The sequence below is a fragment of the Sessilibacter sp. MAH1 genome, assembly GCF_054658315.1.
The window spans coordinates 1-57,671 of record NZ_BAAGIC010000002.1 but is presented as its reverse complement, the minus strand read 5'-3'; the positions used below and the strand labels follow the sequence as shown (position 1 = coordinate 57,671).

Genomic DNA, 57,671 nt, shown 5'->3' with positions numbered 1-57,671 from the left:
TCGAAGTTGTCAAAGGAGTGTGAAGAGAGCCCTGCTTTTGTTTATAGCTCAGCAGATGGGCCCAAGCCGACTATCGTCACCTTAAACTGCACTATCCCCGTTAATAAGTTGGAAGAACAAATGCTCTCTGCTGGCTTCAGTTATGTGAACGGGTTTTATCAGAAAGAAGATGTACAGATACAGGTCACAAACGATGCAAAAGATAATGCCGTGATTTCAGTGGCATATCTCGGAAAGAATTAGCCTGACCTCAAGTTTAAACACTAGCTTCAAGTTTGTACTAAATCACACGACAAGTTGCTTGAATGTACTTTGAGGCGTCACCAGAGTTGGCCGAGGGATAGAAATCAAAGGCCAGAAAAAGATATTAAAAATGCCCTCAATTTAACATTTTGGACATTACTCCTATTGTACTTAACAGAACAGAAGCCTCTATTCTAAAAATAAAAATTACAACAGCTTTAATCCAAAGAGCATCGCATATGAATATAAAAATATTAGATAAAAGTGACCAAAAATCAGTGCATGAAATCATAGAAATTGGTTACCCGAAAAACATTGAATATATTGATGAGCTACTGTCTTGGACGTGTGATCCCAATTGGCCTATCGCAGGCTCCATTTACAGGTATTTTAGAAAACTCGGAAAAAGAGAGGTCCATAGCGTTCTTAAAGTGGCTGAAGCGGCCGATTTTGACTGGAGGTATAGCCTTATAACTCAAGTCATTTCTTCGTATGATAATGAAACACTGAATGAGTGTGTGAGTAGTTTGAAAAAATGGGCAACCCAAACAGGGTCGGAAGAATGCGACTTTGAGTCAATTCGAATTTTAACCGATAATGAGTTAATACCCGCTTCCGAGATATCTACGATCGCTAAAAGGAATTTATTTATCTATAACGTATGGATCAAAGAGACATTAGAGGCTTCCGGTAAAGCCATTTACTCATTTCCATTGGGTGAACATAAATTATAAAAACACCCAGTCTTGAAGACCGGGCCATTACAGGTATTTTATCTATTCTGCTTTTTTATTACTGCTTTCCGCGCATTTGATTTATCGCGTAATCCAACGAAAATTTATCGCTTCCTACTGGGGCCAGTAAAACAATAAAAATTAAAATTAAGCGCGTAAATGTGTGGCCGTCGATATCAAATAAGGGTTGTTGCAATGCGTGACCGTAGGTTGTAATAACTAATAATAATCCTGCGGCGATTAATGCGTATCTTGCCTGCAACCCAACTACAATCAAGGCACCTACTATTAACTCAAAATAAGGGATGCTGTAGCCTAGAAGATTGAGTAGCCATGTCGGTATCCAATGATCGGTAAAACCTTGCACAAAAAACTGCTCGGCGTGTTTTGCGGCGGTTAACGTAAAGACTTTCCAAATCCCTGCCATTAAAAATAATAAACCAACAACAGTTCTGGCAATAAAATTAACGTAAGGCCAATTGGGGTGCACGCTCATAGAATATCTACCGAATGAATTAGTATTTCCTTGAGAAACGAATCAACGTGTATTAAACACAAGATTAAACGCTCAAATCTGAAGAATTTTAGTGAGCAATGCTCAACTATAAACAAAAACTATTAAACCTTTTAATATAGCCAATTAAAATAGTGCTATATAATCTTTAAATTCACGCCAAAAAGCTTTAGTTTGAATAAACATTGCCGAAGTTATTAAAACGAGTTTGCATTAATAGTTTGTGCTCACGAATAACCCAAATCCATCCAAAGAATGAATAAACAGATGGTGTTGCGTAACACGCTAATGACAATTCATGCAGGGCTGAGGATAGAATATGCGACTGAATTTTTCAGACATCAACGTCAACGAATCCCACACATTGGCAACTACGGCACTGTCTTCAAACCATTTACAACGCGTAGAAATTCATATTAAAGATAATCTCGATAAAACATTCACGTTGATTGCGTTATCAGGCCCTAACAACCAGCTTCCTACAAAAACCTTGCGGCAAGGGCCTTTTTACGCAATTAGTCACGCTCGATCGGCACGAACGGCAATCAATAACGAGCTACTCAGATCAGGTTTTAAATTAACGGATGACGCCTCTATTTGGGAAATAAAAGCGCAAAGCGAAGTGAACAGAATTCGAGAAATTAAAGAAAAAAATAAAATGAATTATAAATTTGATCCCAAAGATGTGTACTTTGATTATTAAACCAGTACACATCTTTGGTTTGGTTCAATTATTTAATATTTTCTAAAAATTGGGAACGATTCTTTTCAAGTGTCATTAATCGAGATTTAAATTCTGCGATACGTTTTTTATTCTCGCCTAAATCGCTATAACCCACCCGCGATGCTGAACGAACATGCAACACTTTATTCTGTTCGTCCCAACGTAGTTCGAAATCATCGACAAATTTAAAAAACTTAGTCGAGAATTGAGCGGCACAATAGTAATCACGAATCTCCGTAACTTCTCCGCCCATGATCTCAATAACATCTCTAACCAAAGGCCACGGATTTTCAGCGAGCGATCCTGTCAGTGCTATCGCACGCACAGAATGTTTGTTATCTTCATGAAGTTCGCTAGAAATACAATTAGGCGCATTAGGACACGGCGTTAAAACGTCGTTTAAAAGACCTGGAGCACTATTTTTTTTAGAATCGTTCGCCAAATGTGCCAGCTTCAGCACAAAGAAGATAAATAGAACCGTTGCGACTAAAAATAGTGCGGTAGAAAGCTTGTGTGTCATTTATTATTTTCCTTTTACGAGCACAGCTTATTTGCACGTTTAACATCTATACAAGTTGTCATTCTATCAAGATGTATAAAATTCGTTAAGTCTTAAATAGAAAACGAACACTCGTTCCAATTAAATTATCACCTCTGTCAACCAAATAAGCCATCAAGCGTTACAGACAATACAGCCAAGTGGCTGCGGATTTCTTATGCGCTATTTAAACATAGCGTTGTAAACCTGTATTTACCAAGCACAAGTTTATTAAACACAGGTTTACAACGTTAATCACAGGCCTACAGCAGAGATGCTACCGTTAATTTTTCTTGCGATTCAATTACTTATCGTTTTTGAATTAAGGCGTAGGCTCAATTTTATTCGAAATTGACGTTTATTTAGTGTCATAAAACACATTAACGAACACTGATACTTAAGTGAGCACACAGGAGAGTTTGATAAATGCCATCAATTAAGACAAGTTTAACGGTTTTCTTAATTTTATACGCTACTGCGTTTAATTCTGCCCACGCATTTGGCGATGGTTCTAGAATCTTTCGCAGTTTTGATGAAAACAGCAACGGCTACATCGAGGCAGAAGAAATAGCCAACTTTAGGCTTCAACAGTTCACGAAAGCAGATAAAAACCAAGACGGTGTATTAACAGAAGACGAATTTGAAAAATTGGGTTCTCGATTCAAAAATCGATCACCCGATTCTCTTATCTTCTCAACCGTAGACACCAATCAAGACTTGGCGGTAAGTGAAAACGAATTATTAGAAGCCAAATCAATGATTGACTTAGGTGACACCGACTCAGATAACGCTTTAAGTCTTGAAGAGTTTCAAGCCGTTATCAAAAATCTGAAAGAAAAGCGTAAAGCGAAATAATGGCGAGTTAACGATTAACTGTTTACTGGTTTTACCAGAATTAACAATAAGAACGGATACCTTGGCATTGCTAGGAACTATAGGAACCACTGATTAACTCATCCATGATTTAATCAGTGGACAGAAATTGAAAATGTCATTTCCAATTTCTTCACAATTTCAATCACTTACCGTTCTTGAAATTGGCGGCACATCCTTGTGTCGCTGGAAACTCTAGGTTAATCAGAGTTTCCTATAAATAATCAGAGCTCCTAGTCATTCTTAATTCACTACTATTCGTAAGGTATTAAGTACATAACATTATGATCAAGATCGTAAATATTTCGGGAGCGAGCCAAAAATTCCGCGCCTAAAATACCGTAATTACGAATTGATGAAGTGGTTTGCAGAGAATCATCGTTAAACGAGAGATAAAGGGCGTTTATATCTTTAAAATCATAAGCATTTGTCGATATTTGGGTAATTTTTCGAAGAACTATTCCTTCAACTTTATCTGTCGGATATTTAGCATCAAAAATCTCATACTGGCTGCCCTTTATAATTTTTTTATCAAAAGAATTTGGAAAAAGTATTCCCGTAGGAATTGCAGATTCAATTGAAAGCAACATAGGCACAGGCGCATCGTTTTCATTAATTTGCACCGGTAATTTTGTAAAAATTTTGCCATTGTTACGTCGAACTGGAAGAGTTACGACGTTTTCATACTGGCTAAGCTCTGCTTTAAGATCGGTATCTTTGGGCCGCAATCTGAATTTATCATTTTTTCTATCGACATCTACAATATAGCTCGACAATAACAGCCCGCCAATATAGCCATCCACAGAAAAGTTGGGTGCTAATTTCTTTGTTAAAAACTCGTCCTCATTTACTCTAAATAAATTAACATTATCAAAAGTAGCGTCACCAATGTTGAGCGTTTTTCCTTTGGTAGCTATAAATCTGTCGTACTGTTCAAACCCAGGAATTAATTCGGGAGAGAAACCACCGCCTATGGATTGCCAACTAGCACCGCGAGTTCTTTTATTGCCAAGCAATACAGTGTCGTGAGAAGAAGTAGAGAATAAAAAATTTATCACCTGCCCCTTGTCGATTTGAACGGGTATAAATACCGAATCATCGGAGGGCCTCGATAACAAGAAATTGCGTTTGCTTAGCTCCCCTATTTGAAATGGAACAAACATCACATTTGGCTCTACCGAATTTATCGGGACTTCTGTTTCGATACCATTATTAACTTCAACCTTCCAATGTTCTGTTTTTTGGGCAGCACAACCAGAAAATATTAAACAAACAACGAATAAAAAGCCTTTTCTTGACATTAAAACTCCACAACCCTGTAAAAAATTAATATTAAAAAATTCAGTTATAATTTGACTAGAAAATATTTGAGCACAACTCTCATGATCAAAATTCTCAAATCAAATCGCTTAAATCAACGTTCTTAAATCAACGTTCTTAAATCAACACGGATCGATAAATTAAAAAGACGGCTAGAGTAAAGCAACAGCAAGGATAGTTAAAAGTTAATTTTTTAATATTTACGCACAGGCCTCCCATCTAACACTTTAGTTCAGCTAATTCGTAATAAAAATTTAAATCTTATCATTATTAAATATTTTAGATTTTGAGGGGAAATGGCAGATGAAGAGATTCAAAGAAATGCAGTATTTTGACGCGCATAAAATACTGCATCTAGAGGATGCTTTGAGTTACCTATCACTTAACCCAAAGCTTTTATAAACAGAACGTAAATAAAAGGTGAAGAGATGAGAGCTAAAACACTCAGACTTTTCTGAGTGTTTATGACCGTTAAAAATTAATCTCGGTTTGAAACCAATTCAGTTGCTAAATAAAACAAATTACCCAACTCTGGTTTAGACGGTAACTCTTCGGCAATTTGCGACATTACACTGCCAATAAAATGGATATTTTTAGGAAATATCAGTGCTGCCTGCGCTCTAAAAAACACGGTACCGATTAATTTATTGTCATCGGTTAGCGCAAAATGCAGTTCACGCATACATTTGGCTTGATCATCACTTTCGTGGTTATGATCGGGATAGTTGCTGATGGTAATCACGGCTCTTTTGGATTTTGGAAAACGCGTAAGACAATCCACCACATTTGCGATTTTCTTTTGCATTCCATCGCGATAATCACCCTGACCACCACCGCGTAGATTACTAAAATATTGTTTTTGGTCTTCGGTAATTTCTTTTTCTAGGTTCCAAGCGCTGTAAGCTTCTAAAACCGGTTTAGAAAATAATTCTGTCTCGACCAAATAATCAGACATGTCGAGCAATTGGGTGTAATTGCGCACCGAGTTCTCTTCGGTTGCTAACGTCATGTTTTGCCAAGCTTGTTGGCAGCTAATTGCGTTCATTATTATTCCAATAAAAAATTTGGCGAGTTGATTTAAAGGCTGTTGATTTAAAGACCGTTAATTTAAAGACCTAGGCAAATGGCTTTGGTATCGGTGAATTCTTCCAAACTGTGAATTCCCTGCTCTTTGCCAATACCAGACTGCTTAATGCCGCCGAAGGGAATATCTTGAGAGAACAATGCAGTAGAATTAGCGCCAATAGCGCCGGCGTCTATGGATTCTGAAAGTCGCGTTAAGCGACCATAATCTTGGCTAAATACGTAAGCTGCTAATCCAGCTTGAGTATCGTTTGCCAATTGAATCACTTCATCTTCGCTATCAAAAGCATACACACAAACAACGGGGCCGAATATTTCTTGCTGGTAGGCATTCATATCGGCCGTCATGTCCACCAAAAGTGCTGGATTGATAAATTTATTATCAATGATGTCGCCGCCGGTTATTACTCGGGCGCCCTTTTGGGTGGCATCCGTTATTAAATGATTGATACGTGTTACAGACACTTCATTAATTAACGGCCCAAGTTGGGTTGATTCATCAAAAGGATCGCCAACGGTTAGCTGGGTAATTTTAGCGTGCAGTTTTTCGATAAACGCCGCGTAAACATTTTTCTGTACAAAAAAGCGATTGGCGCCCACACAAATCTGGCCACCATTATAGAAGCGAGCGTTCATGGCCGCATTCGCAGCACGTTCTAAATCGGCATCGTCAAAAACAATAAAAGGCGCGTTACCGCCAAGCTCGAATGCAACGCGCTTGAGGGTAGAAGCACATTGTTCATACAAACGTTTACCGGTGGCGATAGATCCGGTGAAAGAAATCATGCGCACCGCATCTCTTTTACACAACACCTCGCCCACAGCTTGCGGCGACTTACACGGTAAAACATTGAGTACATTTGCCGGTAATCCGGCCACGGTTGCTAAACGAGCTAAAGCAAGAGCAATTAAAGGCGTCTCGTCGGAAGGCTTAACCACACAGGTGTTACCGGCAGCTATGGCAGCACCGGCTTTTACAATCATGGCGGCGGCAGGAAAATTCCAAGGCGTAATGCAAGCGACCACCCCCAAAGGTTGCTTAATGGTGTGAGCACGCAGGTTGTTGCTGTGACTGGGCAAAATTTCGCCCGTCATTCTTAAAGCACTTTCTGCATACCAATTGAGCATTGAAGCGCTGTGCTGAATTTCGCCCAGCGCTTCGGTAACAACCTTTCCAGACTCTAGCGTAAGTATTTTGGCAAGATCATATTGATGCTCCAGTATCACGCTGGCCCAACGACGCAAAATCTCGGCTCGTTCACGAACAAAGTAGGTTTTCCAACTCGCGAAGGCTTGGCTCGATAACTCCACGGCACGAACTGCGTCATCACCGCTGGCATCGGCCACGTGCTGCACAATTGATTTTGCGTATGGATCAAGCACAGCGAAAACGTCACTGCGATTTTCGGCTTGGTTATTAATCCATAACCCTGTGACTAAAACATCTGAGTTGTCTAACTCAATTCTCATCCAAATAACTTCTTATTAGGTAATTTGTTAAGGAAACTCTGATTAACCTAGAGTTTCCCGCGACACAAGGATGTGTCGCCAATTTCAAGAACGGTAAGTGATTGAAATTGTGAAGAAATTGGAAATCACATTTTCAATTTCTGTCCTCTGATTAAATCATGGATGAGTTAATCAGAGGTTCCTTAACTAAGTTGTTCGCTAAGGTTTACGCAGAAAATAGCAATTAACCACAATTAAAAATAATGGCCGTATTCGTCTTTTAGCGCTGGCCATTCGGTTTTCATAAACTGCATCATGCGTTCATGACAATCTACATTAGGACTTACCCAACCTTCAGCAATGGAGGTATAACCTTCACCCAAATAGTAGCTTTCGTCGGCTGCGAAATGCATAGGCAGGTGATCGAAGCTGCGAATGCCGATGGTAGTACGAGGATTTTCTAAACGTGGCACCCGGTGGCGCAGATTAACGTTATCAAAAATAACAATGTCGCCCGCATTCAAAGAAGGTTTGTGTACCACACCTGTCGCGTTATCAACGATCTCAATGCCCTTGCCGTCGTTTTCGTTGGCAATAACCAACACGGCAACGTAACGCGGCAGAATGCCTTCTAGTAAACGGAACTCAATACCGTCGCCCGCGCGTTGGGTTTTCAGGTATTCGCCATCAAAGTGCTCACCAACCGGCTTGCTGCCACTGAAATAATTTTGATAGTTGAGCATACAACGAGCCGCCGGAGAGACTTTTGATCCGGTGATCTCGGCCAACAGGCGATTGTGATCTTTTAAGAATTTATCAATTGCGTTGAAACCTGTGTGGTCCACGCGAGGTAAATCACTTTCACCTTCGGACAACATCAATGCGTGAGAAACGCGAGTCTCGGTAGAGTCAGACGGATATACACTGTGAAGCGCTAGATTTTCAGGGGTATAGGCTGCTTTGATCAGTTGTTCTGAATCATTTTTTAACGCTTCTAGTTCTTCTGCGTTGTAAAAAGCTTCCAATCGCACGAAACCCTGCTCTTTCATACTCTGGAATAGTTGTGAAACCTGCATAAACACTCACCTTTGAATTAGGAATCGGCAATCAAATCGGCTATTGTTAACCGGTTAACAGGCTAAGTTTAGAGAAAGACAGTGCCGCAATAAAGCGCTTCCTGTGCAATCTGCCGACAAAATTACTACTTTCATGATTCGCCTCAACCGGAATCGCCCTATTGTCGAATCTTAAAGACGATCGAAAGAGCGTTCTTTATCCAAATTCATGCTCAACGCAATCGATTTTGAATGTATTTAAATGGCTCGACGGGTTCAGTGATTGAAAAAGAATATCAAGATATTAGGTAAATCGTTGAAGAAAGCGTAAAAATGTTCGTTAAAACTTACGCTGAGATAGCGTTATTTGAGCTCAATTTGAGTGATTATCCAACATATTGCGAGACGTTAGGGAGTTGTAATTCACTGTACGTTGAAAATATCGGTTAAAAAGCATCTTCTAAAGTTGCATTTACTGATGATTATGTTGAAATCTAATCCACTTAGTCAGTCAGGTTTTATATTCTGTACTGATCGCGTGAATCATCCAATCCGTTGAACTCACTTAAGCAGACAAACTCGGAAACATCGACTCATGTTTATTCAGTCTTAACAAGCAGCCTGCTCTGTTAAGACCGGCCATAAACCGAGTGTTAAGACGTTTCTAACACAGTGTTGATTATGTCTTTCCCAGATAATCAAAGAGCAATAAGCAGGTGCGGCATTTTTTTGATCGCACAAGAAATAGAAACACACAACGAGATTTGATTTTGACAACCCTTACCAGCCTCCTCGGAATTGCCCTACTCCTCATTTTTGGATTTCTAATTTCAAAAACAAAATCGGCCATCAATTGGCGTACCGTTGGAATTGCCTTCGCGTTGCAGTTCAGCATTGGCGCATTCGCTTTGTATTTACCCATTGGCCAAACCGTACTCAATGCGATTTCTTCCGGTATTTCCCAGGTACTCAGCTACGGCACCGACGGTATTCAATTCTTGTTTGGTGACCTTGGCAAAATGAAGCTCGGCTTTATTTTTGCGTTTAACGTGTTACCCGTGATTATCTTTTTCTCCGCATTAATCTCGCTGCTGTATTACATTGGCATCATGGGTTGGGTTGTAAAAATATTGGGTGGCGGCCTGCAAAAACTGTTGGGCACCAGTAAAGCCGAATCCATGTCGGCGACGGCCAATATCTTTGTCAGCCAAACCGAAGCCCCGGTGGTTATTCGCCCTTATATTCCAAGCATGACTCAATCAGAAATATTCGCCGTTATGGTTGGCGGTATGGCAACGGTTGCAGGTTCGGTATTAGCCGGTTATGTGGGTCTTGGCGTGGAATTAAAATATCTGCTGGCGGCGAGCTTTATGGCGGCGCCGGGTGGATTTTTGATGGCCAAACTGTTGGTGCCAGAGACTGAAAAAGTCACCGAGCACGAAAAAATCATCGCCAATAACCGCCACGAATATGTGAACGTTTTTGACGCCGCCGCCGGTGGTGCCAGTAATGGTTTAATGCTCGCCGTAAATATTGGCGCGATGTTGCTGGCGTTTATTGCTTTGATTGCATTATTAAACGGAATGCTGGGTGGAATTGGCGGCTGGTTTGGTGTTGAAGATTTAACCTTGCAAAGAATTTTAGGTTATCTGTTCCAACCTGTTGCATTTGTGCTGGGCATTCCTTGGTCAGAAACACATTTAGCTGGCGCGCTTATTGGTCAAAAGCTTGTGCTTAATGAGTTTGTTGCCTACGTTGAGTTCTCTGAAATCAAAGATCAGATGAGCCCTTACACTCAAGCTATTGTGACTTTTGCATTGTGTGGATTTGCCAACTTCTCATCCATTGCCATTCAGTTGGGTGGCTTAGGTGTTATGGCGCCAAACAGACGTGGTGATATCGCAAAGCTTGGCTTACGTGCGGTGCTTGCGGCGTTTATGGCAAATCTTATGAACGCCGCAATCGCAGGCTTCTTTATTTCCCTTAGCTAGATTTTATTTGACTCTTAATTTTACCAATAATGAATCTTACCGGTTGCACTTTCAGCCACTGATTAATTTAGTTGCTGTCTGTGGATCTGAATAACAGCCTCTGGAACACAAATAATGGAAGCTCTGATTAACTTGGAGTTTCCAACAACACGAACAAGCATCTCAGACTTCAAAGATGATCAGTGATTGTTGTTATGGCGAAAGTTGTTATGGCGAAAATTGTCATGACGAAAAAAGTTATCATAGCGACATTAGACATCGCGTTTTTTGAGTTCTGATTTCGGTCATCAGATAAAATCACAGAGGCGTTAATCTGACGCTTCAGTTTTCCCCAACATGCTTCGATTTTTTTCCCCAACATAGAGATATCGCCATACAGATATCGTCGATCTTACCAACTCAACTTCGCTAAGGCCTATTTAAAGAAGCGTAACATGTGCGCTAGAAAACCACGGGCTCACGTGTGGGCTTATACAACAACCACGCATTTCTCCATTTAATAATTTTACCCGAAGGCATGGTTACGTCTTCAACAACATTGTCCCAAGGCGCCTGACAGGGAACTACATTATCGTTTCGATTAGTTCGCCAAAATTGAACGCGATTTTGGACTTGTGGATTGCCGCGATTTCGGTAAATCCAGCGCAACTCCGAATGCGTAATCGTTCGTTCCTTGTCGACACCTCGACGCGCTTTGCCCCGAGGTAAATCTTGGGCCAAGATATTTTGCTGATCATCTTGGTAACAATGTGTTTTCGTGACCACAGCACCCATGTCGATTCCATCGAGAATGAAATGAATGTGACCGCGTCCGTTACGGATCGTCCACTCCATTCCAAATTTGGATTTAGCACGCCAAGCGTCATTTGCCTTAACAGAGCTGGCGATCTGCGCAAAGGCTTCTTCATCGTTATCAAAGCTGCGAATGTGGTTCATGTAACGTGCGTACCGAGGGTGCCGCTCGTTCTCCCGCAAAAAATTCTTCCAATCTTTGCGCACGGTCTTACTTTGCTGCCCCATCATACCTTTACGATACTGATCAACCGTAGCAGGTGCCTGCGCCTCAGCGATCTGTACACCAAGGCGAATAACCAATCGATTACGCATAGGCGACAAACCATACAATAAATCGCCGGCGGTAAAATCAAAATTAAACGGAGCTTGTAATGGCATAGTTTAAAACCCCTGATCACGATGTGTGAAATGCCGTTTACAAAAATAGGTTTCAGCAAACTCTGTAAGCCAAACACTATAAAAACGGCGTTATTAATGGTTTGCAAAAATCTTGATGTTCAGATGCGTTTATTCGCGACACAACTTTCAGAAATTCGGCGTTGATATTCTTAAAATCCAATATAAACGAAAAACCTCTGCACTTTGATTTGTGCGACGCTCATACATGTTCTGCCCACTGATTACATCAAAGATGAGTAAATCAGTGGTTCCCATGGTTTTCTTAATTTTTCTAAAGTAGATAAATCAAAAATAAAGCTCGTCTTCCTACGCTTACCAATATGAAATTTAAAACCCATAAGCTTCTATTAACGAAAACTCTAGATTAATCAGAGGTCTCCTACTCTTAATTGATAGAGAATAGACAAACGAAAGCTCACGTCTATTACAACGAATTACAGCGAGAGTAAGCGCGCCTTAAAAGCTCTTAAATAGAAAATTGATCTGAAAATCGGAAGTGAAAACCTAAAGGCAACGCCTTTTGAGAAAATAAACGACACACTAAAACGAACGGTCAAACAATAACAAAGGTGAGCCAACAAAAATCTATTCACCAAAGACTGCTCTTTGTTAAAAAAAGAATCCCACACAAAAGACAGTCGTACCAACGCGACTGAGACCATCCTAAATACAACATAAGGGTTTTAATCTGTTAGACACCCCAAATGTGTAGAGCTTAGCGGAGCTATTACTCTTTAAAGGAAACACCGATTAAATCAGCTGTACGTATATATGGAGGATTTTATCGAAAGACACGAATCAGATTTGAGATTACAGAAAATAGTTTTCGGAAAGCCTACTATTCCACTGCTGCCATAAAAATCCACTACTCTCATATAAATCAGCGCCCATAAAAATCTGCAACGCTAATCGAATCAGAGTCTACTCTTATTATAAAAACTAGATTCTCTTATTACTTTTTTTCAATAAATACGCCGTTAACGTCGTTGGTTACCAATGTAAGGAATATTAAAAGAGTTATAGGAAACTCTGATTAACCTAGAGTTTCTCGCGACACAAGGATGTGTCGCCAATTTCAAGAACGGTAAGTGATTGAAATTGTGAAGAAATTGGAAATCACACTTTCAATTTCTGTCCTCTGATTAAATCATGGATGAGTTAATCAGAGGTTCCTATAGGTATTAAAAATACCGCAACTCAAAACTCCAGATAATTACTTTGTTTTTTTACAATTCAATAATTCTAACTGTTATTTTTTATTTGTGAGATAAAAACACTATCACACTGATAGCTTTTTAAAAGAAATAGCAAAAAAAAATGTCCGCCGCATTTTATTTTTTATTGGCGCATGAACTTTTTTTGCCATTCAAATCTCGAAAAAGAGCATGTGCTATTGTTTTTTTGCTCATCAAAACAAAAAATGTTAATCAGTTCTGATTTCCTAAATGTAAAGTTTTATTGATTATAATTTACTAAAGACGAACAAAGTCGAATCGTTCAAAATGTAAAATAATTAATAAACCTCGTGTTTTCCGGCAAAAACTCTATAAAAATATGATCGGACGCGGCCGAATTAAATTCACATTTATTTGCATTCGTAATTTATTTTTAACCTTCTCAAAATAAATTCCATACATATTTTTTATCTATTAAAAAAATAAATATTTTTGAAATTTTAATCAGTCTAGTTTTATTTATTTCCCATGGTAGGATTCTCCCCGTTGCGTTAACCGACTTAAACACGCAACACTATTTTATTAATTGCCTTTAATTATTTTTAATTAATTAACGATTTTTAAAATAAGCTACTGATTTAGCATTTCTGACTAGGCTAATAAAACCTCACCAAGTTACGCGAGATTTAAAGTAACGGTGTTGTAAATCTACTTAATCATCTATCTAAATAAGGGAAGAATTATGATGAAGATGAAAAAACTATCAGCGATTTTAATCGCATCGTCTTTGGGTATGGCCGCTAGCTCTGTATTCGCAGAAGAGTCTGCTACCGGCAGTCAATCAAAATCTCAATCTGTTGGTTACATCGGTAAACTAAGTAAGTCTACCATCCAAGCTGGTAACCTATGGCGCTTGCAAGCAGTTGGTTATGACGATTTTTACTCTTCTGTTGATAACCTATCAGAGCGCGTTAAATTCTGGCACAACGTTGCACTAGACACCGTAGCTCTTGACCACACTCCGCCTTCTCAAGACGAACCAGCTCCTGCTAACCAAGGTGGCCCAACTCGCACCAGCCGCGCATTAGCCATGGTACAAGTTGCTGTTTTTGATGCATTAAACGCAATTGAAGACGAATACAACCCATACGCTGCAACTGATCTAGTTGCTCCTGCAAACGCATCTCCTCATGCAGCAGTTGCTTTCGCAGCATTCCGTACTCTTAAGCGTTTGTACCCAGCTCAAGAAGTGCGTTTAAAAGAAATTCGCGACGAAGAAATTACTCGTATTAAATCATTCACCGACCAAGCTAGCTATAAAGCAGGTAAAGACGTAGGTATTGCTGCATTTAAAGCAATGCGCGACCTTCGTGCTGGTGACCGTTCTGGCCGTGCAGAGGCAGACTTCGGTGAAGGCGGACGTGTAGCCGGTGGCGCAAACGTTACTTATTTCGGTACTAAAGTAAACGGCGGCACTCGTAACATCGGTGAATGGCAACCAGATCCAAACACTCCTCCAACTGCGGGTGAATTTAACCTTGCTCTAGGTGCTTACTGGGGTAACGTTAAGCCATTCTTCATGGCAGCTGGCGATCAATTCCGTATTGCTCCACCTCCAGCACTAGACGGTGAAGAATACGCAGAAGCTTATGCAGGCGTTGCAGCTATTGGTGGTGCTCCTACCAATACTAATACCGTTAGCACTGGTACCGACGAAACTCGTTTCATTGGTAACTACTGGGGTTACGATGGCGTACCTTTAATCGGTGTACCACCACGTATTTACAACCAAATCGCAATCCAAATCGCTAAAGCAGAAGGTCTTACTGATCCTCTAGAACTTGCACGTACTCTTGCAATGGTTAACATCGGTATGGCTGATGTTGGTATTGCTGCATGGGATAGTAAATTCTTCTACAACTTGTGGCGTCCAGTTACTGGTATTCGCAGCGAAGACTTGAACCCAGGCACAGTTAAAGACATTACTTGGGACCCAGTTGGCGTTTCTGTAATTAACACTGAAGAGCCTGTTCGTCCTACTCCTCCATTCCCAGCTTACCCAAGTGGTCACGCTGCATTCGGTGGTGTAACCTTCGAAATTCTTCGTGATTTGTTAGGCGATGACACTCCATTTACTTTCGTTTCTGACGAATACAATGGTTTAGGTTTCGACCCATTCCACCCAGACGTTCCACGTCCATTCGTACCAGTTCGTTTTGAGCGTCTAACCGATGCCCAAGAACAAAATGGTATTAGCCGTGTATACAACGGTGTTCACTGGAGCTTTGACGATATCGCTGGTCAAGGTCAAGGTACCGCTATTGGTCGTTACTTGTTGAACGATATCGATGCATTTAAACCAAAATGGTAATTTCGGTTTAATAGCGTTAAAAACTTAAGTTTAGTTAGCATCCCTTACAACACAGGATGTGTTGCTAACATAAACTCCTAAAAGTTGTTGAATGTGTATTGAGCTGGCAAAGATGCACGTTCAACAGCTGGCGCTCTGATTAATTAAAGGAATAATTTTTTAGAACGCCTTTTTACATTTAGTGATTCCTCTTAATTTTGCATCAAGTTGCAAAGACATTGCTCTACAGAAATATCAGAGTTATTTATAAACGAGTTATTTATAAACGAGCTATTTATAAACTCGTTATTCATACACATAGGTACACAGGGAATACCAGAACACAAAGGTTTTGAACTATGAAATATTTACGACTCTTTATTTTAGCCTTAGTAGCATCTACCTTTATCGGCAATACAGTTTCTGCCGAAGAACTGCAAAGCACAGTCGCTAAAAAAGAAATTGTTGAACTATTACCAGAAGATTTTAAACCCGCGTTTACCCGCGAAACGGTTATTAAATTAAACGCTATCGTAAAACGCTCTTTTGATGCTATTAACGATTACGACGACAGTATTCGAGAAGTACGAGCAGTTGTTGCAGACGCCATGAAGCCGGATGCAACCGACGATGCCAAACAAATTGCGATGAAAAAGATTTCTCACATTAACGATCTAATGCAAGCGTCTAAGTCAGCATTAATGGATATGAAAGCTGCTGAAGTGGAATTGCGAAACAGCGGTGAAGAATACAATAGCGCCATTTTGGCCGGTATGATTGATTTCGTAGAAGACGTCGCCAGAGAAATTTCTGCTCAAGAGAAAAATTTACCGTCTTTTTCAGAACAAGCAAATAGCTAAGACATTGCCTATCACGTGCACCACTACCCAAATTACGATGTAAAAAAGTAGTATCGTAGCTTATAAAAAAGCCCTTAAGGAAATAACTTAAGGGCTTTTTAGTATTCAAGAATCATTAAATCTCAAAGGGTTTAATGACAAACTCTAAGAGCCTCTGATTAACTCATCCATGATTTAATCAGAGGACAGAAATTGACAATGCGATTTCCAATTTCTTCACAATTTCAATCACTTACCGTTCTTGACATTGGCGACACCTCCTTGTGTCGCGAGAAACTCTAGGTTAATCAGAGTTTCTTATGTTCACTAGAAACCATTTTCACGCAAGCGCTGCTGCAAAAAATCACCCGCAGAAATAGGCGCAAACTGCTTACCTTCGCCTTGGAATTGATCCAAGCATTCCAACATTACGCTGTTTCTTGGATGAACAAAAAACGGTATGGAATAACGCGGCTTACTCATATCACTTGGGTTAACTACGCGGTGGATCGTTGCCGGTAATTGATTATTGGTGAGGCGAGCCATCATATCGCCGGTATCGATAACCAAGTCACCTTCTTGATTTTCTACTGCCAGCCATTCGCCATTGCGATCCAATAATTCTAAACCGGAATCGGTAGCGCCAATCAGCAAGGTCATTAAATTAATATCGCCATGGGCCGCCGCACGAATACTGCTGCCAACGTTTAAGCCATCGAGCGCGGGATAATGAATCAAACGCTGAATGGAATTGCCATCGGTAATCATGTCTACAAAGAAATTGTCGTCCAAGTTCATGGCTTGCGCCAAGGCAACAAACAAGGTTTTTGCCACATCTTCTAACGAATGATATAACTCCGAGAAGAACGGCTTAAATTCGGGAATCTCCTCTGGCCAAACATTTTTTGGATATTCATTAATATACGGGCTTGTGTTATCAAGCTCAGGGCCAACATGCCAGTATTCTTTTAAATCGGGGAAATCGTTACCGGCCGCTTTTTCTTTTCCGAAACTGATATAACCACGCTGGCCAGAACCGGTCTCGTAATTCGATTTGCTCTGCAACGGTAAATTAAATAACGACTGCGTAAGAGAGTACGCTTTATTAAAGGTATCTTGCGAAATACCGTGATCGCTGATAACCACAAATCCATACTCAGAAAGCGCCTGATACAAAGCCGTGGCGAACGCGGTTTTCTCAGCGGGGCCGGTTGCTTGACTGTATTGCGCAAGGCTGAGTTTTGGGACCTGACGAAGTTCTGACATACTAAAAACCTTACTGTAAATGTAAAAATACACCGGAAAAGTTAACTCACTCGGTACATCGACCAGTATCGAGCTACTGCGGTAAAACCCCTGTTTAAATCAGAGGTTTTAAACGCTTAGAGCGTGAATGAACCCGGCAATAATTTATCGATTGTTGTGTCAGTCACTTGATCAGAATCACAAATTGAAATGATTCGCGCATTTTCAGAGAATTCTTTTATAAACTGACGGCAAGCGCCACAGGGCGGCGTTGGTGTTGGTGTTGGCGTGTAAATAACCAAAGTATGGATCGTACGCGAACCTTTGGTTACCGCCGAGCAAATAGCGTTACGCTCTGCGCAAATGGTTAATCCGTAAGAAACGTTTTCGACGTTTACACCAGTAAACAGATCGCCATTTTCATCGTAATACGCGGCCGCTACTGGAAAGTTACTGTAGGGCGAATAGGTTTTAGCAGCAACATCTTTGGCTGCTTGTTTTAATTGTTCTATATCCATTGTTAACCTTAATTTAAATCGCCAAATTTATTGAGGCGTGAGTCGTGGGCTTTATCTAGCCATTCATACTTTATTGAATAGCCGTAAGCACCAAATCATTACCTTGAGAATATTACACCGAGCCTACGGCGATACGAAAGCTCTAAGACATCACCACCTGTTCTCAAAACGGCACCCTGAAAACCACACACATCAAACGGTAAAATTCTTCTACCACGGCACTAAATGTGAGGTGTGTATCGGATAATTCGTTGTCTGGTTGAGCATAATACATCCATTCAAGATCAACCTTTACTCTTAATCAAGCAAATACAATTGTTAAGTGAACGTGATGATCTGAGCGCTCGAACTCGCTCTACGAACCGAACACATAAGACGTTAAAGCGAGCCGAGTTATTCAAAACTATTTTGGGAAGCTCTGACTAACTCATTCACATATTCATTAACAGTTTCTTTTCACCATTATCCAACTTTAAAAGCTGACCAAACACCCGGGAAACGAGCAGTTTTTTGAGTGATATACGAACTTTAAACAGACTCTACTGCTGATTTAAACAGCTGAGGTTTAACGAATTTATTCGTCGTCTAGACACCATTGAACCACTTTGATGACTGTGCGCGAGCTGATACTCACAGGCGACAAAAAACCACATAAGCAGTTTTGATTTTTAATAATTTTAGGGGGTTTAAATGCGCAAAAAATTATGCGTAATGATAGGAATAATTACCACGGCGCTGGCGAGCAACACCGCTTTCGCACAATCTAACGAAAAAGTACTCGAAGAAATTACCGTTACCGCCACCAAGCGTGAGCAAAGTATTTACGAAGTGCCTATCGCGATCTCTGCTTTTGATGGCGATAAGCTCGCCGAGCAAGGTATTTTAGATATCGTCGATATTGGTAAATTTGTTCCCAACCTCAACATCACTCAGTTCTCCGCCGGTCACAACTCCTCTTCCAACCCATTCATTCGCGGTATCGGCTTACAAGATCACTTAATCACCACCGATCCCGGTGTAAGCGTTTATGTCGATGGTGTTTATCTGGGTCGCCAGGTAGGACAAAACTGGAACCTTACCAACATCGAACGCATTGAAGTGTTGCGCGGCCCGCAGGGCACACTGTACGGACGTAACTCCATTGGTGGCGCCATTAACATCATCACTAAAGATCCAGGTTCCGATCCCGGCGCGACGGCCTCGGTTGAAGCAGGTACTCGCGACCGTTTAAACGGTGATTTTTACGCAGATTTAAATTTATCAGACACGGTGGCCTTCAGTATTACCGGCGGATTTAAACGTCGCGGTGGTATTGGTGAGTTCACCAACCTGCCCAACGCTCGCTACGATGTCGGTGAAAACGAAGAAACCTTCTCACGAGTTGCGCTTAAATACGAACCCTCCGATTCGTTTCGCTTAGTGATTGCCGCAGACGCCAACGACGGTGAAGGCGGCTTGCGCCCTTACGACACGCTCATCGATGAAATTCCTACGGGCGCGCTTTACCAAGCCGGTTTCAGAAACTCAGACCAAGCGCCTGATCCTTTCGACAATGCCACAACCCAAGCCGATCAAACCGTGGTAACCAACGAAGCCAGCGGCATTTCGTTAACGGTTGATTGGGACTGGAGCGAGACCTTATCTTCGCGCGTTATTGCCAGCCAGCGTGAGTCTGAATATTCCGCGGGTTTAGACGACGACAGTCTTGCCGAAAACTTTTTGGCTTTCCCTGAGCGCGGCGATGCCGATCAAATCTCTATCGAGTTCCAATTAAACGGTGATTTTGGGAATTGGGATTTTGTCTCTGGTCTTTATTACTTCGAAGAAGAAGGATCTAACACCCAAACCAACACCTTCTTTAACGGCTCTGGCCCAGGATTTTTCTTTATCGGCCAAGAAGTGGAAAGTACCGCCATATTCGCCAACGTAGGCTTTGATATTACCGAACAATTCCGCGTTGCCGTAGGCTTGCGCTACACCGAAGACGACAAAGAAGCCGAAACCGATGTTGGCATTGGTTTATTTACCGGTGACGCTGACTTTGACGAAGTTAGCTGGGATATCTCTGCAACCTACACCTTCGAAAACGGCAACAGCATTTACGGCGCCATTCAAAACGGTTATCAATCAGGTCAGTTCCCCGCCCGCCCATTCTGTTTATTCGGCGACGCTAACTGTTTCTTCGCCAGTGACAACATTACCGCAATCAACTACGAAATCGGCATCAAAGGTCAGCTTCTTCCCGGTGTGCTAATGAGCGCTGCGGTGTTTTACACCGAATACGAAGACTTGCCTTATCAGGTAAGCACTACCACCGGCCAAGGTTTTGCAACAACTAATTTAATTGTTGAACAAACCTCGGTAGGTTTTGAGTGGGAAACCACAATTAGCCTAACCGACGCGTTTTCAATTCAGGCAAGTCTCGGTTTAATTGACGTAGACGTAGATGAGCAAAACGGTGTTAAACCCGAAGCACCATTAACACCCGATGTCACCTTCTCCATTGGGCCTGAATACAACTGGACTCTTGGCAATGGCGGCTTAATTTCCGCACGTGTTGACTACTCTTACCGCGATGAAATGTTTGGTGAACCTACCGACGACCCAGGTCGATTTACCAGAATTGATAGCCGCGAATTGATCAACGCCAATATTGCGTATCATTCGCCCGATGATAATTGGAGCTTATCGCTGTACGGACGCAACATTACCGACGAACGCTACGACAACGCTCGCTTAAATACCGGTGATTATGTATTGCGAATTTTAAGTAACGACCCTAGCGAATTTGGTTTGCGCTTTGCGACTCGTTTTCAATAATTCGAAATCTAAATCTAGAAAAGCCTTAAAAACCACCCTCAACTGGGTGGTTTTTTATTTCATTGAAAATACGACTTACAATTTCTTCACAATTTTAATCACTTACAGTTCTTGAAATTGGCGACACATCCCTGCATCGCTGGAAACTCAAGATTAAGCAAACAAACTCAAAATTTTGATTGCAAGATACGCAATAAACGCTATCATTTTGCCATGAATGAAAAACACATTATAAAAATATCCAAATTTTTAAGCTTAATCCTCAGACACAATCCCCAAAAAATAAACCTCACGCTCGATGCCAACGGCTGGGCGAACATCGACGATATTATTGCCAATTCCAAACATCTTACTCTCACAAAAGAGCTAATTTTATTGGTTGTCGAACGTAACGATAAAAAACGCTTTGCATTAAATGATGACCATACCAAAATTCGCGCGAGCCAAGGCCATTCAATTGCCATTGAATTAGGTTTGGCCGCCAAAGAGCCGCCTGAAATTCTCTACCACGGCACTGCCGAACGATTTGTCGATAGCATTAAACAACAAGGACTTATCAAGAAAAATCGACAACATGTACACCTATCCAGTAATAAAAATACGGCAGTTAATGTCGGCCAAAGATACGGAAAACCACAGGTTTTAGTCATTAATACTAAAGCAATGAGACAAGATGGAATTGAATTTTATTTATCTGAAAACAATGTTTGGTTGGTAGATTCTGTGGCAGTCAAATACATTTCTTTTTAATTACAAACTTTTCAATCACAGGCATTTAACTCTTTGCGGTTTTTATAGCCTGAGAAATTTCTTCTCACCTAAACTTCTAACCGAATATAGGTTCTGAAAAATCATACACATAAAAAAGCACCTTCAAAAGGTGCTTTTTAGAAACAGAACAATCAAGATTTTATTCGCCAGCCATCATCTTCATAAATTCTTCGCCGGTGAACTTAGGAGTATCTTCGGCAAAGCAGTAATAATTTGGCTTTTCATCAATAAAAATTTGCGCTGCCATGACTGCATCATCCGATAAATTTAAAAAGCCGGCGGTCATCATATACTGATCTTTTGGTTTCAAGTAGTAATACAGATGCGTTCCGCATTTTGAACAAAATGCGCGATCAGCCCACTGCGAAGAGTTATAGGCAGTAATGTTTTCTTTACCGTCAATAACCACATCACTTTGGCAATCTACCGCAAGATAAGGACCACCACCCCAGGTTCTGCACATGCTGCAATGACAAACACCGACTACCTTAGCCGCAGAAGGCGCTTCAATAGACACTGCACCACACAAACAACTGCCAGATACCTTCTCTGTATCAGCCATTGAAATCTCCTTACTTTGTAATGAAAATAGTTCAACAATAGGCACCTCCGATTAATTCATGAAGGAGTTAGTCAGAGGTTACTAAAAAGTTTGTATTCTTTCTTCAAGCTTACAATAATAGAATTTGAAAATCCGTGCTATTACCCTATTTTCAACCAATAAAACAAATTATTTGAGCAGATCTTAGTTTAACTACAAGAAACTGCAATTAAACCAGAGCTCTCTGTAATTATTGATTTAATGCGTTAAATATAAAACCCAAAACTAAATTACCGTTATGCAGTTAAATCTGACTCAATGAGCTAATGACTTTTTACGGTTGATCATATTAACAACCAACAAAATAACTGCACCAGCAACAATTCCGGTAACTGCATTAATGAGTACGTGTGCTAAACCACTCCAAAAACTCGCCGCGTAAACGCCATGAAACATTTCATCAATCCAATGAATTAATTCATGAGAAATGGGTAATCCGTGCAACAAGATGCCGCCACCCACCAAAAACATCGCAGCTGTACCAACAATGGTTAATGTTTTTAAAATATAAGGGCAAATCGCCAAAATAGCTTTACCAACAGATCGTTTAAACGAAAACTCCGAGCTAGTCTGATCAGCCTTTTTAATTAAAAATAAGCCTAAATCGTCTAATTTAACAATACCAGCAACAACACCATAGACACCGATGGTCATCACCAAAGCGATACCCGCAACCACACCTATTTGTATAGCAAGAGAAGATTCTTGAACGGTTCCCAAAGTAATTACTACGATTTCTGCGGATAAAATAAAATCAGTACGAATTGCACCTTTAATTTTATCTTTTTCAAATTCTTCCAAACTGATGTTAGGATCATGAAGCGCTGTTAAAACCTCCTTTTTGTGCTCGTCGTCTTTGGTGAATTTATGCACTAATTTCTCAAAGCCTTCGAAACATAAAAAAGCGCCACCTAACATTAATAAAGGAATAATTAGCCACGGTATAAAAGCACTGATCAATAGTGCCGCGGGAACCAATATACATTTGTTTTTTAATGATCCCAGTGCAACTGCCCAAACCACCGGCAACTCTCTATCGGCACGAACCCCAGTGACCTGCTCGGCATTAAGTGCCAAATCATCGCCCAAAACACCTGCGGTTTTTTTGGCAGCCACCTTAGTCATTAAAGCAACATCATCCAAAATAGTGGCGATATCATCCAACAACGCTAATAGACCTGTTGCCATTTCAACTCCTTCAACTCGAAAACTACGCCAGTACAATTCACTAACATCTGATTAATCCATCCTTGAACTCACCAGACAATAGAAGAAATTGATTTCAATTACTTCACATCCCAATCAAGATCGTTGTTGGAACATCCTTGCCTCACCAAAAACTTCTTTTCAATCGGAGTTTTTCTAAAACTATCGATTAACAGAGTGTAACACTCTTACTGCGACAAATTAGCGATTACGATTCGTTGGCTCACAACTTCTAATGTAAATAACCTAAGAACCGCAAGACAATTTTACGAGTGTTGAATTATAAGAAACTTTGATCAACCCAGAGCTTCAAGCGACACTAGAGGTTTATCACCAAATGTAAGAATGGTAAGTGGTTGAAATTGTGAGAAAGTGGAAATCACCAGTCAACCTATCGACTCTGATGAAATCATAAATAAATTAATCATTATCCCCTATAGAAACGCTACTCGATTAACAGAAACCCTAATCGATTAACTTCGGTACATTACCTAAGACTAATAAAAATCGAACTACATTAATAAGAGACTAATCAAAACCCTGTTTCGCCCCACCGGAAATCATTTTTCAAAAATAAATACGTTTATGACCCAATGTTGAACAATAATACTAATTAAATCGCCAAAATATACGCACATAATTAATGCATAAAACATAAAAATGATTAAATCTATGTCATTTTTACGTTATTTTCATATTTATCAATGCACCAAATAAAATTGGTTCAAATTGTGCTGCACCCATTAAGTACAAAACCTAACTCTTCGATTAGTTTCCGTACTCTTTTCATTTAATTTAGGAGCAACTTAATGAAGAAAACTCTTCTCGTTTTCATTTTGATGTTTTTTGCCCAAGATATCTTCGCGATAACCATGGGGGACGCGATTAACATTGCGGGAAGACAAAGGATGTTGTCGCAACGTATTACCCAGTATTTTATTCTTTCTGGTATTCAGCCCGATCAAGCGCGCTACAAAGAACAACTGCAACGTTGTACTTTGGAGTTTCAAGAAAATCTCGATACATTGGAATCACTTTCTGAAGCAGATGCCATTAAAACTGATTTATTTGCGGTGCGAAATTTATGGCGTGAATTTAAGTTAATTGCTGAGGGTGAAATTAGTAAAGAGGCCGCCGCCCTGCTCTATCAAAAAAGTGATGATCTACTGCAAGCAGCTCATCATTACGTGGGTAATTTAGAGAAAATTTCGGGTCAATCCGGCGCCGAAATTGTAAATCTATCGGGCCGTCAACGAATGCTGTCTCAGCGTATTGCCAAGAATTATCTAGCCTATTACTGGGGTGTTTCTGAGCAGGGTTTAGAAAATTTACAGGCCGATCTTAATGAGTATGAACTCACTTTAAAATATTTAAAAAATAACCGCTTTAATAGCGATGAAATCACGCGAAAAATTAAAAAAACCGAAGGCCACCTAGAATATGCCACGCGTGGTTTTGAAGGCGATATGCACCTGAAAGGCGAAAGATTAGTATTTGTAATCACCGGAACTACCGATATTATGCTCAAAAATATGGATGAAATTACTAAGCTCTACGCCAATTTATTGGATCAACAAACTTTGGCGCAACGCTGATCATCAATTGATTTCAGCAAGGTCTCGCGCGAGATTTTTCAACCGCAGCCAATTAATTTCGACATTTCCCAAATATCGCACCACCCAGCTGTAATACAATAAGAACCTCTGATTAACTCCTGCATGATTTAATCAGAGGACAGAAATTGACAATAAGATTTCCAATTTCTTCACAGCTTCAATCATTTACTATTCTTGGAATTGGCGATACACCCTTGTGTCGCTGAAAACTTTAGACTAATTACAGTTTCTAATAAAGTGATGCAAACGATGCCATTCAAAATTCTATCTAAGCAAGCACTATTAGCACTAGAAATTTTTACTCAATAACTGCCTTATTTATTTAAAAATTGTTATTTGCTCTAAATTGTTATTTGCTCTAAATTGTTATTCGTTCTAAAAAGTCGTTGATTATTAAATAACAGGAATTTCAATTAACGAACCAACAAAACCTGTAATCAACATTGCTAAACACCCCCAAATAACCACGCGTATTGTTGCCTTTAGCATTTTTGCACCGCCTAAATACGCCGACAAAGCCCCGAGTGATCCCAACGTTAATAAAGATGATAATGCTGTTACCCAGGTAATAAAGTCTACCGGCACTATCCACGCAGAAATCAACGGCAAAATAGAACCTAAAACAAATGCCGCAGCCGAAGAAAATGCCGCCATTAATGGATTAGCTTTCGTTGTTTCGGTTATGCCAATTTCATCCCTGGCGTGTGCTTCTAAAGCATTGTGCTCGGTAAGTTGCAGCGCAACCTCTTTGGCTAATTCGGGTTTTAATCCTCGGGCACAATATATTTCAGTAAGTTCTTTGAGTTCTAACTCGGTATTTTTCGCGAGAGATTCACTTTCCATCTGTAAATCAGCCTGTTCAATATCGGCTTGAGAACTTACAGAAACAAATTCCCCCGCGGCCATAGACACGGCTCCGGCAATAAGCGTTAAAAATCCGGCTAATAAAATAGTCTCTTGGGTCGCGCCACTGGCATGGACACCAATAATAAAACTGGCGGTTGAAACAATACCGTCATTTGCGCCAAGAACCGCCGCTCTTAACCAACCGGCTCTATCTGAATAATGTTTATGAGCGTGATACGACAAAGAAATATTTACCATATAATGTCCGATTCTTAACCAAACAGTCATTCACTCGCGTTTTGCTCTGAGTATTGTCGGTTTCTTCAACGCGGCTTTTAGACACCAAAATTAAGCGAGAATGTTCAATAACACTGGTACCAGCACTCGCTTCCAATACGATAACTCGTTGAAATTATATAAAAATCTGAATTCACATTTGCAACTGCTACTCTCAAATTACCTCAACAAAACCTTGTTCAGAGATTCCTATAGGAACCTCTGATTAACTCATCCATGATTTAATCAGAGGACAGAAATTGAAAATGCGATTTCCAATTTCTTCACAATTTCAATCACTTACCGTTCTTGAAATTGGCGACACATCCTTGTGTCGCAAGAAACTCTGGTTAATCAGAGTTTCCTATGATCAATGGTCTTATGTTAGCGCATAAATATGACACACTTTTCTAGACGTGATTTAACCGCGCCGTTGGATACAATTGTGCAAAGGTAAAGTTTTAATAAATTAAAGCGGTAAAATGGGTGATTTATAGATACAGGTCTAAAATTATCCATAGAACAACCGTATTTTAATAATTTTTTAGCACACCTTTTTATTTTTACCTTTTTGCGCCGAGTTATCTATGTCTTATCGCAACCAAAATCAGTTAAAACTCGACAATATCAGTATTAGCCACAACACCAGAAAAATTGTTTTTGTCGATGAGACTATAAAAAATTCGGAAGTACTAACGATTGTCGGCGATCAAAACTGCGGTAAGTCTGCATTACTTGCGTTTATTGCCGGATTTCTTCCCAACGATTTTGCTGCGACGGGTGGGATATTTTTAAACCACGCCAACATCGCTCAACTCGCTCCACATAAACGTCGTTTAGGTTGCTTGTATCGCAGCCCTTTGTTGTTCCCTTACTTATCCGTAGAGGGCAACTTAAAGGTTAATATGAGCAAAGCTGAAAAAAATTCCAATGAAATTATTTGGCAAGCGCTAGAGGCGTTCAAATTAGACAAGGTAAGACGATTCGGCCCAGAGAGTTTATCGAAAGAACAAAAGTTCAAAGTGGCATTACTTAAGGTTTTACTCGCTAAACCTCAAGCTGTTTTGTTGGATGAGCCTTTCTCAATTTTTGAAGGCCAACGGCGCATAAATATGAAAGAGTTTTTATTTCAACAGCTAACGGCTGCTAATCTACCCAGCATTTTGGTAACCCATGAACCAGCCGACGCTCCAGATAGTAGCCAAAAGCTGATTCATTTGTGCAGTTAACGGCTATTAGTCGATAGCAGCACAGGTTAGGTTTCTGTAGTTAATACAAAAGTTTCTGAAGGATCAACCAGTACTTGTTTGCCCATCCCTTCACGACCCAATAACATCAGAAAGGTCATGTCAGAGCGATTCGTCAAGGTGAGTTCAATGGGCCAGCTGTGTTGACCCATTTCCATTAAAGTTCTAATTACGTAGCGTTCTTCTGCCACGCCATTAGATGACTTAATGTTTCTAATGTCGGAAATTTTTGCTTCGCACTCAACGACAGTCTCAACATTGTACATATCTGGATGAATATCAAACCGAACCCAAGGTCGTCCTGATTTGGTAAAACGGCGCAGATTATCAACATGTAATGACGATGTTTTCGCACCTGTATCTATTCGGACCTGTAAATCGTAAATTGAAAGCTCCGGCAGATTACAAACCTCTAAGGCGCCAATAATAAACTTTCCTTCAAGAACTTGAGTCATGATTCATCTCCTGAGTGGCGGGAGGTCGGCCTTTTTTATTCAAAATTTTAACAGCCCGCTGAAAGACCATGGCATTTGGATACGTATACAAATCATTTTCTGGTGTTTTTAAGATGACGTGAAATAAGGTAATTTCGTACACCTCACCCCCAAATGAATTATCGCCGTCGAGAATTTCAATAAAATCGCCAACTCGATACGGAAAGAAAAAGAAGACAATAACACTGGAGGTCACGTTACTCAGTATCGACCATTGGGCAAACAAAGCAACGCCAATAACCGCGAACGCTGAACCTAAAAATACGCTAATATCACTGTAGCCATAGCCAACAATAACGCACAAAGCGATTGCCACTATCAATGCAAATAGAATTTGTAAGGTGGCGTTTACGTAGCGGACGCGCTTAGTGGGAATATTTTTTTCTTTTCCAATTCTCTCGACAATTTTGCGCAGATTCTTACGCACAATCCAATAGGCTAACAAAACCCCAAGCGTTAAAAAAATTTCACGAGATGACATTCAACTAACAATCCAAACAACAATAAATAATTCAGTTAACTATAAGAACCTCCGATTTATTCATCCGTGATTTATCGGAGGACAGAAATTGAAAATTGGATTTACAATTTCTTTACAATTTCAATTGCTTGTCGCTCTTGAAATTGACGACACATCTTTGTGTCGCAAGAAACCTTGGGTTAATCGAGGTCTCCTATGTGTTAATTACAGCACACGGAATCTCAACCTTTACCCTTTGTACGAGTATTAATTGGCTGCTGCGCCTGTGACTCTATATATTCGTAAATTAAGCCAGCAACATTTTTACCCGTTGCTACTTCAATACCTTCTAATCCTGGAGAAGAGTTAACCTCCATCACCAACGGACCGCGGTTTGATTGCAAAATATCCACACCACATACACCTAAACCCATTACCTTGGCGGCGTTTAGAGCTGTAGCACGTTCTTCTTTGGTAAGCTTAACCAGAGTTGCGGTTCCACCACGATGTAAATTAGAGCGAAATTCTCCTTCTGCACCCTTGCGCTTCATCGCAGCAACTACTTTATTACCTACAACAAAACACCGAATATCGGCACCACCGGCTTCAGAAATAAATTCTTGCACTAAAATGTTAGCTTTTAAACCCATAAAAGCTTCTATGATGCTCTCGGCCGCTTTGTTGCTGTCGGCCAAGACCACACCAATCCCCTGAGTTCCCTCAAGTAACTTGATCACCAGTGGAGCACCGCCAACGTGCCTGATTAAGTCTTTTACATCGTCGGGCTTGCTGGCAAAACCGGTTCTCGGTAAGCCTACGCCTCTTCGAGACAATAATTGCAAAGAACGTAACTTGTCCCGAGAACGGCTAATTGCGACGGACTCATTTAAACAAAACGTTCCCATCATCTCAAACTGGCGAACAACCGCCGAGCCATAAAAAGTAATCGAGGCGCCGATTCTTGGAATTACTGCATCGAATTTTGGTAAAGGCTTACCGTCGTATCTTACCGACGGAGACGAGGTTGTAATATCCATGTAACAATGCAAGGTATCGATAATTTGAACCTCATGCCCTCGCAAACGACCTTCTTCAGCCAATCTATTGGTAGAGTACAACGACTCATTGCGAGAAAGTATCGCTATTCTCATTAAAAATCCTGTAAAAAATATGAAATTTTTGGGTAACAACGTGCCGTTTTTCGATGTCAGCGCTTATTTAGCTGTCGAAAATTTCTACGTTACATCGGGAAGAGCAGCTCTTAAAATTGGCCGCGACAGTAGGGTTAAAAGTCTAAAAAGTAAAGCACAAAAAAACCCTTGGGAGCTCTTAATATTAGTAGTACTTAGTCAAAATTTATCAGTACTGATTCAAGAATTATCAGTACTTAGTCAAAAAATCAGCCAGCACGGGTAATGCAATCCAACAAAACGATGAAGTAACAGAACTCCGCAAGAGAACTTGAAATGACCACCTTACCGATTCGAATCAATATCTGCAAATTCATCGGTAAGAGACAAGATCTAATTGCAAAAAACTAGAAATAGCAGCGAAATATTGATCGGCAACTCAAGCAAGTATTTACTAAACTGAAAACCAGACTGACGTTCAATATTTAATTGTGTATGTAAGATACCCGTACTAGCAAATAACCCTTTGCTCTTAAACTCTGGGCCATTAACCAAAAGCGTGTGATCGATTACTTTTATCAAAACGACCATCAAACCAAGGAACCGTGTTACGGGTGCAAACAGTACAAAACCTATATGCGAACTCAGGAGACACCGATTAACCTTGAGCTTACAGCCACACAAAGACCTATCGCCAATTTTACTGATGGTAAGTGATTGAGTTTGTGCAAAAATTGAATCATAAAAGAATCAATCCCGAAGTTCCTATAGTATCCATGGAAGATTACCGATAGATGTAGGATCTGAGGCAAGGTCCAGAAATCAGAAAAATTACTACAATAAAAGAATATTGAATTGCATAACGGCTGACTCTGCTCTCGGCAACGCTCAAATGAGTTCACTCATTTATGGTAGAGAACTCATTTATGCTAGAGAAAACGCTGATTTGCTCATTGCTATTGGATTTGCGCACCTTTAAGCAAAAGCAAAGTCTGAGCTAAACCTGACGGTTGATAACTGATCGATAGCTTAAAGCAATCAAAATCATAGAGAACTCTGGTTGCACTGAAGCGAGAAAACTGAACCAAAGTCTTCTGGAAATAAGCCGAACCATCGATCTATCGCGCAGTTGGAACAACACACAGCGAAATAGGTCTCTAGATTCGCACAACAACTGGATATTTTTTCAGTAATCCGTGGCGTTAGGTTGACACCTTTTAGCCTAGTGATTAGTTTGAACACTCAGATGGAATCATCGTTAGAAAGCATTTCACAGGTTTAAGAAATATGCATCGAATTCTAAAAACGGCCGCAATCGTTCTTGTTACACTACCAACGGCCTTTGCTTGGAGCAAAGCCGAAGACATCGAAATATCTACAGCTCAGTCTCGCACGCTTTTAGAAGTGGTTAACACACTATCTACCAAGCATTATCGCACTCAGCCCGTTAACGATGACTTATCAAAAAGCTATTTCAACAACCTGCTGGATAATCTAGACCCGAGTCGTTCGGTGTTTTTAGAAGAAGACATCAAACGTTTTTCGAAATACGAAACCAAATTTGACGATTATTTGCGCCGTGGCGAAATATCACCAGGCTACGAAATCTACAATGTTTACCGTCAGCGCCTATCAGATCGCCTTGAGAAATTGCTCGCACAACTCCAAAGCTCTGAAAGCAACTTTGATTTCTCCCGCAATGAAAGCATTGAAATCGAGCGTGATGAGAACACACCCTGGTTGAAAGACATCAAAGAAGCGGACGAGTACTGGTATAAGCGCCTTAAATCAGCATCACTTAACCTTGTTTTGGCTGGTAAAACCCAAGAAGAAGCCAAAGAAACTCTGATTCGTCGCTACACCAACCAACTAAAACGCATTGAGCAACAAGATCAGCAGGATGTATTCGAGTCTTTGGTTAATTCCTTAACCGAAATCTACGATCCTCACACCAGCTACTTTTCACCACGCACTGAAGAAAACTTCAATATCAACATGTCGTTGTCGTTAGAAGGTATTGGAGCAGTTTTACAAACCGAAGACGAATACACCAAAGTTGTGCGAATCGTTACCGCCGGTCCTGCCGATAAGCAAGGCGAGCTGAAAGCCGCTGACAAGATCATTGGTGTTGGTCAAGGCCAAAACGGCGAAATCGTCGATGTGATTGGTTGGCGCTTGGAAGAAGTTGTCGATAAAATTCGCGGCAACAAAGGCTCTACCGTTCGCTTACAGGTAATTCCTTCCGATTCAACCAACGAAAGCGAAACCAAAATCATCGCCATTAAACGCGACAAGGTAAAACTGGAAGAGCAAGCAGCTAAGAGCGCTGTGTTTGAAGTTGATGATGGCGCCGAAGGTAAATTTAAGTTTGGCGTAATCGATGTGCCCGCATTTTATCTAGATTTCGAAGGCTATCGCCGCCGCGATCCCGACTACAAAAGCACCACCAACGATGTTAGAAAATTACTTGCCGAGCTCGAACAAGAAGGGGTAGACGGCATTATTCTCGATTTGCGTAACAACGGTGGCGGCTCTTTATCCGAGGCAACCGCACTTACCGACCTGTTTATTGATACCGGCCCGGTTGTACAAATTCGAGAAACCAACCAAGAAATCTCAAGACGTAACCGCAGCCGCCGCAAAGCGAGCTACCGTGGCCCATTGGTTGTTTTAATCAACCGCCTAAGTGCTAGCGCCTCTGAAATTTTTGCAGGAGCCATTCAAGACTACAACCGTGGTCTGATTGTTGGCACTCAGTCGTTCGGCAAAGGCACAGTACAAACATTAACCAGTGTTCACGAAGGCCAATTAAAGATTACCGAGTCAAAATTCTACCGTGTATCGGGCGACAGCACCCAACACCGTGGCGTTCTGCCCGATATCATGATGCCTCAAGTTATCGATCCTGAAGCTGTGGGTGAAAGCACCTACGACACGGCGCTAGAGTGGGATCAAATTCATCCTGTTCGACATGATAAATACATCGATTTCTCGCAGGTTTTACCTGCATTGAAAGAGCTTCATGACAACCGTGTAACTTCCGATCCAGACCTACGCTTTATTATCGATTCATACAAGCTTGCGCAAGATAATAAAGACCAAAAAGAGCTTTCGCTGAATATCGAAACGCGCAAAAAAGAAAAAGCCGATCGCGAGCTTGCGGTCTTAAATATTGAAAACAAACGACGTGCTGCCAAAGGTGAAAAACCTTTTGAGAACTTCGAAGAACTGAAGAAAAGTGACGACGAAGAACGTGAAGAAGGTGATACCAGTACCGAAATCAACACTGACGATGATGCATTACTGCAAGAAAGCGGTAAAATCCTAGCCGACTTTATTAATTTGCGGAATAAAACCAGAACCGCAGCTAACGATCAATTCGGCAACGGGTTTCAATGAAAGTAGTCTCTTTTAACGTTAACAGTATCAGAATGCGCCTCCACCAGTTGGAGGCCATTATTCAAAATCACCAACCTGACATCATTGGTTTGCAAGAAACCAAAGTCCAAGACCAAGAATTCCCATTAAGTGAGATAGAAGCACTTGGTTATCATGCGGTCTTTCATGGACAAAAGACTCACTACGGTGTCGCCCTACTCTCTAAACAAACTCCCATAAACCCACAAAAGGGATTTGCAACAGATAACGAAGATAGCCAACGCCGCCTTGTAACCGCCGATTATGAAATCAATGGTAAGCGCGTCAGTGTGATTAACGGTTATTTCCCCCAAGGCGAAAGCCAAGATCACCCGATAAAATTCCCAAACAAACGGGAATTTTACGCCAACCTTCAAACTCTACTCGAAACTCACCATAAACCCACCGACAATATTATTGTTATGGGTGATATGAATATTTCGCCGGAAGACATTGATATTGGTATTGGCGAAGACAACCGTAAGCGCTGGTTACGCACTGGTAAGTGCAGCTTTTTACCGGAAGAGCGTGAATGGCTGGGTAAGTTGAAAAGTTGGGGCCTACAAGACAGTTTTAGAACACTGAACCCTACGAACTCAGAAACCTACAGCTGGTTTGATTACCGCAGTAAAGGGTTTGAGCGCGAACCCAGACGCGGCCTACGCATCGATTTAATTATGGCGACTGAACCCTTGATGACAAACTGTGTTGATACCGGTGTTGATTACGAAGTGCGCGCCATGGACAAGCCTTCGGATCACTGCCCAATTTGGGCGGAGTTTACGCTTTAGAACACCGTTAATTAATCTTCTGCAACTATCCAATCTAACTTCCTATTTTGGCAACACCGCATTAATATCTAAACGCTTCTATTGAAGCGTTTTTTCAAACAATTAATGGAATAATTCAATGAAGTCTCCGGTTTTTGCTTTAGCACTTCTACTAATAACTCTGGTCGGTTGCTCGACAAATTATGTGACTCCAGGAGCCGCAGTTAATATCAACGATATTACCGATAAAGAAATTAGCGACATTTTATCCATAAAACCGGCGGCAACCTTCCCAACCAATTTAGCCACCGTGCGTGTACAAGCTTCGGGATATTCCAACCATCAAACAACCAGTTACGGCCAGGGTCGTTACAGCGTCGTAACTGTACGCGAAGTTGAAGCCGATTCTGACTACGATCAATTAAAATCATTACCACAAGTTCGTGGTGTTGCACCAATCAACAAAATATTGTTGCCACAAGACTTAGATACCATCAAAACCCTGCGCGAAGCCTCCGCTAAATTAAAATCCGACATTTTAATGGTTTATACTTTTGATACTTATTTTCACGCCAATGGACAAAAATTTATTCCACTGAACGTTATCGCTCTAGGCTTTTTAAATAATAAAGAAGTTTCAGTAACTACTACCGTGTCAGCTGCTTTTTTTGATGTACGTACCGAATATTTGTATGGCATTGCAGAAGCGACCAGCTCAAAAAGTAAATTCACGAGTGTGTGGGGTGAAAGTGGTGTGGTCGATGATTTACGACTAGAAACCGAGAAGACTGCTTTTAAAAATTTAATTCCAGAAATCAAAAATACTTGGAATGGGATTATCCAAGAATACGCGAATCCTACCCAGTAATACCGCAATTAGCCTGAAATTAAGCAAAAAATGTAATTTAAAAATTCTAGTCAACATAATGCAGCTAAAAATACTTTCGCAAACTTATTCACCCAAAACTCAGTTAACAAAAACTCAGTTAACAACACGTTGAAACTAACGGCGGTAAACTCTATGAAAGAAATCATCAACGATTTAAGCCAAATGCCACCGTGGTTAATAATAAGTATTGGAGTTATTTGCGCATTTATTGTGCTAATGATCATCAAACAGATTTTATTAGCTCGCATTTCTTCGTTAATTGATAAAACTAAATTCGAACTTGATACCATTTTTATCAACGCCGCAAAAAAACCTGCCACCTTATTAGTCATTGCCCTGACGATTTTTATTTTTGAGGGCTTACTAAATTTTTACCAAATCGACATCACTCGTTTAGAACGCATTACTGTTTTTTCGGAACGTCTACTTATTATTCTCGCCTTGGTTATTTTCTGTGAAAGATTATGCAGCGGATTTATCGCGCATTATGCCAAACAAAGTGTCGTTCTTAACAACAGCAAAAGCTTGGCGTCAGGCATCGCACGGGTAATTATTTTAAGCTTAGGCATATTAATCGTCTTAAGTTCGGCGGGAGTGTCTATTACACCGATTATTGCATCGCTAGGTATTACCTCCCTAGCCGTAGCATTAGCACTGCAACCAACACTGGAAAACTTTTTCTCAGGTCTACAAATCATTGCAGACAAACCCATTCGTGTAGGCGACTTTATTGAATTAGAATCAAAAGAACAGGGTTACGTAGAAAAAATTGGCTGGCGCTCAACCTGGGTACGAATGCTGCCAAACAACATGATTGTTATACCCAACAGCAAAATTGCGGGTTCCAAAATCATTAACTACTACTACCCTGAAAAAGAACTCTCGGTACCGGTAGAAGTGGGCGTACACTACAGTTCAGACCTAGAAAAAGTCGAACAAATAACCTTAGAAGTTGCCCGCGAAATACTACAAACACATGAATTCGGTGTAAAAACCTACGAAACCTTTATCGTTTATCACACCTTTGATTCCAGCAGCATCAACTTCACCGTAATGCTGCGCGCCAAAGAATACGCAAACCGTTTTTTCATCCGCTCTGCGTTTATAAAAGCACTTCACAAACGTTACGCTCTAGAAGGTATCGTAATTCCATACCCAATTCGCGCAATCAATACCGACCAAGAATCGGCCATATTAGAGCTGAAAAAAAACCAGTCAGCTTAGCTGGCTGGTTTTTAAAATGGAAAACATCTATAGGCGTAAAATTACAAAAAATTTTACGCTCTTTAATAAAACATGACGCTTTGCAAAACTGCATACTCCTGAGCAGCAGCTCTTACGACCGATTAAAAATCGATACAGTCATGATTTTAGCGCAACTACAAGAACGCCAAGACTTGCAAAAACATATCTTCCAGCATGAGCAAATAATAAAAGAGGAAAAACAAGCAGCGATTAAAACCGTGTTCAAGCAAGAAACCCGCATTACCCAATCGCAACAGCAGGAATTTACACAAGAGTATGAGCGTACTATCGAACGCGATCGAGAGCATAAATAAAATTGGGGCTGGGATTTTAGCGCGCCATTTATATTAATGGCGCCTTATTTTAACGGAAGAAACAACTCTTAATATTTTTCAGTAGACTCATTACGGCCAGAAGCAGATATTACCCCGTGCTAAAGACATAAGAATTTGATGAGCTAGTTATTAAAACAATCAAACAGCTTTACGCTTCGCCTTCTTGGTTTTTTCAACTGGTTTGAAGGAATCTTTTAGATGTTGCCCGAACCAGCGGCGGCGTTCGATATAACGAAATCCGTTCATGACAAAGCGATAATCACAGCGTCCCAATCTCAGGCCGCAGCCGCAAGGGCAAGACATCTTATTGGCCTCGCGTTTGCGTTTACCAAGAGCCTGCAAGGCGCGTATAACAGCCAGTTTTCCACTAACGCCGAACATTTCTCCATAATCATCAACTAGACCCTGCTCACCATGTTCGAGCTCGCCATAGGGAAAGTTTCCGTATTCAATGTGGTGCGTTACGGCGTATAGAAATCCGTCAACAATTGCCGAAAAGAATGCCGAAAGCGAATGGTCATCCTTTAGCAGTGACTTTATTTTCAGCTCAGAGCCAAGACAAAATGAGCCATCACCATAAGTGTGATATTCCTGATTACGCGGAAAATACTTTTCCTCGTCAATAACCGTAGGCAGCTTTGCGGGATAATCACGAGGACAGACCAACTTGAGCCGATAAGTCCGCTCAACGAGCTGACTGCCTAGAAGCTGAGCCTTTAAATGGTACTCCCCCGCCAGTACAAGCCGTGCATCATTGATTTCTAAAATCCTGATCCGTGGATGAGCCGCTAGGAAGTCTTCCAGTCCTAAAGCATCCCAATGGCGCATCTATTGATCAAACCACGGCTTCGGATCAGATGCATAGATCTCTTTGGTCGGCGTAATTACTGCCGCAGACAAGCCCAAGGCCAGTGCAACGGACGTGACGTCAAGGCTGACATTCAGACCACGATCTGCCGCTTCAACCACAAGCTGGCTGTTATCCTTGCTACGTAAAGCCTTGAAGTCGGCTCTGGCCTGATAAAGCCATTTGTCGAAATTTTCCTTCAACTTATACTTGGTCGAGTCCGCTCCATACCACTTATCCGCAAAGTCTTCCGCAGGGTTTACAGGATTGGGCACCAAAGGCACCTCGCCATTTATGTACTCACCCATACGCGAGAGGATATTGGTTAAGGCCGATGCAAGATCACTCTCGCCGTTATAGGCCTTCGCCGCCAATGTGGTGATAATCACCGAGATCGGTTTGCTGTCGTTATCCTTGAACATCGTGTCGCGATGACGCTTGAGGAGCTGAATAGCCTGCTGTAATGGTGTTTTCCATTGATAATAAGGCAGACTATCAATACTGGCATTAAACCTCATTTCACGCTCGCTGATGATCGACTGGGCGGTTTTCATCCGCGTCTCGAACCAGCGTGCATAGCCCTCGGGATTGCTGATACGCCAGTCATCCGTCGTGATCTTATAGCCAGGATCGGTGTTATCAGTGATCGACACCGCCAGCTCGGATACGTTTTGAGCAAGCGCATCATCAAAGTGGGAGTTTTCAACCATGCGCCTCTTCAAAACGCTCCTTCCGGTTTCACTTTCAGGAATGCATGGCACTATATCCATGTGAAAGCTTAGCCCATCAGCATATTCAAGCCGCCAGCAACGCTTTTTCTCGAAAAGCTCTTCCTTGATGCCGCGCGCTTTGCGATACAACTCCAGTTCAGCCCCGACATGGTTTTTAAGCTGCTCTTGCGTGATATCGCCCTTGCTCAGACCCTGACGAAGGTTACACCCCATATCAAGGTCATATTCTTCATTAGCATCAGGCTTAATGGCCGTGCCCAGCCTGAACGAGCCTTGCGAGAAGACAAGCGGGTCATATTCAAGGCAAGTTGAATCCTCGCGGTGCAACCACTCGCCAATATCCTTATACCGCTTTTCTGCCTTTTCATAGGCACCATCGGGCAATTCAATTTTTTCAAGAATGCCTTTCAGCACTTCGTTACTTCGATTAGGCATCATGTAAATCACCTTTCAGTTCAATAGCTTTAATAAACTCCTGGGCCTTCATGTCGTGGTCATAAATCAACCAGGGCATGTCAGACTTAGGCATTCTTGCCCGCCCAAATTCAATGGCGCACGACACCGGCATCACAGGGAATACATGAAGCGGCGTCGCTTCACCGTGTGCACACTTGATTTCGACAATCAGGCTTCTCAGATGCTTTCTGAACAGAGAGAGCTGCTGCTTGGCTTGTATAAAATCGTTGTGGGGATTTTTAAGGGTTATTTCCCAGATCGATGTGTCTTCGCCGATCACCCTGGTGATACGCTCAGACGAGACGTGATCGCTCAGCGATACAATCAGTGCAGGCTTCCCGTTAAGGTTATCCGGTTTGTTCAAGATGTAATCAAAATCATCTACACAATCCTGCCACACCCAGCCCTTAGGCTCTCTATGAAGCTGATAGGTCTCCACATCGATCTTATCGGTGAGCAAAGCACCAAGCAGTATCAACAATGGCTGGGGTGCAAGTGCAAACAAGGAGAAGTGGTTGCAATAATCGTCAGAAGCCAATGGAGTCAAATAGCGCTCGAATGCCCTGAAGAGGTGTTGAGATTCGGCTTTCCAATATTCAGCCGTAGTGTCTTTGAGCTCAGAGTTCATAGAGAGACGTACTGGCCTTTCAGCCGCTGGATACCATTGCGGAAACATGGCCTCTACACAGGAATGGTATTGGATCGGCGATTTCTCGGAGCCGATATTGGCACCATACATCACAACATTGGATTTTTTGTCAGGCGCAATGCCTGCAACTACCTCAATACGCTGTTCATGCTGCGTCTTCCAAGCAATTAAAAGATCGGCTGGGTATAAGGTAGCCCCGCCTTCTTGATCGATTTTCCTGTGGCAACCATGGCACATCAACATGAGGTTACTGATGTCATTCAAACTGGTTAGGCCAGTCTTGAATGGCCCCCAGCCACGGGGCCCATTCTCCGAAAACGCATATATGTGTGCTTTTTGAGACAAGTTAACTGTCTCTTGCGTTATCGCCGATTTATATAACAACTGATTACATCCGCTAAACTGACAGCGACCTGCCGCGCGAGCCCAAAGCTCGCGCTCTACAGGTTGTTTAATATGTCTCGTAACCTCTACGACCATTTGCTACCCCTTACACTTTACCCAGCAAGGGCAACGATCTTGGAGTTAGGCCATCAAGCAACAGATGGCTAATATAACCAGCTCCTGCGGATAAGGTTAGAAACCGCAATAACTGACCACCCTTATCCTCGGGCTTCCAGTCATAGGCTTTCTTCAAGCCATAACCCATCATCATCAAAAAACTGACGCTGTGGAAAAACTGGCGGTGATGTGGATTGGTGGCGGGCTCAATCCAATCAGGCAATTTGGAAAAAACCGTGCTGGCGCCAATGGCCAGCAAAGGGTTCACATTCTCACCCTGGCTCTTGCTATAGGACGCCATCGCCACTCCGGTTAATGCGCCTGCCGCAATATGATCAGCTCCACTCGCCATGCTACTTCTCCTTGCGCACGCCCTTAAACGGAGTCTTGTCAGTCGTTTTCACATCCATAAATCTACCCGTTTTAGCGTCCCGCTTAACATAATGACCTGAGGGGGTTTTCGTTTGTGAGCGTCCGCGAACTGCTCCATTGCGGTGACCGTCTCCAGTCGGTGGGTTAGTAGCCATTGATCAATCTCCTAGTGTTAACTATAGTTAAAATAAATATCAACGAATGTTAACAGCATATTTTCTCTGGCACAGATTGTCAACTTCTGCTAAAATATTTTTTAACAGGAGTTAATTTTATGGCCGACCGAAGCGAACAAGCAAAGAAAATTAGCAATAATATCAAAACCTTGAGGGCCGGAATGAACTGGAACCAGTCCAGATTGGCACAGGAAGCGGGAATTAGCGGTGCAGCATTAAGCAAGATAGAACAAGGGGAAGGTCGAGTACCTACAATTGTGGTTCTTCGTAAATTGGCTTCAGCATTAAACGTACAGCTGCATGAGATTACTGGCGAAATGCCTACCGAGGCTTCGGAAGTCGACCAACGTAGTAGAGAATTTTATCGTAGATGGGATATTCTCAATGATTTATCAAAAGAAGATCAGGATAGACTGAGAGACATGGCCGAGCGCCTAAAGGAAATCACGCCCAATAGAAAAAAATAATTCTTACTCATCTTCTTCACTCAAGCAGTCATCATCATAAGTGACTAAAGAATACGAAAACCCTTTGTCTAATAAAATGGAACTTACATATAAGCGCTCTATCGTTACACCTTTGCTATAAGGATTAACCCAATCAATCGCATCAACTTCATCAAAATCAGCTGGGTAAGGAAACTCTGTAACATTAACTAGCAGTTCACGTTGATCCGTAGACAAAGGCGAATTATTGATGAAAAAATCAAAATTCTGTGAAGAAACAAAACGCTTAAAAGTACCATTCTGATGGATTACTAATACAAATGGTTCATTGTTTAGCAGTAGCATACGCCTAAACGTTGCCTCCAATGAACTGTCACACTTAGAAGATATAGCATAGATATTTTCCCAATTAATTTCTCCGTTTGTTATAGCGCTGATTAGCTTTTTTGGCATGAGCAACCCTGAAGCAAACCCATTAGCTTGCCTCTCAATAGGATCATCAAATGGATTTGATAATTCTTTGCTTCCGCACTCAAAAAGCATTTTCTTTTGAGGCATTATATGCATGCAGACATGACCGATTTCATGAGCAACAGTGAAATTAAACCGTCGTTGATCAGGAATGTTTTTGTTGACATATATTAATGCGGCACTATCGTTACCTTGAGCCTTGCCCAAAATTTTCTCTGATGAAAACTCATGCGCTTCTAACACAACATTAAAATGCTCAGAACTGATCGCGCTCACTACTTCTGACGGGATTATTGGTAACAAATCAAATTCAAGCTCTTCTAAAATTTGCTCTGCTTCAGCGATTCCTTTCTGCTCTTCAATCATCTATAAATTACCTGTTTTTGAATATTGGAAAGAACTTTTGCAACGTCTGCTTTGGGTCGAAAGCAGCGGTTAAAATTCTAATTTTTTCATCTACCATTTGTACACTTATAAACTTGTATCAAACAACAATAAAATCACTACGTTAATCAACTATAACGACTTCTTTTATTCTTATTTCCCTAATTCGTGTTTATCGAGTGATAGCTTCTGCATCACGGCGTGATGTAATCCAAAAGGAGCGACTTTGATAAACACTAAAGGCGATCATAAACACAAATCTTCATATCCTATTGTACACCTTCCAAACTTACCGTTGGGCACCTCAAAATACCGCGTGTACCTAGTAGAAGACTCAGGTTTAAGCGGCAAACAGGCTGAAGAGCTTTTAAAAATGCATGGCAGATGATTCAAACGATGAGTAAATATGCGCTTCTTTACTGACGCGTCAGTGATAAAAAAACAAAAAAATTGAAAGACATGGCTTAAAAAGCCAAGAGCATTGCAGCGACAATAACTGAAAGAAAACAACTTTATTAGAGAAAAGGTTTTTCATGACGATGTAACAGCTGGTGGTGATTTTAATAAACGTCCTGTTATGACGCAGATTATCAGTTACCTATAAGCTAACCCTCATAAAAATTATATTGTGATATTAAACACTTTAGCCGCGATATTTAAAAATTGCGCGCCTCATTGTGTTATCAAACATGGGGACTTCTTGGTTTTTTTCTGGCGGAAACAACAACGGATAACCACCTGATATTTCGTGTATTTTTTTAGAATTGTTGCGGTTTGATGTGCCAATGGAACAAAATGTTCTGTGCCCATTTTCATGCGTTCGGCAGGTATTCGCCAAATACGCTCTTCAAGATCAAACTCTTCCCAACGAGCACCACGTAATTCACCGGGGCGCACAAACGTTAAAATTAATAACTCAATAGAAAGCTGCATTAGTAATCTACCCTTAGCTTTATAATTAGCTAATGCCTTTAAAAATTCGGGTAATTCTTTTCTCGGCAAAGAGGCTATGTGTTCTGTTTTACTGAGCTTTTAAAATACTGGTTAAATCAGCGGCGGGATTAATTTCAATTAAATTATTTTGCACGGCGTAACGAAATACTCGACGAACATCTTGCAAGGTTCTACTAGCAATGTCAGGAGCATCAAGATTTTCTACAGCGCGTGTAATTTTAATAATTTCTTGCGGTTTAATTTCGGCAATTGGTTTGTTACCAACTAAAGGAAAGGCGTTTTGTTCTAACCGTAAAAATACGCGGTTTGCGTGGCCTGGCTTCCAAGTGCCCTTTTAATGATTCCACCAATATTCGACAATTTTAGAAAATAAATTACTGGATTTTTCTAATGTCTTAGTAGAAATGAAGTTTGTGCGATGAAATTCAGCGATGAAAAAGATGTGCGTATATTCATTGCTAGGAAAGAGGTCGAGCGTCACAATACTGGGTATGTTTTCGCGGAAATAACCCCGGCGCTTAGAGAGGTTTTGACCAGAGCTGAATCATTGCCTCCACTGAGCCAATACGTGGTTTCAAAGATTTTGCGCGGCGGCCGAAGGGGTCAATTACGCCCAGAAATGATTTCGAGAACATTTCATGAAACCGCAAAGGAGTGTGGAGTATTTAACCATCTCGATAGAGATGAGTGGCCAACGTTTCATGAAATAAGATCGCTAGGATCGAGCGTTTTGGAGCAGTCTGAAAAAAGACCAGTTGATCAGATTCAGGCGCTTTTGGCTCACGCATCAGGAGAGCAAACACAGGTTTATTTGGATGGTCACGGTGATCAGAAATGGATCGAGGCGGTAGCGGGAAACACTAAAATTTGGTGATCTGTGTGGTTTATTTTTCCAAAATATTTCCAAATATTTCAAAAGTATATTTTTTAACCACTTAGAAAAACGTTATTTTTGGTGCCCAAGGCCGGACTTGAACCGGCACGGCTTACGCCACTACCCCCTCAAGATAGCGTGTCTACCAATTCCACCACTTGGGCAAGGGATGTTAAATGTCTTTTACTTAGATGGTCGGAGTGGCCGGATTTGAACCGACGACCACCACACCCCCAGTGTGGTGCGCTACCAGGCTGCGCTACACTCCGAGTTAGTTTTTAGCATTTTTAAGATAGTAAAAACTTAATTTTTAGCAACTTAAGAATAGCTAAAAAACCCGCCAAATCTTTGTTTTCTAAGGCATTTAACAGAGCGCGAGATAATACACTCTTAATTAGCTTTTGCAAGCGTTAGCACAAAGATTTTTTAATCAAAAACGGCGAATTAGTGTATCTGTTTGTTACACCAATTCACCGTATTAAATTAGAAGATAACTGACTAGAAACACTATCAAACTGCGTTTGTTTAAACTGCACCGCAAAAAAACGTTGCCCAAACATATCCGATTCAGTTGTCTTTCAAAACGGCTAACACTTCTTCTAGCTCTACAATCATTTGATGAACAATTTGTTTGAACTGCGTATTGTCTTCAACAGCTTCATCTCCGGTCATACGCTGGCGCGCTCCGTTGATGGTAAAGCCTTGATCGTAGAGTAAAGCTCTAATTTGACGAATTGTGAGAACATCTTGTCGCTGATAGTAGCGACGATTGCCTCTTCGTTTTACTGGTTTTAACTGAGGAAATTCTTGTTCCCAGTATCGCAGTACGTGCGGTTTAACAGCGCACAACTCGCTTACTTCACCAATGGTAAAATAGCGCTTTGCCGGAATGACCGGAAGTTCGTCATTGTGACTTGGTTCCAGCATAGGCCTCCACCCTTGCCTTCAGTTTTTGACCTGGCCTAAAGGTAACCACCCGTCTGGCAGAAATTGGAATTTCTTCGCCAGTTTTGGGGTTGCGCCCTGGGCGTTGACTTTTGTCACGCAGGTCAAAATTGCCAAACCCTGAAAGCTTAACCTGCTCGTTACACTCTAACGCGGTGCGAATCTCTTCAAAAAAAACTTCGACGAGTTCTTTTGCCTCGCGCTTGTTAAATCCGAGCTCTTCATAGAGGAGCTCGGCCAAATCCGCTTTTGTCAGTGCTCCAGTCATAACAGTGTAGCCTTTTTAGTGTGCGGTTACTGTTAAGCTGGCTGATTTGCCAGATTAATCAGCGTAATACCGCGTTAAGCTCCGACTCGAGATACTTGATAACAGCATCAACCGAGGTGTTAATCTGTTCGTCCGTAAGATTGCTCGAAGGATGCTGGAAGGTCAAGCCTAAGGCAACACTTTTTCTTTGTGTATCAATACCTTTGCCCACATAAACGTCAAAAATCTTTAACTCTGTGAGCCAGTCCCCAGCACTATTACGCACCGCTTTTTCTAATTGCAGCCCTGTCACAGTTTGATCAACAACTACTGCGAGGTCGCGACGAACTTCAGGGTGTTTCGACAACGCGGTGTATTCCGGCACTAGGGCTTGAGCAATGTCCGCCTGATTTAACTCAAACACGAATGCTGGCTGATCTAAATCTAGCGCATGTTGAACTTGCGGATGCAAGCAACCAACAATACCCACAATTTTTCCATCAATCAGTATTTGTGCTGTTTGCCCTGGATGCAAAGCACTATGAACAGCCGGCTCAAAAACTACGCTTTCTGGAAGAGCTAACTTACCGGTAAGCGCCAGAATTGCTTCGACGTCACCTTTAATGTCGTAGAAGTCGAATTTATCGCTTTTGCCAAACCAAGATTCACCTTGTTTAGTACCGTAAATCAAACCTGCGATCACTGGTGTTTGAACCAGCTTCTCAAGAGATCCGTCTTCAGAAACGAATTTAAGTCCCGTCTCAAACAGTTTTGCACGTGCTTGTTGGCGGTTCAGGTTGTGCTTAAGGCTGTTAATTAATCCGGCCCACAGACTGGTGCGCATCACCGACATATCGGCACTAATTGGATTCTGCAAAGGAACCGGAGTAATGCCTGGGTCAATGATTGACTGAATTTTAGTATCAACAAAACTGTAGCAGATAGCTTCTTGATAGCCTCTAGCGACAAGCGTGGCACGAATTCGGCCGAGCGGCGTTTGCGTTTCAGTTTGACGATCAATCCGCATCGGTAATGCCATAGAGGTAACCGGCAAATTGTTATAGCCATAGACACGAGCAATTTCTTCAAGTAGATCTTCTTCGATGCTGATATCAAAGCGATAGCTTGGTATTGCAAACGTCCAAGAAGAGTCATCAGAAGATACAACTTCTAAACCTAAGCGAGTTAAAATTTGCAGAACGTCTTCGTCAGCAAGAGAAAATCCTAAACCAGACTCAATACGAGCTTTGCGCAAGGTAACTTGCACTGGAGCAGGAACCGAATCATTCTCAGCAACCACAACTGGGCCTGGAACACCGCCTACAATATCGATGATAAGTTGCGTTGCGCGCTCGATGGCTCTTGTTGCTAGATTGTAATCCACGCCGCGCTCAAAGCGGTGTGAAGAATCAGTATGCAGACCATATCGACGCGCTCGATTCGCAATGGTCAGCGGGTTAAAGAATGCCGCTTCTAGGAAAATGTTGGTAGTTGCATCCGTTACCGAAGAGGGTTCTCCACCCATAATGCCTGCCATTGCCAACGGGCCAGACGCATCGGCGATCACCAAAACATCGGTATCAAGCTCCACTTCTTCACCATTGAGCAAGACCAACTTTTCTTTATCTTTGGCAAAGCGAACCGTAATTTGGGTATCGAGTTTATCGAGGTCGAAAGCATGCATAGGCTGACCTAATTCCATAAGCACAAAATTGGTCACATCTACGATTGCATCAATACTACGCACGCCACCGCGGCGTAATTTCTCTTGTAACCACAAAGGACTTGGTTTTGAAACGTCAACGCCTTGGATAACTCGACCAACATATCTTGGACACGAATCTTCAGCTTGCAGCTCTACAGGAAATGTTACTTCAGAAGCTGCGTCTACTGGCTCAATGGCTGGCCCGCAAACTTCACTTCGGTTTAACACACCTACTTCGCGGGCGATACCTTGAATACTCAAGCAATCGCTGCGGTTTGGCGTAAGGTCTACCTCAATGCATTGATCATTTAACTTCAAATATTCGTTCAGATCGACGCCAACCGGAGCATCTAAGGGTAATTCCCATAAGCCGGAGTCATCATCACCAGCTTGCAGCTCTGTCTGAGCGCAGAGCATTCCAAAAGACTCTACGCCGCGTAGTTTGGCTTTTTTAATCTTAAATGCTTTTCCGTCTTCGCCAGGAGGTAAGGACGCTCCGACCGTGGCGAAAGGTATTTTGATGCCAACTCGCGCGTTGGGAGCACCACAGACAACCTGCTTGGTCTCATCGCCGTCGCCAGCAACGGTACAAACACGAAGTTTATCGGCATCTGGGTGTTGTTCTGCGGCTATGATTTCGCCCACAACTACACCGGTGAATTGACCAGCAACCGACTCGACTGCGTCGACTTCTAATCCGGCCATGGTAATTTGATCAACTAATTGCTGCGTATCGATATTTGGGTTAACCCACTCACGCAACCAAGATTCGGAGAATTTCATGCTTCAATCTGCTCTTTTCGGTTCTTTAGGCGTGTTTTACACGGCGAGTATTAGCGAAACTGTTTTAAGAATTTTACGTCGTTCTCAAAGAACAAACGTAAATCATTAACGCCGTAACGCAGCATAGCTAAACGCTCAACACCCAAACCAAAGGCGAAACCGGTGTACTTCTCTGGATCAACACCACTGGCTCGAAGAACATTAGGATGAACCATGCCGCAACCACCAACTTCCAGCCAACCCGTTTTACTGGATTCCCATTGAATATCGAACTCGGCTGACGGCTCTGTGAAAGGGAAAAAAGACGGACGGAAACGCACTTCTAGATCACGCTCAAAGAACGCTTGAAGGAACTGCACAATGGTGCCCTTGAGGTCGGCGAAGCTAATATTTTGATCAATTGCCAAACCTTCTACTTGATGGAACATCGGCGTATGGGTTTGATCAGAATCGCAGCGGTAAACACGGCCAGGACAAATGATATAAATTGGAGGCTCTTGCGATTCCATGGTTCGCACTTGTACTGGTGAAGTGTGTGTACGAAGCACATGGTTTTCATCGATATAAAAAGTATCGTGCATGGCGCGAGCTGGGTGATGAGCCGGGATATTTAAGGCATCGAAGTTGTGATAGTTGTCTTCGATTTCAGGACCTTGCTCAACTCGATAACCTACCGCAGAAAATATTTTTTCAATGCGTTCTAGGGTTCGTGTTACTGGGTGCAAACCACCCATTTCCGATTGTCGACCAGGAAGAGTTACATCGAGTGTTTCACTTGCTAACTTCGCATTAATAGAAGCTTGTTCAAGTTGACTTTTTTTCTCGTTGATTCGATCTTGGACCTGTTGCTTGGCTTCGTTAATTTTTGCACCGGCAGCAGGACGCTCCTCAGCCGTTAACTTTCCTAAGCTTTTTAGTAACGCAGTGATTTGGCCTTTTTTACCCAAATATTCAACACGCACATGATCCAGTGCGGCTAAATCTTCAGCCTTTTCAACCAAGCCAAGCGCTTCATTGGTGAGCGCGGCTAGATTCTCCATGCGGACTTCTCCAAATAGTCTTACACAAGAGTTAATTATTCTTGCAGAGTGTTTCTGCGGTATTTTACCGGCACAAAAAAAGGGAGAAGCTCAAGCCCCTCCCCTTTTTTTGGCTATCCTGTAAAACGAATTTTACGGATTTGAATTGGGATTACGCTAGGGCTGCTTTCGCTTGTTCAACGATGGCAGCAAAAGTCGCTTTGTCATGAATGGCAAGATCAGCCAATACACGACGGTCCAATTCAATGTTTGCCTTTTTAAGGCCAGCGATTAAGCGGCTATAGCTCATACCTAAAGCACGAGATTGTGCATTGATACGAGTGATCCATAGAGCACGGAAGTTACGCTTTTTAACGCGACGGTCGCGGTAAGCATATTGACCGGCCTTAATGACCGCTTGTTTGGCTACGCGGAATACACGTGAACGTGCACCATAGTAACCTTTAGCTGCTTTCAAAACTTTCTTGTGACGACGACGCGCCTCAACACCACGTTTTACACGGGCCATATTCTCTTCCTCAAAATTCTCGTGTTGTTAAAACGGGCCAATTACTTGGCGCGTAGCATACGATCTACCAATGGTTTATCAGCTGCGTTTAGCACTGAAGTGCCGCGCAATTGACGCTTACGCTTGGTAGTCATTTTGGTCAAGATATGGCTTTTGTTAGCGTGTTTGTGCTTGTAACCGCTAGCCGTCTTTTTGAAGCGCTTTGCAGCACCGCTATGTACTTTAGCTTTTGGCATGGGATGAAAACTCCATCACAGACCCCTTAAAGACTCTAAGTATATTAATACCCAGGGGGATCAACTGTTAACGTTAAAAAGTAGGTCGGTAGCTAAAAACCTGGCTACTTTTGTTTGCTTAGCTACTTACGCAACCCATGTTCATGAGTTACTAAATAGCTTACCTCAGCCTCACTATAATAAATCACAGTTGAAAGCCGAGGCGAAATTCTACACATCCAATGATATCGGGAAAACTTATTTTTTCTTTTTCGGTGCGATAACCATCAATAGCTGGCGACCTTCCATTTTAGGACGTTGCTCAACCACACCAAATTCTTCCAAATCTTTCTCGATACGTTCTAGCATTTCCATACCGAGTTCTTGGTGGGCCATTTCTCGACCACGATAACGCAGAGAGATTTTAGCCTTATCGCCGTCTTCTAAGAAACGAATTAAGCTCTTAAGCTTAATTTTGTAATCGCCAATATCGGTACCGGGACGAAATTTCATTTCTTTAACTTGCTGTTGCTTTTGTTTCTTTTTAGCAGCAGCGCGTTGCTTTTTGATTTCAAACAAGTGTTTGCCGTAGTCCATTACCTTACAAACCGGCGGATCGGACTGAGCAGCCATTTCAACTAAATCTAAACTGGCCGCTCGCGCGGTACTGAGAGCTTCATCTATTGGAACAATTCCTACTTGCTCGCCATCTGCACCGATCAATCGAACCGTGGCGGATTGGATTTGATCGTTAATCCGGGCTTTTTTTGAACTACCGGCAGCTGCTTCTCGTTTGATAATTGTGTCTCCTAAACTATGAGCCTAAGCCCTTAAACCTGTTGCTAGTTACTAGCGCTATCAGTGCGACCTAGATTTGCAATGTCTTTATTGATGAGCTCAACAAACTCATCTATGGACATTACGCCTAAATCTTCACCGGTACGTGTTCTAACCGCAACAGCATTTGACTGAGCTTCCTTATCGCCAGTGACAAGCAAATAAGGAACCTTTTGTAAAGTGTGCTCTCGAATTTTAAATCCGATCTTTTCGTTTCTCAAGTCGCTTGATACTCGCAAGCCATGATTAGCAAGTTGTTTTTCAACACTTTTAACGTAATCTGCCTGAGCATCGGTAATATTCATGATCGCAACCTGAGTTGGAGCCAACCAAGTTGGGAATGCACCTTCGAAGTTTTCGATTAAAATACCAATAAAACGCTCGAAGGAACCAAGAATAGCTCGATGCAACATAACCGGAGTCTGGCGACTGCCATCTTCAGCAACGAATTGTGCGCCAAGACGACCGGGCATTGAGAAATCCACTTGGATGGTTCCACACTGCCAAACTCGACCAATACAATCTTTCAGAGAAAACTCAATCTTCGGACCATAGAATGCGCCTTCACCGGGCAACAACTCAAAGCCCAAACCTTTAGCATCAAGCGCATCGGCAAGTGCTTTTTCTGCCTTATCCCAAACTTCATCACTACCAACTCGTTGTTCTGGACGAGTGGAAAGACGAATAATGACCGAGTCAAAACCGAAATCACGATACACCGAGTAGAGCAAATCGGTAAACGTAGAGACTTCGGTTTGAATAGAGTTTTCCGCACAGAAGATATGTCCATCGTCTTGAGTAAAGCCACGAACACGCATGATACCTTGAAGTGTGCCCGAAGCCTCATTGCGATGGCATGAACCAAATTCAGCCAGACGCATTGGCAATTCTTTATAAGATTTTAAGCCTTGGTTGAACACCTGAATATGACAAGGACAGTTCATTGGCTTAATCGCAAAATCACGAGATTCGGATTCAACTGTGAACATATCGTCGCGAAATTTATCCCAGTGACCCGATTTTTCCCAAAGCACACGATCAACAACTTGCGGGGTTTTAATCTCTAGATAGCCATTCTCGCGCTGAATTTTGCGCATATACTGCTCGATGGCAGTGTAAACAGCCCAGCCCTTGGGATGCCAAAACACCATGCCAGGCGCTTCTTCTTGCAAATGGAAAAGGTCGAACTTTTTACCGAGTTTACGGTGATCGCGCTTAACGGCTTCTTCTAAAAATCTAAGATGTTCTTTCAACTGTTTTTTATCGGCAAACGCAGTACCGTAGATACGTTGAAGCATCTTATTGTTAGAGTCACCTCGCCAGTAGGCACCAGAAACTCGTTGCAATTTAAAGTGTTCACAAAACCCCATGTGCGGAACATGCGGCCCACGACACATATCAACGTATTCTTCGTGATGATACAAGCCCGGCTTATCTGACTTTGGAACATCGCGATCAAGAATTTCCATTTTGTAGCTTTCGCCGCGAGCCTGGAAAGTATCGTACGCCTCATCCCAGCTAACTTTCTTTTTGACGACAGAATACTTTGTTGAAGCCAGCTCTTTCATGCGTTTTTCAAGCGCTTCAACATCTTCGTCGGTCAATCGATACTCTAGGTCGATATCGTAATAGAAACCGTTTTCGATGGTAGGGCCAATCGCCATCTTAGCGTCTGGCCACATTTGTTTGAGAGCATGACCCAATAAGTGAGCACACGAGTGGCGGATAATCTCAATGCCATCTTCGTCTTTAGGAGTAAAGATAACTAAATCCGCATCATCTTCGATTATGTCCACAGCATCATGACGAACACCGTTAACACGGCCACCAAGCGTAACTTTCGCAAGGCCAGGACCAATGTCTTTAGCTACGTCTAAAATAGATACAGGATGATCAAATGAGCGTTGTGAACCATCTGGGAGAGTAATGACAGGCATATGTACTTCCTTACTTCAGTGGTGACTCCTACCAAAAGCCACTTGATTTGGGGTTTAAAGCGAATCTACATTATTTCGAAAGAAAAGTTTTACCAAGTGATAACTAACTTTTCTTTATTTGAGTTGGTACGACCGAGTGGACTCGAACCACCGACCCCCACCATGTCAAGGTGGTGCTCTAACCAACTGAGCTACGGTCGTATAGGACTTTTCAAGAGGCGCGCACTTTACCAGCTTGATTTATTGAGCGCAAGTATTAAAAACTCGTTCTAAATTAATTGTTTAGCTGCGACAATAAGTGTTCATTCCAATTTTATAAGCCGCTTTAATCGTGAACCCTAATCGCCAAGCAAATGTCATCGCCATCACCGGAGCTTCAGGCTTAATTGGAGGCGTTCTAGTAACTCAATTAAAAAACACCGGCCACGAAGCTGTCGAACTGTCTCGCAACAACGGCACCGTGAATAACTTTAACTCCTTTACCGAAGCCGTCAAAAATGTAGATGTGCTCGTACACCTAGCCGCGGTAACACATAATCCAAACGCAACCTACCAAGATTATTACGAAGGTAATGTTGAGTTCACAGAAAAGATTTGTACTTGGATTACTGAAGCCAAGAATAAAAATCTTGCTGACATCAAGAGAGTCCTACTTATAAGCAGCATTAAAGTTATGGGAGAATCTACTCTGCCCGACCAGCCATTTGCACATACCTCTACTTGCAACCCCGAAGATAACTATGGAAAGACCAAGTTACTCGCGGAACAGAAGCTCAAGAGTATGTGTAATGAAGCTGGGACCGAATGGTGCATAATTAGACCACCGCTTGTTTATACACCGAATGCAAAAGGTAACTTACAACTCCTATCAAAAGTCATTGATTGGCACCTACCTTTGCCACTAGGAAATATACAAAATCGCCGAGACCTAGTTGATATTAAAAATTTAGTTGAGCTCATTTCAATCTGCTCTACTCATCCAGCCGCAAGCAGCCAAATCTTTTTAGTCTCGGATGGAAAACCGCTAAGTACGTCAGAATTAGTAAAAAAAATAGCTACAGATACCAATAGAAAAGTACGGCTCATACGCATTCCAAAATTCATACAAATGTGGATAAAAAGTTACAGTCACAAATCTAGTTTGATACAACGACTGTTCGGCAATCTAGAAGTCGACATTACTCATACATCAAAAACACTGAACTGGCACCCAAATACCAAACCGAATGATCTCTAACAACTTCGCAATACTACTCGCCTCAGCCATCGTAATTTTTGGATTTACACTTTGGTTAACCAATGTGTATCGAAAACATGCAATACAAAAAGGTATTATCGACAACCCAAATCACAGAAGCTCTCATAAAACTCCAACTCCAACAGGTGGAGGAATTGTAACCGTCTGCGGAATTATAGCCGTTTGGGCGATTTGCTATGGGTTGCAAATGTTATCGATCAAAGAATTCTTAGCGCTAACTATTCCAGGTTCAATTATTGCCGCCGTAGGATTCTTCGACGACAAACACAACCTTCCGAGAAGAATTCGTTTTATTGCACAAATAGTGTCTGCGTGTATTACGATATCTTTAATATACCCACTGCCAGACATTCAAATTTGGCAAAACATTTCAATAGAACTCAATGGCTTAGGGATTATTGCGGTAGTGATCGGTATAGTTTGGATGACCAACCTATATAACTTCATGGACGGAATCGACGGAATCGCAGGAGCAGAAGCGGTAACCGTACTCGCAGGCGCAAGCCTTATATGCTTCATCAACGGACAAGTAGAATTAGCAGCAGTCTTAATTACCAGCTCCCTACCCGTCTACGGATTCCTCTACTGGAACTGGCCACCAGCAAAGATTTTCATGGGCGACGCATGCAGCACATTTCTGGGAATGACATTCGCCACACTCGCACTCATAACATCAAAAAGTGAAGCCATAAACCTATGGAGCTGGTTTATATTACTCTCACTATTCATTTTAGATGCAACAATAACCTTGCTGGTTAGAATCGCTACCGGACAAAAATGGAGAGAAGCGCATAGGACACATTTGTATCAGAAATTATCCCTATTGTACGGACACAAAACTTCCACATCACTTTTTATTGGTATTAATTTTATAGTGCTAACAACGTTAATATATAATGCAAAATTGCCTACCAGTTTCTATTTGATAACAACGCTAATCATTTTGACAGTTATTTTAAGATTTAAACCGGGCATAAAGATCTCTTTAGTCTCAAAATCTATCAGAAATACAAATGTCGAATAATTTTTCAGTCTCTATAGTGACATATAACTCAGACCTCAGAAATCTAGAGAAAACATTACGCAGCTTAGCAGGTGAAATTGACTTTATAGAAAGCCAAAGCAACTTTAGTGTGACAACAATAGAGATCGTGGATAACGCATCCACAGAAGTATACCGAGAAAACCTTAAGACTTTAGTTAGCCAATTAAGCATATGTACTAAAACTTTAGTTACTCTTCTAGATAAAAACATAGGTTTTGGACAAGGCCACAACATAGCCCTATCAAAATCGAATAGCAATTACCATTTATTTTTAAATCCAGATTTAGAGTTTTTAAATCACTCTCTAATAGAAGGCCTAAACTCATTAAACAACAATCCGAATATAGGATTAGTTGCGCCTAGAATATTTAATTTAGAGATGAAAGAGCAAAATTTACATGGTAGAAAACCTAAACTGACTGACTTAGCCCTTAGATCCATAGCTCCTACATTTTTAAAAAGATTATTTAAACGTAGGCTAAACAATCTTTACAATGTGCCTTTTGACGAAACAATTACAAATAATGACCCTATATTTATTTCCGGATGCTGTATGCTGCTGAACACTCAAGCAGCAAAAACCGTCAACGGATTTTCCGAAAAATACTTCCTGTATTTCGAAGATTACGACTTTACCGAAAAGATACAAAATATTCGTTCAGTATTGATAAACTCCAAATTTTTAGTGAAACACTATGGCGGCAATACACATAAGAAACCCTTGCTCCACTGGAAGTATTATATAAAATCGATGGTCAAGTACTTATACAAAAGTAAATAAATGTCGTTAAGGAATTAATAACTAATGGTCCACATAGACCCGGATAAATCCAACGCAAAATTCAAAAGATGCGTGTTTAGTTCAAATGAATGGTTGGCTCTAATTTCAACGGTATTCGTTATTAAGATAATTTATCTTCTACTTGACCCTAACGTCATGTTTTTTATGGGCGATTCTGGTGCATATTTATATACAGCAGAGACTGGTTGGGTGCCTCCAGATAGGTCTTATATTTATGGCATGATTCTGATGCCAATTATAGGGCTATCTCAAAATCTAACTTCGGTAATCATATTTCAAACAATTATTGGTACGATATCTTCAGTTATCTTTGCACTATTAATACTAAAAAATATCAGCCAGAATAAATACTTGGTGTATATGGCTGCAATATTATTTTCGCTGGACCCTTTCCAGCTAACTTACGAACGCTTTTTATTAACAGAAACGATTTCTGCTTTCTTCTTTGTCGTATTTTTATTTTTGTGTTGTGAAATAACAAAAAACAAGGGCTTATTGTGGGTAATTCCATTATCGATTACATTGGCTGTATTATGCGTTATGACCAGAACAGCCTATTTTCCTGCCATAGTAGTAACCTACATAACAGGAACCTCCATTCTAATCCTCAAACATTATCTAAAAAATATCCAAAATTCAAACATATCCAAATACTTACCAACTTTAGCTGTGATTACATCTGTTCCCATACTTATTATTTCTTTAAATTTAGGTAAATCAGAACAATCTCGACACGATGGCTATTTTTGGATATCTTCTGTATCACCACTAGTTACCGAAAAAGACTTTATAAAAAGCGGATTAAAAATAAGTATTCTAGAAAAGTCGAGAGCAGATTGTGGTTCTGACATTAACTCACGTGAAAAACACAGATGGATTAAAGGATGTTTGGTAAGCCTAATTCATCAAGAACTGGGAAATCATGAAACAGCTGTGTTAAAGGCAAAGGAAATCGCAAAAGAAACAATCTACAAACAGCCTTTGCAGTACCTACAGCTAGGCGTACTGACATACTTAAATTTCTGGGATAATAAAGTAATTCACACATCATTAAAAAGAGATACTGGAATTGGTCGAAAATTAACAGAAAAATTTAATAATGAACTTAGAGACAAATACAATCTCGACTACTCTGATTATCATACAAAAGAAACAGTTAGCAGGATCTATCTACTAAACTCCACAATCTGGGTTAAAATTCTACTGATAACACCATTTCTTTTACTAATTTCAACCCTACTTTCAGCAAAAAATAATAAACCAATTATCATTTTATTATTTCTGTGCTGCTCTGCTTACATTGCAACTATAAGTCTATTTGTAACTGACAATGTAGTGAGATATCTACACCCTTTAGGTATTTTTGCAATATCTTCAATTATCATCCTTATAGAAAGCGCCAACATCAAACTTCGTAAGATAGAACAATGAATAAAATCGCCGTAATTTTACCAGCATACAATGAAGAGTTAACAATAAAAGACTGCATTTTAGATTTTCACAAATCAGTACCAAACGCCCAAATTATAATAGTCAACAACAACTCGTCAGATGAAACAAAAAAAATTGCAGAAGAAACTCTAAAGCATCATAACATCGACGGAGAGGTAATTGATGAAGATCGCCAAGGTAAGGGTTATGCAGTAAGAACAGCTTTCAAAAAAACTGAAGCGGACATTTATATACTAAGTGATGCTGATTTAACTTACCCGGCATCTGAAGCATTAAAAATGGTAGAAATACTAATAAAAAACAATGCAGATATGATTGTAGGCGACCGACATTCATTAGGTGGATACGCTAAAGAAAATAAAAGAAAGTTTCACAACTTCGGCAACAACATTGTAGCTTATCTCATAAACAAACTCTTCCGTTCAAACCTAAAAGATATCATGAGCGGGTTTAGAGTATTCAACAGAAAATTCATCAAAAACTACCCCATTCTGGTTAATGGCTTTGAACTAGAAACGGATATGACTTTACACTCACTCGACAAGAGGTTAAAAGTAGTAGAGCATCCAATTGAATACAAAGACAGACCGGAAGGTAGTGAATCAAAATTAAACACTATCGCAGATGGCGCTAAAGTCTTGTTTGCTATATTCCAATTGTTACGACATTACCGTCCAATGGTTTTTTTTGGCTTATTAACAATTATATTTTCTATTCTTGGAATATTTTCGGGTATTCCAGCAATTTTAGACTACATACAAACGGGGTTTGTAGAACACCTACCATTAGCAGTACTAGCAACTGGTTTGGAAGTACTGGCACTTATATCTCTATCAATAGGATTAATACTGGACTCAATAAATCATCAAAACAGGATGAATTTTGAAAAAAATTATTAATAACGGCCCCTTACGAAATGAAATAAAATATTTTATATTAGCGGGGGCTTCCGGTTTTTTAGTCGATACTACAATTCTATTAATACTTAGCCAACATCTAAATCCTTTTATTTCGCGGCTAATTTCGTTCACAGCAGCATTAGTAATAACATGGAAGATTAACAGCAAACTTACATTTAAAGGTAGACCAAATAACTTCTTAAAATATATGCTGGGGCAAAACATCGGTGTATTAATAAATTACGCAATATACACAATCGCTATTTACGCTCTAGGAAGAAAAGAAATCGACCTGATATACGCCATGATTTTGAGCTCAACCGGCGCGATGTTTGTTAACTTCGCCTTAATGAAGTTTTGGGTATTTAAAAAAAATAAAAACCCGAAAAAAATCGAAAATTAAAATATATTTTGAGAAAAAAACATATATAACTAAAAATCTGAAAACACACAGATAATCACAAACTAAACAATAGAAAAGTTTCTTGGTTTCAAGTAATAACTGCAATCAATTATGCAGCAAGTAAATCTACTCGCTGCCCTAAAAATAATTCATTCGGTGATTTACCACCACGTGTTGCTCGGGGGCGACTATTCAATCGGTTCATGACAAATTGAATCTCTTCATCCGTCACCTTATTAAAGTCCGTTCGCTTTGGAAAATACTGCCTAATCAAACCATTGGTGTTCTCATTAATTCCACGCTCCCAAGAAGCATAAGGATGGGCAAAATAAATACTGACACCTAATTCTTGAGCAATACGCTGATGCTCTGCAAACTCCAATCCATTATCTAACGTTAGTGTCTTCAACCGATCAGCAATCGGTTTCAAGTATTTAATCGCCTCATCAGCTAACTTATTTGCATGTTTGCCGTTGAGACGAATAATAATCGTATACAAGGTTTTCCTTTCTACCATTGTCAATAAGGCACTATGGCGATTTTTGCCTATGATCGTATCTCCTTCCCAATCACCCACTCGTCGACGTAAATCAACAATGGCTGGACGCTCTTCTATACTGACACGGTTTTTCAGCTTACCTCGTCGATCATTGTGTCCGTAACGTTTACGATAGGGCTTAGCTGCAATCCTTAAGTGCGTGTATAAATCACCGCCTTGCGCTTTATCCGTATACACCAGTTGATAAATGGTTTCATGATGCAGTTG

At 41.2% G+C, this 57,671-nt stretch carries 55 protein-coding genes, 3 tRNA genes and 2 pseudogenes (1 of these 60 running past the window's edge); 26 read left to right on the top strand and 34 right to left on the bottom strand.

Going from position 1 to position 57,671, the window contains the following annotated elements:
- Together ACYQ28_RS02135 and ACYQ28_RS02130 are read left to right on the top strand one after the other, a co-directional pair.
- Positions 1 to 243 carry the 3' portion of a hypothetical protein gene (locus ACYQ28_RS02135; RefSeq protein ID WP_460047728.1) on the top strand. Its footprint begins 141 nt before the window's first position, so 243 of the gene's 384 nt are visible here — the last part of the coding sequence; its start codon lies off the left edge, out of view; the stop codon is at positions 241 to 243.
- A gap of 239 nt (positions 244 to 482) precedes the next feature.
- Positions 483 to 977 carry a DUF5071 domain-containing protein gene (locus ACYQ28_RS02130; RefSeq protein ID WP_460047726.1) on the top strand — a complete coding sequence of 165 codons (495 nt, stop codon included), beginning with the start codon at positions 483 to 485 and terminating at the stop codon, positions 975 to 977.
- Positions 978 to 1,035: 58 nt separating this feature from the next.
- Here the strand turns inward: ACYQ28_RS02130 and ACYQ28_RS02125 are convergent, their stop codons facing one another.
- Positions 1,036 to 1,473 carry a DoxX family protein gene (locus tag ACYQ28_RS02125; RefSeq protein WP_460047724.1) on the bottom strand — a complete coding sequence of 146 codons (438 nt, stop codon included), beginning with the start codon at positions 1,471 to 1,473 and terminating at the stop codon, positions 1,036 to 1,038.
- 337 nt (positions 1,474 to 1,810) lie between these two features.
- Here ACYQ28_RS02125 and ACYQ28_RS02120 point away from each other — a divergent pair, with 337 nt between their 5' ends.
- Complete coding sequence (locus ACYQ28_RS02120) at positions 1,811 to 2,194, top strand: PA4575 family protein (RefSeq protein ID WP_460047722.1); 384 nt, start codon at positions 1,811 to 1,813, stop codon at positions 2,192 to 2,194.
- Between the two features lie 28 nt (positions 2,195 to 2,222).
- On the opposite strand, the gene ACYQ28_RS02115 is transcribed toward ACYQ28_RS02120, so the two are convergent.
- Positions 2,223 to 2,735: a DUF1499 domain-containing protein gene (locus tag ACYQ28_RS02115; protein WP_460047720.1), complete on the bottom strand. Its 513-nt coding sequence runs from the start codon at positions 2,733 to 2,735 to the stop codon at positions 2,223 to 2,225.
- 444 nt (positions 2,736 to 3,179) lie between these two features.
- Between ACYQ28_RS02115 and ACYQ28_RS02110 the strand changes: the two genes are divergently transcribed.
- Positions 3,180 to 3,608 (top strand): EF-hand domain-containing protein, encoded by a 429-nt coding sequence (locus tag ACYQ28_RS02110; RefSeq protein WP_460047718.1) that lies wholly within the window; start codon positions 3,180 to 3,182, stop codon positions 3,606 to 3,608.
- 272 nt (positions 3,609 to 3,880) lie between these two features.
- On the opposite strand, the gene ACYQ28_RS02105 is transcribed toward ACYQ28_RS02110, so the two are convergent.
- From ACYQ28_RS02105 to ACYQ28_RS02090, 4 genes are all read right to left on the bottom strand, one after another.
- The gene (locus ACYQ28_RS02105) at positions 3,881 to 4,927 is read right to left on the bottom strand and encodes a hypothetical protein (protein WP_460047717.1); all 1,047 of its coding nucleotides are present in this window, start codon (positions 4,925 to 4,927) and stop codon (positions 3,881 to 3,883) included.
- A gap of 497 nt (positions 4,928 to 5,424) precedes the next feature.
- Positions 5,425 to 5,991, bottom strand: coding sequence for a thymidylate synthase family protein (locus tag ACYQ28_RS02100; protein WP_460047715.1), 567 nt, complete (start codon positions 5,989 to 5,991; stop codon positions 5,425 to 5,427).
- Between the two features lie 62 nt (positions 5,992 to 6,053).
- The gene (locus tag ACYQ28_RS02095; RefSeq protein WP_460047713.1) at positions 6,054 to 7,499 is read right to left on the bottom strand and encodes an NAD-dependent succinate-semialdehyde dehydrogenase; all 1,446 of its coding nucleotides are present in this window, start codon (positions 7,497 to 7,499) and stop codon (positions 6,054 to 6,056) included.
- A 233-nt stretch (positions 7,500 to 7,732) separates the two neighbouring features.
- On the bottom strand, positions 7,733 to 8,554 hold the full coding sequence (locus tag ACYQ28_RS02090) for a hypothetical protein (RefSeq protein ID WP_460047712.1): 822 nt from the start codon (positions 8,552 to 8,554) through the stop codon (positions 7,733 to 7,735).
- A gap of 749 nt (positions 8,555 to 9,303) precedes the next feature.
- Between ACYQ28_RS02090 and ACYQ28_RS02085 the strand changes: the two genes are divergently transcribed.
- Positions 9,304 to 10,524: a NupC/NupG family nucleoside CNT transporter gene (locus tag ACYQ28_RS02085; protein WP_460047710.1), complete on the top strand. Its 1,221-nt coding sequence runs from the start codon at positions 9,304 to 9,306 to the stop codon at positions 10,522 to 10,524.
- A gap of 441 nt (positions 10,525 to 10,965) precedes the next feature.
- Here ACYQ28_RS02085 and ACYQ28_RS02080 read toward each other — a convergent pair whose 3' ends face one another.
- Positions 10,966 to 11,697, bottom strand: a complete 732-nt coding sequence (locus tag ACYQ28_RS02080) for a hypothetical protein (RefSeq protein ID WP_460047708.1) — start codon at positions 11,695 to 11,697, stop codon at positions 10,966 to 10,968.
- 1,947 nt (positions 11,698 to 13,644) lie between these two features.
- On the opposite strand from ACYQ28_RS02080, the gene ACYQ28_RS02075 reads away from it, so the two are divergent.
- Positions 13,645 to 15,264 carry a vanadium-dependent haloperoxidase gene (locus ACYQ28_RS02075; protein WP_460047706.1) on the top strand — a complete coding sequence of 540 codons (1,620 nt, stop codon included), beginning with the start codon at positions 13,645 to 13,647 and terminating at the stop codon, positions 15,262 to 15,264.
- Between the two features lie 338 nt (positions 15,265 to 15,602).
- Complete coding sequence (locus tag ACYQ28_RS02070) at positions 15,603 to 16,103, top strand: hypothetical protein (protein ID WP_460047705.1); 501 nt, start codon at positions 15,603 to 15,605, stop codon at positions 16,101 to 16,103.
- A 306-nt stretch (positions 16,104 to 16,409) separates the two neighbouring features.
- Here ACYQ28_RS02070 and ACYQ28_RS02065 read toward each other — a convergent pair whose 3' ends face one another.
- Together ACYQ28_RS02065 and cdd are read right to left on the bottom strand one after the other, a co-directional pair.
- On the bottom strand, positions 16,410 to 17,348 hold the full coding sequence (locus ACYQ28_RS02065) for an isopenicillin N synthase family dioxygenase (protein WP_460047703.1): 939 nt from the start codon (positions 17,346 to 17,348) through the stop codon (positions 16,410 to 16,412).
- Between the two features lie 116 nt (positions 17,349 to 17,464).
- Entirely contained in the window at positions 17,465 to 17,845 is a 381-nt protein-coding gene (gene cdd, locus ACYQ28_RS02060) for a cytidine deaminase (protein ID WP_460047701.1), read from the bottom strand.
- A 690-nt stretch (positions 17,846 to 18,535) separates the two neighbouring features.
- Between cdd and ACYQ28_RS02055 the strand changes: the two genes are divergently transcribed.
- Both ACYQ28_RS02055 and ACYQ28_RS02050 read left to right on the top strand, forming a co-directional pair.
- The gene (locus ACYQ28_RS02055) at positions 18,536 to 20,665 is read left to right on the top strand and encodes a TonB-dependent receptor (protein ID WP_460047699.1); all 2,130 of its coding nucleotides are present in this window, start codon (positions 18,536 to 18,538) and stop codon (positions 20,663 to 20,665) included.
- 213 nt (positions 20,666 to 20,878) lie between these two features.
- A complete protein-coding gene (locus ACYQ28_RS02050; RefSeq protein ID WP_460047698.1) occupies positions 20,879 to 21,415 on the top strand; it encodes an RNA 2'-phosphotransferase in 537 nt (178 codons plus the stop codon).
- Between the two features lie 160 nt (positions 21,416 to 21,575).
- On the opposite strand, the gene ACYQ28_RS02045 is transcribed toward ACYQ28_RS02050, so the two are convergent.
- Together ACYQ28_RS02045 and ACYQ28_RS02040 are read right to left on the bottom strand one after the other, a co-directional pair.
- Complete coding sequence (locus ACYQ28_RS02045; protein ID WP_460047696.1) at positions 21,576 to 21,998, bottom strand: GFA family protein; 423 nt, start codon at positions 21,996 to 21,998, stop codon at positions 21,576 to 21,578.
- Positions 21,999 to 22,292: 294 nt separating this feature from the next.
- Positions 22,293 to 23,225: a DUF808 domain-containing protein gene (locus ACYQ28_RS02040; RefSeq protein WP_460047694.1), complete on the bottom strand. Its 933-nt coding sequence runs from the start codon at positions 23,223 to 23,225 to the stop codon at positions 22,293 to 22,295.
- 827 nt (positions 23,226 to 24,052) lie between these two features.
- On the opposite strand from ACYQ28_RS02040, the gene ACYQ28_RS02035 reads away from it, so the two are divergent.
- Positions 24,053 to 24,838: a type IV pili methyl-accepting chemotaxis transducer N-terminal domain-containing protein gene (locus ACYQ28_RS02035; protein ID WP_460047692.1), complete on the top strand. Its 786-nt coding sequence runs from the start codon at positions 24,053 to 24,055 to the stop codon at positions 24,836 to 24,838.
- A 414-nt stretch (positions 24,839 to 25,252) separates the two neighbouring features.
- Here ACYQ28_RS02035 and ACYQ28_RS02030 read toward each other — a convergent pair whose 3' ends face one another.
- Positions 25,253 to 25,963 carry a VIT1/CCC1 transporter family protein gene (locus ACYQ28_RS02030; RefSeq protein WP_460047690.1) on the bottom strand — a complete coding sequence of 237 codons (711 nt, stop codon included), beginning with the start codon at positions 25,961 to 25,963 and terminating at the stop codon, positions 25,253 to 25,255.
- 605 nt (positions 25,964 to 26,568) lie between these two features.
- Between ACYQ28_RS02030 and ACYQ28_RS02025 the strand changes: the two genes are divergently transcribed.
- Positions 26,569 to 27,210, top strand: a complete 642-nt coding sequence (locus ACYQ28_RS02025; RefSeq protein ID WP_460047689.1) for an ATP-binding cassette domain-containing protein — start codon at positions 26,569 to 26,571, stop codon at positions 27,208 to 27,210.
- A gap of 26 nt (positions 27,211 to 27,236) precedes the next feature.
- Here the strand turns inward: ACYQ28_RS02025 and ACYQ28_RS02020 are convergent, their stop codons facing one another.
- From ACYQ28_RS02020 to rimK, 3 genes are all read right to left on the bottom strand, one after another.
- Positions 27,237 to 27,683 carry an ATP-dependent zinc protease family protein gene (locus ACYQ28_RS02020; protein ID WP_460047687.1) on the bottom strand — a complete coding sequence of 149 codons (447 nt, stop codon included), beginning with the start codon at positions 27,681 to 27,683 and terminating at the stop codon, positions 27,237 to 27,239.
- On the bottom strand, positions 27,667 to 28,203 hold the full coding sequence (locus ACYQ28_RS02015) for a mechanosensitive ion channel domain-containing protein (protein ID WP_460047685.1): 537 nt from the start codon (positions 28,201 to 28,203) through the stop codon (positions 27,667 to 27,669). The genes ACYQ28_RS02020 and ACYQ28_RS02015 overlap by 17 nt, the downstream gene beginning before the upstream one ends.
- Before the next feature lie 221 nt (positions 28,204 to 28,424).
- On the bottom strand, positions 28,425 to 29,333 hold the full coding sequence (gene rimK, locus ACYQ28_RS02010) for a 30S ribosomal protein S6--L-glutamate ligase (RefSeq protein ID WP_460047683.1): 909 nt from the start codon (positions 29,331 to 29,333) through the stop codon (positions 28,425 to 28,427).
- 19 nt (positions 29,334 to 29,352) lie between these two features.
- Here rimK and ACYQ28_RS02005 point away from each other — a divergent pair, with 19 nt between their 5' ends.
- From ACYQ28_RS02005 to ACYQ28_RS01980, 6 genes are all read left to right on the top strand, one after another.
- Positions 29,353 to 29,598 carry a hypothetical protein gene (locus ACYQ28_RS02005; protein WP_460164685.1) on the top strand — a complete coding sequence of 82 codons (246 nt, stop codon included), beginning with the start codon at positions 29,353 to 29,355 and terminating at the stop codon, positions 29,596 to 29,598.
- A gap of 1,001 nt (positions 29,599 to 30,599) precedes the next feature.
- Entirely contained in the window at positions 30,600 to 32,711 is a 2,112-nt protein-coding gene (locus ACYQ28_RS02000) for a carboxy terminal-processing peptidase (RefSeq protein WP_460047680.1), read from the top strand.
- Positions 32,708 to 33,520, top strand: coding sequence for an exodeoxyribonuclease III (xthA, locus tag ACYQ28_RS01995; RefSeq protein WP_460047678.1), 813 nt, complete (start codon positions 32,708 to 32,710; stop codon positions 33,518 to 33,520). The genes ACYQ28_RS02000 and xthA overlap by 4 nt, the downstream gene beginning before the upstream one ends.
- 118 nt (positions 33,521 to 33,638) lie before the next feature.
- Positions 33,639 to 34,367 (top strand): hypothetical protein, encoded by a 729-nt coding sequence (locus ACYQ28_RS01990; protein ID WP_460047677.1) that lies wholly within the window; start codon positions 33,639 to 33,641, stop codon positions 34,365 to 34,367.
- A gap of 153 nt (positions 34,368 to 34,520) precedes the next feature.
- On the top strand, positions 34,521 to 35,612 hold the full coding sequence (locus ACYQ28_RS01985) for a mechanosensitive ion channel family protein (protein WP_460047675.1): 1,092 nt from the start codon (positions 34,521 to 34,523) through the stop codon (positions 35,610 to 35,612).
- Positions 35,613 to 35,752: 140 nt separating this feature from the next.
- Positions 35,753 to 35,947, top strand: a complete 195-nt coding sequence (locus ACYQ28_RS01980; RefSeq protein ID WP_460047673.1) for a hypothetical protein — start codon at positions 35,753 to 35,755, stop codon at positions 35,945 to 35,947.
- Between the two features lie 159 nt (positions 35,948 to 36,106).
- Here the strand turns inward: ACYQ28_RS01980 and ACYQ28_RS01975 are convergent, their stop codons facing one another.
- Genes ACYQ28_RS01975 through ACYQ28_RS01960 form a run of 4 tightly spaced genes read right to left on the bottom strand, consistent with a single transcriptional unit; the run spans position 36,107 to position 39,504 of the window.
- Complete coding sequence (locus ACYQ28_RS01975) at positions 36,107 to 36,796, bottom strand: hypothetical protein (protein ID WP_460047672.1); 690 nt, start codon at positions 36,794 to 36,796, stop codon at positions 36,107 to 36,109.
- The gene (locus ACYQ28_RS01970; protein ID WP_460047670.1) at positions 36,797 to 37,984 is read right to left on the bottom strand and encodes a nucleotidyltransferase domain-containing protein; all 1,188 of its coding nucleotides are present in this window, start codon (positions 37,982 to 37,984) and stop codon (positions 36,797 to 36,799) included.
- Positions 37,974 to 39,131 carry an SAVED domain-containing protein gene (locus ACYQ28_RS01965; RefSeq protein ID WP_460047668.1) on the bottom strand — a complete coding sequence of 386 codons (1,158 nt, stop codon included), beginning with the start codon at positions 39,129 to 39,131 and terminating at the stop codon, positions 37,974 to 37,976. Before ACYQ28_RS01965 ends, ACYQ28_RS01970 begins: the two co-directional genes overlap by 11 nt.
- 10 nt (positions 39,132 to 39,141) lie before the next feature.
- The gene (locus ACYQ28_RS01960) at positions 39,142 to 39,504 is read right to left on the bottom strand and encodes a metal-dependent hydrolase (RefSeq protein ID WP_460047667.1); all 363 of its coding nucleotides are present in this window, start codon (positions 39,502 to 39,504) and stop codon (positions 39,142 to 39,144) included.
- A gap of 294 nt (positions 39,505 to 39,798) precedes the next feature.
- Between ACYQ28_RS01960 and ACYQ28_RS01955 the strand changes: the two genes are divergently transcribed.
- Positions 39,799 to 40,167: a helix-turn-helix domain-containing protein gene (locus ACYQ28_RS01955; RefSeq protein WP_460047665.1), complete on the top strand. Its 369-nt coding sequence runs from the start codon at positions 39,799 to 39,801 to the stop codon at positions 40,165 to 40,167.
- A gap of 3 nt (positions 40,168 to 40,170) precedes the next feature.
- Here ACYQ28_RS01955 and ACYQ28_RS01950 read toward each other — a convergent pair whose 3' ends face one another.
- Entirely contained in the window at positions 40,171 to 40,983 is an 813-nt protein-coding gene (locus tag ACYQ28_RS01950) for an ImmA/IrrE family metallo-endopeptidase (protein WP_460047663.1), read from the bottom strand.
- A 244-nt stretch (positions 40,984 to 41,227) separates the two neighbouring features.
- Here ACYQ28_RS01950 and ACYQ28_RS01945 point away from each other — a divergent pair, with 244 nt between their 5' ends.
- Positions 41,228 to 41,389 carry a hypothetical protein gene (locus tag ACYQ28_RS01945; protein WP_460047662.1) on the top strand — a complete coding sequence of 54 codons (162 nt, stop codon included), beginning with the start codon at positions 41,228 to 41,230 and terminating at the stop codon, positions 41,387 to 41,389.
- Between the two features lie 284 nt (positions 41,390 to 41,673).
- On the opposite strand, the gene ACYQ28_RS01940 is transcribed toward ACYQ28_RS01945, so the two are convergent.
- Positions 41,674 to 42,003, bottom strand: a complete 330-nt coding sequence (locus ACYQ28_RS01940) for a tyrosine-type recombinase/integrase (protein ID WP_460047660.1) — start codon at positions 42,001 to 42,003, stop codon at positions 41,674 to 41,676.
- 19 nt (positions 42,004 to 42,022) lie between these two features.
- Positions 42,023 to 42,274 (bottom strand): annotated as a pseudogene (locus tag ACYQ28_RS01935) (phage integrase central domain-containing protein); the annotation flags it as partial.
- 96 nt (positions 42,275 to 42,370) lie between these two features.
- Here ACYQ28_RS01935 and ACYQ28_RS01930 point away from each other — a divergent pair.
- Positions 42,371 to 42,829: pseudogene (locus tag ACYQ28_RS01930) on the top strand (tyrosine-type recombinase/integrase); the annotation flags it as partial.
- Between the two features lie 79 nt (positions 42,830 to 42,908).
- On the opposite strand, the gene ACYQ28_RS01925 reads toward ACYQ28_RS01930, so the two are convergent.
- From ACYQ28_RS01925 to ACYQ28_RS01875, 11 genes are all read right to left on the bottom strand, one after another.
- Positions 42,909 to 42,993 (bottom strand) — tRNA-Leu (locus ACYQ28_RS01925).
- Between the two features lie 28 nt (positions 42,994 to 43,021).
- A tRNA-Pro gene (locus tag ACYQ28_RS01920) sits at positions 43,022 to 43,098 on the bottom strand.
- A 298-nt stretch (positions 43,099 to 43,396) separates the two neighbouring features.
- The gene (locus ACYQ28_RS01915; RefSeq protein WP_460047659.1) at positions 43,397 to 43,756 is read right to left on the bottom strand and encodes a MerR family transcriptional regulator; all 360 of its coding nucleotides are present in this window, start codon (positions 43,754 to 43,756) and stop codon (positions 43,397 to 43,399) included.
- Positions 43,734 to 44,042 carry an integration host factor subunit alpha gene (ihfA, locus tag ACYQ28_RS01910; RefSeq protein WP_460047658.1) on the bottom strand — a complete coding sequence of 103 codons (309 nt, stop codon included), beginning with the start codon at positions 44,040 to 44,042 and terminating at the stop codon, positions 43,734 to 43,736. Before ihfA ends, ACYQ28_RS01915 begins: the two co-directional genes overlap by 23 nt.
- Before the next feature lie 58 nt (positions 44,043 to 44,100).
- Positions 44,101 to 46,509 (bottom strand): phenylalanine--tRNA ligase subunit beta, encoded by a 2,409-nt coding sequence (pheT, locus tag ACYQ28_RS01905; protein ID WP_460047656.1) that lies wholly within the window; start codon positions 46,507 to 46,509, stop codon positions 44,101 to 44,103.
- A gap of 50 nt (positions 46,510 to 46,559) precedes the next feature.
- A complete protein-coding gene (gene pheS, locus ACYQ28_RS01900) occupies positions 46,560 to 47,549 on the bottom strand; it encodes a phenylalanine--tRNA ligase subunit alpha (protein ID WP_460047655.1) in 990 nt (329 codons plus the stop codon).
- A 151-nt stretch (positions 47,550 to 47,700) separates the two neighbouring features.
- Entirely contained in the window at positions 47,701 to 48,057 is a 357-nt protein-coding gene (gene rplT, locus ACYQ28_RS01895) for a 50S ribosomal protein L20 (RefSeq protein ID WP_460047653.1), read from the bottom strand.
- A 41-nt stretch (positions 48,058 to 48,098) separates the two neighbouring features.
- Positions 48,099 to 48,293: a 50S ribosomal protein L35 gene (gene rpmI, locus ACYQ28_RS01890; RefSeq protein ID WP_460047651.1), complete on the bottom strand. Its 195-nt coding sequence runs from the start codon at positions 48,291 to 48,293 to the stop codon at positions 48,099 to 48,101.
- Positions 48,294 to 48,530: 237 nt separating this feature from the next.
- A complete protein-coding gene (infC, locus tag ACYQ28_RS01885) occupies positions 48,531 to 49,070 on the bottom strand; it encodes a translation initiation factor IF-3 (RefSeq protein WP_460048116.1) in 540 nt (179 codons plus the stop codon).
- Positions 49,071 to 49,114: 44 nt separating this feature from the next.
- The gene (gene thrS / locus ACYQ28_RS01880; protein WP_460047650.1) at positions 49,115 to 51,046 is read right to left on the bottom strand and encodes a threonine--tRNA ligase; all 1,932 of its coding nucleotides are present in this window, start codon (positions 51,044 to 51,046) and stop codon (positions 49,115 to 49,117) included.
- 124 nt (positions 51,047 to 51,170) lie between these two features.
- Positions 51,171 to 51,247, bottom strand: a tRNA-Val gene (locus ACYQ28_RS01875).
- 130 nt (positions 51,248 to 51,377) lie between these two features.
- On the opposite strand from ACYQ28_RS01875, the gene ACYQ28_RS01870 reads away from it, so the two are divergent.
- From ACYQ28_RS01870 to ACYQ28_RS01845, 6 genes are all read left to right on the top strand, one after another.
- Positions 51,378 to 52,283, top strand: coding sequence for an NAD-dependent epimerase/dehydratase family protein (locus ACYQ28_RS01870; protein WP_460047648.1), 906 nt, complete (start codon positions 51,378 to 51,380; stop codon positions 52,281 to 52,283).
- A 64-nt stretch (positions 52,284 to 52,347) separates the two neighbouring features.
- Entirely contained in the window at positions 52,348 to 53,328 is a 981-nt protein-coding gene (locus ACYQ28_RS01865; protein WP_460164684.1) for an MraY family glycosyltransferase, read from the top strand.
- Complete coding sequence (locus tag ACYQ28_RS01860; protein ID WP_460047645.1) at positions 53,318 to 54,130, top strand: glycosyltransferase; 813 nt, start codon at positions 53,318 to 53,320, stop codon at positions 54,128 to 54,130. The genes ACYQ28_RS01865 and ACYQ28_RS01860 overlap by 11 nt, the downstream gene beginning before the upstream one ends.
- Before the next feature lie 24 nt (positions 54,131 to 54,154).
- Positions 54,155 to 55,582, top strand: a complete 1,428-nt coding sequence (locus ACYQ28_RS01855; RefSeq protein WP_460047643.1) for a hypothetical protein — start codon at positions 54,155 to 54,157, stop codon at positions 55,580 to 55,582.
- On the top strand, positions 55,579 to 56,502 hold the full coding sequence (locus ACYQ28_RS01850) for a glycosyltransferase family 2 protein (RefSeq protein WP_460047642.1): 924 nt from the start codon (positions 55,579 to 55,581) through the stop codon (positions 56,500 to 56,502). Before ACYQ28_RS01855 ends, ACYQ28_RS01850 begins: the two co-directional genes overlap by 4 nt.
- The gene (locus tag ACYQ28_RS01845) at positions 56,486 to 56,905 is read left to right on the top strand and encodes a GtrA family protein (protein ID WP_460047640.1); all 420 of its coding nucleotides are present in this window, start codon (positions 56,486 to 56,488) and stop codon (positions 56,903 to 56,905) included. The genes ACYQ28_RS01850 and ACYQ28_RS01845 overlap by 17 nt, the downstream gene beginning before the upstream one ends.
- 109 nt (positions 56,906 to 57,014) lie before the next feature.
- On the opposite strand, the gene ACYQ28_RS01840 is transcribed toward ACYQ28_RS01845, so the two are convergent.
- On the bottom strand, positions 57,015 to 57,671 hold a 657-nt coding region (locus ACYQ28_RS01840; protein ID WP_460047638.1), incomplete at its 5' end, for an IS30 family transposase.

What these genes read in the sequence shown, in the direction of transcription:
- ACYQ28_RS02130 (WP_460047726.1), top strand. Translation starts at nt 483, where the DNA reads ATGAATATAAAAATATTAGATAAAAGTGACCAAAAATCAGTGCATGAA.
- ACYQ28_RS02125 (WP_460047724.1), bottom strand. Translation starts at nt 1,473, where the DNA reads ATGAGCGTGCACCCCAATTGGCCTTACGTTAATTTTATTGCCAGAACT.
- ACYQ28_RS02120 (WP_460047722.1), top strand. Translation starts at nt 1,811, where the DNA reads ATGCGACTGAATTTTTCAGACATCAACGTCAACGAATCCCACACATTG.
- ACYQ28_RS02115 (WP_460047720.1), bottom strand. Translation starts at nt 2,735, where the DNA reads ATGACACACAAGCTTTCTACCGCACTATTTTTAGTCGCAACGGTTCTA.
- ACYQ28_RS02110 (WP_460047718.1), top strand. Translation starts at nt 3,180, where the DNA reads ATGCCATCAATTAAGACAAGTTTAACGGTTTTCTTAATTTTATACGCT.
- ACYQ28_RS02105 (WP_460047717.1), bottom strand. Translation starts at nt 4,927, where the DNA reads ATGTCAAGAAAAGGCTTTTTATTCGTTGTTTGTTTAATATTTTCTGGT.
- ACYQ28_RS02100 (WP_460047715.1), bottom strand. Translation starts at nt 5,991, where the DNA reads ATGAACGCAATTAGCTGCCAACAAGCTTGGCAAAACATGACGTTAGCA.
- ACYQ28_RS02095 (WP_460047713.1), bottom strand. Translation starts at nt 7,499, where the DNA reads ATGAGAATTGAGTTAGACAACTCAGATGTTTTAGTCACAGGGTTATGG.
- ACYQ28_RS02090 (WP_460047712.1), bottom strand. Translation starts at nt 8,554, where the DNA reads ATGCAGGTTTCACAACTATTCCAGAGTATGAAAGAGCAGGGTTTCGTG.
- ACYQ28_RS02080 (WP_460047708.1), bottom strand. Translation starts at nt 11,697, where the DNA reads ATGCCATTACAAGCTCCGTTTAATTTTGATTTTACCGCCGGCGATTTA.
- ACYQ28_RS02075 (WP_460047706.1), top strand. Translation starts at nt 13,645, where the DNA reads ATGAAAAAACTATCAGCGATTTTAATCGCATCGTCTTTGGGTATGGCC.
- ACYQ28_RS02070 (WP_460047705.1), top strand. Translation starts at nt 15,603, where the DNA reads ATGAAATATTTACGACTCTTTATTTTAGCCTTAGTAGCATCTACCTTT.
- ACYQ28_RS02065 (WP_460047703.1), bottom strand. Translation starts at nt 17,348, where the DNA reads ATGTCAGAACTTCGTCAGGTCCCAAAACTCAGCCTTGCGCAATACAGT.
- cdd (WP_460047701.1), bottom strand. Translation starts at nt 17,845, where the DNA reads ATGGATATAGAACAATTAAAACAAGCAGCCAAAGATGTTGCTGCTAAA.
- ACYQ28_RS02055 (WP_460047699.1), top strand. Translation starts at nt 18,536, where the DNA reads ATGCGCAAAAAATTATGCGTAATGATAGGAATAATTACCACGGCGCTG.
- ACYQ28_RS02050 (WP_460047698.1), top strand. Translation starts at nt 20,879, where the DNA reads ATGAATGAAAAACACATTATAAAAATATCCAAATTTTTAAGCTTAATC.
- ACYQ28_RS02045 (WP_460047696.1), bottom strand. Translation starts at nt 21,998, where the DNA reads ATGGCTGATACAGAGAAGGTATCTGGCAGTTGTTTGTGTGGTGCAGTG.
- ACYQ28_RS02040 (WP_460047694.1), bottom strand. Translation starts at nt 23,225, where the DNA reads ATGGCAACAGGTCTATTAGCGTTGTTGGATGATATCGCCACTATTTTG.
- ACYQ28_RS02035 (WP_460047692.1), top strand. Translation starts at nt 24,053, where the DNA reads ATGAAGAAAACTCTTCTCGTTTTCATTTTGATGTTTTTTGCCCAAGAT.
- ACYQ28_RS02030 (WP_460047690.1), bottom strand. Translation starts at nt 25,963, where the DNA reads ATGGTAAATATTTCTTTGTCGTATCACGCTCATAAACATTATTCAGAT.
- ACYQ28_RS02025 (WP_460047689.1), top strand. Translation starts at nt 26,569, where the DNA reads ATGTCTTATCGCAACCAAAATCAGTTAAAACTCGACAATATCAGTATT.
- ACYQ28_RS02020 (WP_460047687.1), bottom strand. Translation starts at nt 27,683, where the DNA reads ATGACTCAAGTTCTTGAAGGAAAGTTTATTATTGGCGCCTTAGAGGTT.
- ACYQ28_RS02015 (WP_460047685.1), bottom strand. Translation starts at nt 28,203, where the DNA reads ATGTCATCTCGTGAAATTTTTTTAACGCTTGGGGTTTTGTTAGCCTAT.
- rimK (WP_460047683.1), bottom strand. Translation starts at nt 29,333, where the DNA reads ATGAGAATAGCGATACTTTCTCGCAATGAGTCGTTGTACTCTACCAAT.
- ACYQ28_RS02005 (WP_460164685.1), top strand. Translation starts at nt 29,353, where the DNA reads ATGAAATTTTTGGGTAACAACGTGCCGTTTTTCGATGTCAGCGCTTAT.
- ACYQ28_RS02000 (WP_460047680.1), top strand. Translation starts at nt 30,600, where the DNA reads ATGCATCGAATTCTAAAAACGGCCGCAATCGTTCTTGTTACACTACCA.
- xthA (WP_460047678.1), top strand. Translation starts at nt 32,708, where the DNA reads ATGAAAGTAGTCTCTTTTAACGTTAACAGTATCAGAATGCGCCTCCAC.
- ACYQ28_RS01990 (WP_460047677.1), top strand. Translation starts at nt 33,639, where the DNA reads ATGAAGTCTCCGGTTTTTGCTTTAGCACTTCTACTAATAACTCTGGTC.
- ACYQ28_RS01985 (WP_460047675.1), top strand. Translation starts at nt 34,521, where the DNA reads ATGAAAGAAATCATCAACGATTTAAGCCAAATGCCACCGTGGTTAATA.
- ACYQ28_RS01980 (WP_460047673.1), top strand. Translation starts at nt 35,753, where the DNA reads ATGATTTTAGCGCAACTACAAGAACGCCAAGACTTGCAAAAACATATC.
- ACYQ28_RS01975 (WP_460047672.1), bottom strand. Translation starts at nt 36,796, where the DNA reads ATGCGCCATTGGGATGCTTTAGGACTGGAAGACTTCCTAGCGGCTCAT.
- ACYQ28_RS01970 (WP_460047670.1), bottom strand. Translation starts at nt 37,984, where the DNA reads ATGATGCCTAATCGAAGTAACGAAGTGCTGAAAGGCATTCTTGAAAAA.
- ACYQ28_RS01965 (WP_460047668.1), bottom strand. Translation starts at nt 39,131, where the DNA reads ATGGTCGTAGAGGTTACGAGACATATTAAACAACCTGTAGAGCGCGAG.
- ACYQ28_RS01960 (WP_460047667.1), bottom strand. Translation starts at nt 39,504, where the DNA reads ATGGCGAGTGGAGCTGATCATATTGCGGCAGGCGCATTAACCGGAGTG.
- ACYQ28_RS01955 (WP_460047665.1), top strand. Translation starts at nt 39,799, where the DNA reads ATGGCCGACCGAAGCGAACAAGCAAAGAAAATTAGCAATAATATCAAA.
- ACYQ28_RS01950 (WP_460047663.1), bottom strand. Translation starts at nt 40,983, where the DNA reads ATGATTGAAGAGCAGAAAGGAATCGCTGAAGCAGAGCAAATTTTAGAA.
- ACYQ28_RS01915 (WP_460047659.1), bottom strand. Translation starts at nt 43,756, where the DNA reads ATGCTGGAACCAAGTCACAATGACGAACTTCCGGTCATTCCGGCAAAG.
- ihfA (WP_460047658.1), bottom strand. Translation starts at nt 44,042, where the DNA reads ATGACTGGAGCACTGACAAAAGCGGATTTGGCCGAGCTCCTCTATGAA.
- pheT (WP_460047656.1), bottom strand. Translation starts at nt 46,509, where the DNA reads ATGAAATTCTCCGAATCTTGGTTGCGTGAGTGGGTTAACCCAAATATC.
- pheS (WP_460047655.1), bottom strand. Translation starts at nt 47,549, where the DNA reads ATGGAGAATCTAGCCGCGCTCACCAATGAAGCGCTTGGCTTGGTTGAA.
- rplT (WP_460047653.1), bottom strand. Translation starts at nt 48,057, where the DNA reads ATGGCCCGTGTAAAACGTGGTGTTGAGGCGCGTCGTCGTCACAAGAAA.
- rpmI (WP_460047651.1), bottom strand. Translation starts at nt 48,293, where the DNA reads ATGCCAAAAGCTAAAGTACATAGCGGTGCTGCAAAGCGCTTCAAAAAG.
- thrS (WP_460047650.1), bottom strand. Translation starts at nt 51,046, where the DNA reads ATGCCTGTCATTACTCTCCCAGATGGTTCACAACGCTCATTTGATCAT.
- ACYQ28_RS01860 (WP_460047645.1), top strand. Translation starts at nt 53,318, where the DNA reads ATGTCGAATAATTTTTCAGTCTCTATAGTGACATATAACTCAGACCTC.
- ACYQ28_RS01855 (WP_460047643.1), top strand. Translation starts at nt 54,155, where the DNA reads ATGGTCCACATAGACCCGGATAAATCCAACGCAAAATTCAAAAGATGC.
- ACYQ28_RS01850 (WP_460047642.1), top strand. Translation starts at nt 55,579, where the DNA reads ATGAATAAAATCGCCGTAATTTTACCAGCATACAATGAAGAGTTAACA.